At 66.5% G+C, this 57671-nt stretch carries 48 protein-coding genes and 2 pseudogenes (2 of these 50 cut by a window edge); 31 read left to right on the top strand and 19 right to left on the bottom strand.

The features are described 5' to 3' along the window. A protein-coding gene (pepN, locus tag OR37_RS02345) for an aminopeptidase N (protein ID WP_004615557.1) crosses the window boundary here: on the top strand, positions 1-47 show its 3' portion. Its footprint begins 2542 nt before the window's first position; only the last 47 of its 2589 coding nucleotides appear in the window; its start codon lies off the left edge, out of view; the stop codon is at positions 45-47. Continuing rightward, complete coding sequence (locus OR37_RS02340) at positions 40-1161, top strand: serine hydrolase domain-containing protein (RefSeq protein WP_004615555.1); 1122 nt, start codon at positions 40-42, stop codon at positions 1159-1161. Before pepN ends, OR37_RS02340 begins: the two co-directional genes overlap by 8 nt. A 36-nt stretch (positions 1162-1197) precedes the next feature. On the opposite strand, the gene OR37_RS02335 is transcribed toward OR37_RS02340, so the two are convergent. Genes OR37_RS02335 through OR37_RS02325 form a run of 3 tightly spaced genes read right to left on the bottom strand, consistent with a single transcriptional unit; the run spans position 1198 to position 4478 of the window. Beyond that, positions 1198-1989 (bottom strand): SDR family oxidoreductase, encoded by a 792-nt coding sequence (locus tag OR37_RS02335; RefSeq protein WP_004615553.1) that lies wholly within the window; start codon positions 1987-1989, stop codon positions 1198-1200. Positions 1990-2016: 27 nt separating this feature from the next. After that, positions 2017-3147: a DmpA family aminopeptidase gene (locus OR37_RS02330; protein ID WP_004615552.1), complete on the bottom strand. Its 1131-nt coding sequence runs from the start codon at positions 3145-3147 to the stop codon at positions 2017-2019. Beyond that, the gene (locus tag OR37_RS02325; RefSeq protein ID WP_004615551.1) at positions 3144-4478 is read right to left on the bottom strand and encodes an aspartate aminotransferase family protein; all 1335 of its coding nucleotides are present in this window, start codon (positions 4476-4478) and stop codon (positions 3144-3146) included. Before OR37_RS02325 ends, OR37_RS02330 begins: the two co-directional genes overlap by 4 nt. A gap of 180 nt (positions 4479-4658) precedes the next feature. Here OR37_RS02325 and OR37_RS02320 point away from each other — a divergent pair, with 180 nt between their 5' ends. After that, complete coding sequence (locus OR37_RS02320; RefSeq protein WP_004615550.1) at positions 4659-6041, top strand: MFS transporter; 1383 nt, start codon at positions 4659-4661, stop codon at positions 6039-6041. 12 nt (positions 6042-6053) lie between these two features. On the opposite strand, the gene OR37_RS20560 is transcribed toward OR37_RS02320, so the two are convergent. Both OR37_RS20560 and OR37_RS02310 read right to left on the bottom strand, forming a co-directional pair. Further along, positions 6054-6698 carry a TetR/AcrR family transcriptional regulator gene (locus OR37_RS20560; protein WP_004615548.1) on the bottom strand — a complete coding sequence of 215 codons (645 nt, stop codon included), beginning with the start codon at positions 6696-6698 and terminating at the stop codon, positions 6054-6056. 123 nt (positions 6699-6821) lie between these two features. Continuing rightward, the gene (locus OR37_RS02310) at positions 6822-8168 is read right to left on the bottom strand and encodes an amidase (protein ID WP_054508486.1); all 1347 of its coding nucleotides are present in this window, start codon (positions 8166-8168) and stop codon (positions 6822-6824) included. A gap of 263 nt (positions 8169-8431) precedes the next feature. On the opposite strand from OR37_RS02310, the gene OR37_RS02305 reads away from it, so the two are divergent. The 3 genes from OR37_RS02305 to OR37_RS02295 all read left to right on the top strand — a co-directional run bounded on the left by OR37_RS02305 (position 8432) and on the right by OR37_RS02295 (position 12381). Beyond that, a complete protein-coding gene (locus OR37_RS02305; RefSeq protein ID WP_165570560.1) occupies positions 8432-10654 on the top strand; it encodes a TonB-dependent receptor in 2223 nt (740 codons plus the stop codon). 117 nt (positions 10655-10771) lie between these two features. Continuing rightward, the gene (locus OR37_RS02300) at positions 10772-11500 is read left to right on the top strand and encodes an SDR family oxidoreductase (RefSeq protein ID WP_004615545.1); all 729 of its coding nucleotides are present in this window, start codon (positions 10772-10774) and stop codon (positions 11498-11500) included. 38 nt (positions 11501-11538) lie between these two features. Next, a complete protein-coding gene (locus tag OR37_RS02295) occupies positions 11539-12381 on the top strand; it encodes a fumarylacetoacetate hydrolase family protein (protein WP_004615544.1) in 843 nt (280 codons plus the stop codon). A gap of 16 nt (positions 12382-12397) precedes the next feature. Here OR37_RS02295 and lldD read toward each other — a convergent pair whose 3' ends face one another. Continuing rightward, on the bottom strand, positions 12398-13555 hold the full coding sequence (gene lldD, locus OR37_RS02290) for an FMN-dependent L-lactate dehydrogenase LldD (protein ID WP_004615543.1): 1158 nt from the start codon (positions 13553-13555) through the stop codon (positions 12398-12400). A 91-nt stretch (positions 13556-13646) separates the two neighbouring features. After that, positions 13647-14543, bottom strand: a complete 897-nt coding sequence (locus OR37_RS02285) for a LysR family transcriptional regulator (RefSeq protein ID WP_004615542.1) — start codon at positions 14541-14543, stop codon at positions 13647-13649. A 77-nt stretch (positions 14544-14620) separates the two neighbouring features. Between OR37_RS02285 and OR37_RS02280 the strand changes: the two genes are divergently transcribed. After that, on the top strand, positions 14621-15739 hold the full coding sequence (locus OR37_RS02280) for an FUSC family protein (RefSeq protein WP_004615541.1): 1119 nt from the start codon (positions 14621-14623) through the stop codon (positions 15737-15739). An 82-nt stretch (positions 15740-15821) separates the two neighbouring features. On the opposite strand, the gene OR37_RS02275 is transcribed toward OR37_RS02280, so the two are convergent. Then, the gene (locus OR37_RS02275; protein WP_004615540.1) at positions 15822-17090 is read right to left on the bottom strand and encodes an arsenic transporter; all 1269 of its coding nucleotides are present in this window, start codon (positions 17088-17090) and stop codon (positions 15822-15824) included. Between the two features lie 133 nt (positions 17091-17223). After that, positions 17224-17832 carry an NAD(P)H-dependent oxidoreductase gene (locus OR37_RS02270; RefSeq protein WP_004615539.1) on the bottom strand — a complete coding sequence of 203 codons (609 nt, stop codon included), beginning with the start codon at positions 17830-17832 and terminating at the stop codon, positions 17224-17226. 309 nt (positions 17833-18141) lie between these two features. Between OR37_RS02270 and adhP the strand changes: the two genes are divergently transcribed. Beyond that, complete coding sequence (adhP, locus tag OR37_RS02265; protein ID WP_004615538.1) at positions 18142-19179, top strand: alcohol dehydrogenase AdhP; 1038 nt, start codon at positions 18142-18144, stop codon at positions 19177-19179. A 79-nt stretch (positions 19180-19258) separates the two neighbouring features. Then, positions 19259-20059: a universal stress protein gene (locus tag OR37_RS02260; RefSeq protein WP_004615537.1), complete on the top strand. Its 801-nt coding sequence runs from the start codon at positions 19259-19261 to the stop codon at positions 20057-20059. Positions 20060-20121: 62 nt separating this feature from the next. On the opposite strand, the pseudogene OR37_RS21745 reads toward OR37_RS02260, so the two are convergent. After that, positions 20122-20271, bottom strand: a pseudogene (locus OR37_RS21745) (hypothetical protein); the annotation flags it as partial. 57 nt (positions 20272-20328) lie between these two features. On the opposite strand from OR37_RS21745, the gene OR37_RS02255 reads away from it, so the two are divergent. From OR37_RS02255 to OR37_RS02245, 3 genes and pseudogenes are all read left to right on the top strand, one after another. Next, the gene (locus OR37_RS02255) at positions 20329-20688 is read left to right on the top strand and encodes an ArsR/SmtB family transcription factor (RefSeq protein WP_004615534.1); all 360 of its coding nucleotides are present in this window, start codon (positions 20329-20331) and stop codon (positions 20686-20688) included. Further along, positions 20657-21190 carry a rhodanese family protein gene (locus tag OR37_RS02250; protein WP_004615533.1) on the top strand — a complete coding sequence of 178 codons (534 nt, stop codon included), beginning with the start codon at positions 20657-20659 and terminating at the stop codon, positions 21188-21190. The genes OR37_RS02255 and OR37_RS02250 overlap by 32 nt, the downstream gene beginning before the upstream one ends. Before the next feature lie 4 nt (positions 21191-21194). Further along, positions 21195-21503 (top strand): annotated as a pseudogene (locus tag OR37_RS02245) (TSUP family transporter); the annotation flags it as partial. 148 nt (positions 21504-21651) lie between these two features. Here the strand turns inward: OR37_RS02245 and OR37_RS02240 are convergent. From OR37_RS02240 to OR37_RS02225, 4 genes are all read right to left on the bottom strand, one after another. Continuing rightward, entirely contained in the window at positions 21652-22284 is a 633-nt protein-coding gene (locus OR37_RS02240) for a 4'-phosphopantetheinyl transferase family protein (RefSeq protein WP_004615531.1), read from the bottom strand. Continuing rightward, positions 22281-26300, bottom strand: coding sequence for a Pls/PosA family non-ribosomal peptide synthetase (locus tag OR37_RS02235; RefSeq protein ID WP_004615530.1), 4020 nt, complete (start codon positions 26298-26300; stop codon positions 22281-22283). The genes OR37_RS02240 and OR37_RS02235 overlap by 4 nt, the downstream gene beginning before the upstream one ends. A 144-nt stretch (positions 26301-26444) precedes the next feature. Next, complete coding sequence (locus OR37_RS21740) at positions 26445-27428, bottom strand: hypothetical protein (protein ID WP_004615529.1); 984 nt, start codon at positions 27426-27428, stop codon at positions 26445-26447. Further along, the gene (locus OR37_RS02225) at positions 27425-28795 is read right to left on the bottom strand and encodes a glycosyltransferase (protein ID WP_235046530.1); all 1371 of its coding nucleotides are present in this window, start codon (positions 28793-28795) and stop codon (positions 27425-27427) included. The genes OR37_RS21740 and OR37_RS02225 overlap by 4 nt, the downstream gene beginning before the upstream one ends. A 20-nt stretch (positions 28796-28815) precedes the next feature. On the opposite strand from OR37_RS02225, the gene OR37_RS02220 reads away from it, so the two are divergent. The 7 genes from OR37_RS02220 to OR37_RS02190 all read left to right on the top strand — a co-directional run bounded on the left by OR37_RS02220 (position 28816) and on the right by OR37_RS02190 (position 38574). Further along, complete coding sequence (locus OR37_RS02220; RefSeq protein WP_419144044.1) at positions 28816-30075, top strand: glycosyltransferase family 4 protein; 1260 nt, start codon at positions 28816-28818, stop codon at positions 30073-30075. 54 nt (positions 30076-30129) lie between these two features. Further along, a complete protein-coding gene (locus tag OR37_RS02215) occupies positions 30130-31350 on the top strand; it encodes an LptF/LptG family permease (RefSeq protein WP_004615526.1) in 1221 nt (406 codons plus the stop codon). Between the two features lie 215 nt (positions 31351-31565). Next, entirely contained in the window at positions 31566-34397 is a 2832-nt protein-coding gene (locus OR37_RS02210) for a TonB-dependent receptor (RefSeq protein ID WP_004615524.1), read from the top strand. Positions 34398-34466: 69 nt separating this feature from the next. Continuing rightward, positions 34467-35099 (top strand): sulfotransferase family 2 domain-containing protein, encoded by a 633-nt coding sequence (locus tag OR37_RS02205; protein WP_004615523.1) that lies wholly within the window; start codon positions 34467-34469, stop codon positions 35097-35099. Further along, complete coding sequence (locus OR37_RS02200) at positions 35099-35716, top strand: aspartyl/asparaginyl beta-hydroxylase domain-containing protein (RefSeq protein ID WP_004615522.1); 618 nt, start codon at positions 35099-35101, stop codon at positions 35714-35716. Before OR37_RS02205 ends, OR37_RS02200 begins: the two co-directional genes overlap by 1 nt. Then, positions 35713-37617, top strand: a complete 1905-nt coding sequence (locus OR37_RS02195) for a tetratricopeptide repeat-containing sulfotransferase family protein (RefSeq protein ID WP_004615521.1) — start codon at positions 35713-35715, stop codon at positions 37615-37617. Before OR37_RS02200 ends, OR37_RS02195 begins: the two co-directional genes overlap by 4 nt. 3 nt (positions 37618-37620) lie before the next feature. Further along, positions 37621-38574: an aspartyl/asparaginyl beta-hydroxylase domain-containing protein gene (locus tag OR37_RS02190; RefSeq protein ID WP_004615520.1), complete on the top strand. Its 954-nt coding sequence runs from the start codon at positions 37621-37623 to the stop codon at positions 38572-38574. Here the strand turns inward: OR37_RS02190 and OR37_RS02185 are convergent, their stop codons facing one another. Both OR37_RS02185 and OR37_RS02180 read right to left on the bottom strand, forming a co-directional pair. Then, positions 38575-39150, bottom strand: coding sequence for an HD domain-containing protein (locus tag OR37_RS02185; RefSeq protein WP_004615519.1), 576 nt, complete (start codon positions 39148-39150; stop codon positions 38575-38577). It lies immediately after the preceding gene. Positions 39151-39169: 19 nt separating this feature from the next. Beyond that, on the bottom strand, positions 39170-41284 hold the full coding sequence (locus tag OR37_RS02180; protein ID WP_004615518.1) for a phosphocholine-specific phospholipase C: 2115 nt from the start codon (positions 41282-41284) through the stop codon (positions 39170-39172). Positions 41285-41403: 119 nt separating this feature from the next. On the opposite strand from OR37_RS02180, the gene OR37_RS02175 reads away from it, so the two are divergent. From OR37_RS02175 to OR37_RS02135, 9 genes are all read left to right on the top strand, one after another. Then, entirely contained in the window at positions 41404-42189 is a 786-nt protein-coding gene (locus tag OR37_RS02175) for a UTRA domain-containing protein (RefSeq protein ID WP_235046529.1), read from the top strand. 69 nt (positions 42190-42258) lie between these two features. Next, on the top strand, positions 42259-43581 hold the full coding sequence (locus OR37_RS02170) for a DUF5690 family protein (RefSeq protein ID WP_004615516.1): 1323 nt from the start codon (positions 42259-42261) through the stop codon (positions 43579-43581). A 284-nt stretch (positions 43582-43865) separates the two neighbouring features. Next, positions 43866-46262, top strand: coding sequence for a TonB-dependent siderophore receptor (locus tag OR37_RS02165; protein ID WP_004615515.1), 2397 nt, complete (start codon positions 43866-43868; stop codon positions 46260-46262). Between the two features lie 60 nt (positions 46263-46322). Continuing rightward, positions 46323-47627 (top strand): MFS transporter, encoded by a 1305-nt coding sequence (locus tag OR37_RS02160; protein ID WP_004615514.1) that lies wholly within the window; start codon positions 46323-46325, stop codon positions 47625-47627. A 24-nt stretch (positions 47628-47651) separates the two neighbouring features. After that, positions 47652-48716 (top strand): LLM class flavin-dependent oxidoreductase, encoded by a 1065-nt coding sequence (locus OR37_RS02155; protein ID WP_004615513.1) that lies wholly within the window; start codon positions 47652-47654, stop codon positions 48714-48716. Further along, positions 48713-49366 carry a cysteine hydrolase family protein gene (locus OR37_RS02150; protein WP_004615512.1) on the top strand — a complete coding sequence of 218 codons (654 nt, stop codon included), beginning with the start codon at positions 48713-48715 and terminating at the stop codon, positions 49364-49366. Before OR37_RS02155 ends, OR37_RS02150 begins: the two co-directional genes overlap by 4 nt. A 3-nt stretch (positions 49367-49369) precedes the next feature. Beyond that, a complete protein-coding gene (locus OR37_RS02145) occupies positions 49370-50758 on the top strand; it encodes a hypothetical protein (protein ID WP_004615510.1) in 1389 nt (462 codons plus the stop codon). Next, positions 50755-51249 (top strand): flavin reductase family protein, encoded by a 495-nt coding sequence (locus tag OR37_RS02140; protein WP_004615508.1) that lies wholly within the window; start codon positions 50755-50757, stop codon positions 51247-51249. Before OR37_RS02145 ends, OR37_RS02140 begins: the two co-directional genes overlap by 4 nt. Before the next feature lie 14 nt (positions 51250-51263). Further along, complete coding sequence (locus tag OR37_RS02135) at positions 51264-52076, top strand: TauD/TfdA dioxygenase family protein (protein ID WP_004615507.1); 813 nt, start codon at positions 51264-51266, stop codon at positions 52074-52076. Between the two features lie 48 nt (positions 52077-52124). Here the strand turns inward: OR37_RS02135 and OR37_RS02130 are convergent, their stop codons facing one another. From OR37_RS02130 to OR37_RS02120, 3 genes are read right to left on the bottom strand one after another with little or no spacing between them, the layout of a single operon-like run. After that, positions 52125-52616 carry a VOC family protein gene (locus tag OR37_RS02130; protein WP_004615506.1) on the bottom strand — a complete coding sequence of 164 codons (492 nt, stop codon included), beginning with the start codon at positions 52614-52616 and terminating at the stop codon, positions 52125-52127. Between the two features lie 21 nt (positions 52617-52637). Next, on the bottom strand, positions 52638-53462 hold the full coding sequence (locus tag OR37_RS02125; RefSeq protein ID WP_004615505.1) for an oxidoreductase: 825 nt from the start codon (positions 53460-53462) through the stop codon (positions 52638-52640). Further along, complete coding sequence (locus tag OR37_RS02120) at positions 53462-54346, bottom strand: TauD/TfdA dioxygenase family protein (protein WP_235046528.1); 885 nt, start codon at positions 54344-54346, stop codon at positions 53462-53464. Before OR37_RS02120 ends, OR37_RS02125 begins: the two co-directional genes overlap by 1 nt. A gap of 241 nt (positions 54347-54587) precedes the next feature. Here OR37_RS02120 and OR37_RS02115 point away from each other — a divergent pair, with 241 nt between their 5' ends. The 3 genes in view from OR37_RS02115 to OR37_RS02105 are tightly spaced (at most 12 nt apart) and all read left to right on the top strand, a layout consistent with a single transcriptional unit that may run on beyond the window. Continuing rightward, a complete protein-coding gene (locus tag OR37_RS02115; protein WP_004615503.1) occupies positions 54588-55811 on the top strand; it encodes an aromatic ring-hydroxylating oxygenase subunit alpha in 1224 nt (407 codons plus the stop codon). Continuing rightward, positions 55808-56602, top strand: a complete 795-nt coding sequence (ygiD, locus tag OR37_RS02110) for a 4,5-DOPA dioxygenase extradiol (RefSeq protein WP_004615502.1) — start codon at positions 55808-55810, stop codon at positions 56600-56602. Before OR37_RS02115 ends, ygiD begins: the two co-directional genes overlap by 4 nt. A gap of 12 nt (positions 56603-56614) precedes the next feature. Continuing rightward, positions 56615-57671, top strand: partial view of an acetamidase/formamidase family protein gene (locus OR37_RS02105; protein ID WP_004615501.1) — the 5' portion only. Its footprint extends 20 nt past the window's final position; 1057 of the gene's 1077 nt are visible here — the first part of the coding sequence; the start codon lies at positions 56615-56617; its stop codon lies beyond the right edge, outside the window.

Here is a 57671-nt window from a genome sequence, read left to right as displayed (position 1 = left end):
GGATTACCGCGCGTCTGCGCGAAGTGGTGGAGCGCGCCCTTGTCTGATCTCGTGTCCGCCTTTCTGCCGACCGCCGAGGATTTGGTCCTCCAGGGCATGGAGAGGCAAAAGGTCCCGGGTTGCGCCCTCGCCCTGATCGAGGGCGGCGAGACGGTCGCTGTCCGCGTCTTCGGTCTCGCGGACGCCGAGAAGAATGAGCCTGTGACTGAGGAGACGCGGTTTAGCCTGCAGTCGATCTCCAAGTCCTATGCCGCGCTCGCGGTCATGGTTCTGGTCGAGGAGGGGCGTCTCGACCTGGACCAGCCGATCAATCGCTATCTCAAGCGGTTCCGCGTGACCGCCGCCGGGGCGTTCGACCTTGATCTCGTCACGCCGCGTCGCCTGCTGTCTCACCATGCGGGCGTCACCGAGGCGGGGTTTCGCGGCGTCGGGCTCGACCAGCCGGGCTTCACCCTGATCGACGCCATGCAGGGCCGCCTTCCGCCGCCCACCGAGGCGCAAGAGCGTCACTATGCCTATTGGGGGCTGCGGCGGGACGATGATCTCGTCGCCGTCACGCATCCGCCGGGCGAGGGCTGGCGCTACTCGAACGCCGGCTTTGGCCTGCTGGAGCTGGCCATCGAGGACATTACGGGCCTGTCCTACGCCGCCTTCGTCGAAGAGCGACTCCTGCGTCCGCTCGGCTTGTCCCGCACCGGCTTCGAACGGATCGAGGGCCTACCCTTCGCCTCGCCGCACGACCGGGAGGGAAGGGTGACAGCCGACTATCGCTGGCTTTGCCGCGCCGCCGGCGGGGCCTACGCCACCGTCGGAGATCTGGCGACTTTCGCGGGGGCGGAGATCGCCGGAGGCGAGGGGACGCCGCCGGGGCGCGGAGTCGTCAGTCCCGCCTCGCTCGCGATCCTGCACACGCCTCACGGCGACGCCGATTCCTTGCCCGATCTGCCGATGAAGGCCGGGTTGGGTCACATCTTGGTCGATGCTGGCGGGGTGCCGAACGTCCACCACTCCGGCGGATCGATCGGCTGGCGCAGCATCTATTCGATCTTCCCGACGCTGGGCTCGGGCATCTGCATGGTGATGAATGGCGAGGCCGCCAACGAGCTTTGGCAGCCGGTCGTTCGGGCCTGGACCGAAGCGGTTCTCAAGCGCCGGGCTTGAGGTCCGCGCCTGTCTCGGGCCCGAACGACGCCGGGCTTAGCCGACGACGCCTTGCGGATTTCCGGCCAGCTGACCGCCGTCACAGGTCAGGATGGCGCCGGTGACATAGGTCGCGGCCTCGGAGCAGAGGAAGGCCGCCATATCGGCCACTTCGCGCTTTTCCCCATAGCGTTGCAGGGGGATGGAGCGCGTGATCCGTTCGGCCATTTCCGGCGTGCTCGACAGTCGCCTCATGCCTTCGGTCTCGGCGATCGGCCCGGGCAGGATCGCATTGACGCGCACGCCCATCGGCCCCCACTCGACCGCCAGGGCGCGGGTCAGCATGTCTATCCCCGCCTTGGCGGAGCACACGTGCGCCTGGAAGGGCATGGCCTGCTGCGATTGCACGGCCGAGATGTTGATCAGCGACGCCCCCGGACGCCGCAGGTGCTCGAAGGCCGCGCGCAGCACGTTGTAGGTCCCGTTCAGGTCGATATCGACGACGGTCCGGAAGGCGTTGGCGCTCATGCCGGCGGCGGGCGCGACGAAGTTGCCGGCTGCGCCCGAGACGACGAAGTCAATGCCGCCGCCCTTGGCCGCGAAGGCCGAGACGGCCTCCGCCACCTGGTCATACTGGCGCACGTCCCCCGTATAGCCGCTGGCGTCGATACCGTCGGCGCGAAGGCTCTGGACGGCGGCGTCGATCTTGTCCTGGGAGCGGCTGAACACCGCCACCTCCGCGCCGAGGGAGCCTAGCCTGCGCGCGATTTCCAGGTTGATGCCCGAAGAGCCGCCGGAAACGAAGGCGCGCTTGTTTTCGAACAGGCCCGGGGAAAAGACGTCGCGCATGAAAGCTCCTCTCTATGGGGCGAGGCGTCAGTCCGTCTCGACCAGCCGGTTGTAGCGACGCAGGATATCACGAACGGTCTCGACGGGCAGGGCGCGGACGGTGAAGTCGTTGATCCCGCTCATGGTCTCGTTGGCGAACATGCTGTTGAGGATGGCCTCCTCGACGGCCTGGATGGTGGCCTCGTAGAAGCGGCTCATCGCCGCCTCGCCGACGAAGCTGGCGCTCACCAGACCCTCGTGTTGGCTCACGGCTTCGGCGTTCGCGGTCGAGAAGGCGAGGAACAGGTCCCCGGACTCGTTCGAGGCGATGCCGCCCGTCGCGGAGATGCCGTAGGCGGCGCGGCGGGCGATCCGGCGCAAGTGGTGCGGGGCCATGGGCGCGTCGGTCGCCACGACGCCGATGATCGAGCCGAATTCGGGCGGGGAGAAGTCGACGATCGGCAGTTCGAGGCCCACCGGAACCCCGGCGATCCGGAGCAGATGGCGCTTGCCGAAATTGGACTGGACGAAGGCGCCGACCGTATAGGTTTCGCCGGCGAACTCGACCTGGCGCGAGGCCGTGCCCGAGCCGCCCTTGAACTCGAAGCAGCGCATCCCGGTGCCGCCGCCGACGCTGCCTTCCTCGATCCAGCCGCCCCGCGCGTCCTCGAAGGCGTCGATGACGTCCTGTTCCTTGACGTGGTGGCCGTTGATGTCGTTGAGCGAGCCGTCATGCGTCTCAGCCGCGACGGGCAGATAGAAGGGCTGGTCGGTCTTCTCTCCAGGCTGGTGCTGGCTGTACAGCCACTTCGCCGTGACATCCCGTGTCAGGCCGCAGGAGTGGGTGTTGGTGATGGTGATCGGGCCGTCGAAACGCCCACGCTCCTCGACGAAGGCCGCGCCGCTCATCTCGCCGTTGCCGCTCATGTTGAAATAGCCCGCCCAGACGGCGCCTTCGGGCTTTTGCCGGCCGCGCGGGAAGATGGCGGTGACGCCGGTGCGGACGGGACCCTGGCCCACGACCAGCGGCCCCGAGCCCTCGATCAGGGTCTTGTAGCCGACCTCGACGCCCGCGACGTCGGTGATGGCGTTGGCAGGGCCGGGTTGGCCCACGAAAGGGACCCCCGCGCCGCGCGCCCGAATCTTGCCGGCCGGCGTGGTGCGATATTCCTGCCTCATGCGGCGGCCTTCCTCAGGGTCGAAAAGGCGACGTGAGCCTCGTTGATGACGTGGTCGATGTCCGCCTCGGTCAGGGCGGTCGACAGGACGAAGAAGCCCGGCGCGCCCATCAGCACGCCGTTGTCGAGCATATGGCGGAAGAAGTGCTCGGCCTTGCGGCCCGCCTCCGGATTCTCCATCCGCGCCTTGGCCATGTCGCGGAAGGTTTCGCCTGAGCCCGACATGTGGAAGAGGCCGACGATCGACGCCGCGCCCGTGACCCTGGCGGTCGCGCCGGCGGCCGAAGCGGCTTCGGCAAGGCCTTTCCGGAGGCGGTCGCCAAGCCCAGACAGCCTGTCGAACGCGGCGCGATCGAACAGGCGCATCGAGACGGCGCCCGCCGCCATGGTCAGTGGGTTGGCGTTATAGGTCCCGCCGTGGGAGACCTTGGCCTTGCCGCCGCGCGGGTCGAACACGGCCGTCATGATCTCGGCCGAACCGCCCACCGCGCCGACCGGAAGGCCGCCGCCGATGATCTTGCCCAGCGCCGTCAGGTCCGCCCGGACGCCCAGGACCTCTTGAGCGCCGCCATAGCCGAGGCGAAGGCTGTAGACCTCGTCGAAGATCAGGAGGGCGCCGGCCGCGCGGGTCTCTTCCCGCAGCATCTCCAGGAAGGCGGGGGAGGCGGGCCGATAGCCCAGGTTTTTGACGAGGGGATCGACCAGAACGGCGGCGAGTTCGGCGCCGTGGCGCTTTATCAGGCGTCGACCGCCCTCGACGTCGTTCATCTGCAAGATGATCACGTCCGCCGCCGCGCCGGGGCCCGAGCCCGGCTCGGAGACGCCTCGGCCCTCGTCGGGATCGCTCCATTTCGACGGATGCGGATAGGTGCTGACGGCGGCGGTGTCGTCGCTGCCGTGATAGGCGCCCTCGACCTTGGCGATGAGGCGGCGGCCGGTGAAGCCGCGCGCGGCCTTGATCGCCATCATCACGCCCTCGGTGCCCGAATTGGCGAAGCGGATCTGCTCGACCGAAGGCAGGCGCGCGCAGAGAAGCTCGGCCAGCTCGATCTCGGCCTCGGTCGGCAGGGAGACGGCCTGCAAGGTCGCCGCCTGGCGCGTGATCGCCGCGGTCACTTCCGGATGGCAGTGGCCATGAATCAGCGAGGAATAGTTGTTGATGAAGTCGAGCCGCGAGACGCCGTCGACATCGGTCACCCGCGCGCCTTCGCCCTTGGCCGCATAGACGGGATAGGGCGGAAAATAGACCGTGTGGCGCGAGTTTCCGCCGGGCATCACCTTGAGCGCTCGCTCGAACAGCGCCCTCGATCCGGGGTGGTCGTCAGGGAACATCCGTCTCCTCCTGTCGTCGGCGCTGCCGCGCTCCGGGCGTGTTAATGTGAGCAATGTATATATTCTGATCAACCGGCGTCAATCGCGCGACTGAAAATTCGCGACCCGCTTATCCCTTCTGGACAATGGCTTTTTAGTGTGCCGATGTAAGCGGCGATAATTTTTCGACGGGGAGGTCGAATGTTTCGTTCCAGGCTTGGCTCGGGTCAATCCCTCTCCGCCTTGCAGCGTGTGGTCTATGGAATGCCCTCCATGCCCCACGCCTTTATCGCCCTGCCGCTCTACATGCTGCTGCCGGCCTATTATGCGGGCCACACCCATATCACCCTGGCGCAGATCGGAGCCGTCGCCGCGCTGGGGCGGGTGTTCGACGCGGTTTCCGATCCGATCATCGGTTTCCTCTCCGACCGCACCCGCGCGGTGTTCGGCACGCGCAAGCCGTGGGCCGTCGGGTCGATGATCTTTTGCGCCCTGTCGGCGACGCGCCTGTTCCAGCCCCCGGCGAACGCCGATGTCGGCTATTTCGCGCTATGGTCGGCGCTTCTCTATGTCGGCTTCACCATGTTCGAGGTGCCGAATTCCGCCTGGGGCGCGGAGCTGAGCCGTGACTATGTCGAGCGTTCGCGCATCGGCGCGGCGAAGGCCATCTTCAACATCGCCGGCAGTCTGGCGTCCTATCTTTTGCCCATCGGCCTCTATTTCTACACCAAGAGCACGGCGATCAGCGGAACCTCGTTCGCGGTTCTCTCCATCGCCTATGTGATCGCTTTTCCGCTCTTCATGCTTCTGTCCTTGATCATCGTCCCGAACGGTCCGGTGGTGGAGAACAGGCGGGTCGCGCTGGGGGCGGTTCTGTCGAGCCTGCGGCGCTCGGCCGTGCTGCAACGCTTCTACGGAATAACCGCGCTCTGGGGCCTGGGCGAGGGCTTCTTCATGTCGACCACCTTCATCTTCATGACCGACTTCATGGGGCTGAAGGAGCAGTTCCCCTTCATCATGGTGGCGCTGTTCGTCGCCGAGATGGTGTTCCTGCAAGTCTGGACGCCGATCCTCAAGAAGATCGACCGGCACAGGGCGTGGGCCTTCTGCGTCGCGGCGATCGTCTGCCTCTCGCCGATCGTTCTACTGCTGCCCAAGGGATCGGCGGGTTTTCCCTTCTTCATCGGGCTCGTGTGCGTGCGGTCGTTCTTCGGCGCCCCGACCAACTTCCTGCCGGGCGCGGTGCTGGGTGACGTCATCGACCACGACGCCCTGAGGACCGGCTCGTCCAAGGCGGGGAACTTCTTCGCCATTCAGATGCTGGTCATCAAGGTGATGATGGCGCTGGGCGGCGCCTGCGCCTTCCTCATTATGGACAAGGCCGGCTACAAGGTCGGCCATCCGAACGGCGAGGTCGCTAATCTGGGCCTTCTCGCGGCCTATATCGGCGCTCCGCTGATCTTTCATCTATCCATGGCCTGCCTGGCCTGGAACTTCCCGATCACGAGCCGCAAGCATGGAATCATCCAGCGTCGCCTGGAGGCGCGAGCGCGACGTCTGGAGGCCAAGGCCGCGACCGAATGAGGGAGGCGCCTCTCAGCCCATATCCTTGATGAAGGTGCGGGTTAGCGCCTCGACATAGCGGATCAGGTCCTTCCGCGTGCCGGACGGGTTCGAGATCATGTCCGTCGAGATGGCCACCGCCACCCCGTATATGAACGAGAAGAAGGCGTAGGTCCGCTTGCAGTGCTCATGCGACCAGGCGATATCGTCGGCGCGGAAGAAGTCCTCGCCATAGACGATTTGCGTCAGGGTCGCGAGCGAGCGGTCCGCCAGTTCCACATATTTCGGGTTCTGCTTCGGATTTTTCGAATAGCCGAACATGATCCGGAAAAGCTGAGGCTTTTCGAGGCCGAGCTCGACGGTCTTGACCGCGCACTGGACCATTGCCTCCTCGCGGGGAAGGCCGCGCTTGAGGAGGCGGCGCATCATGCGGATGCGCTCCTCGAAGCCTTTCGCGGCGATCTCCAGAAGCAGGAATTCGAGGCTCGGATAGTGATTGTAGAAGTTGGCGGAGGTGACGCCTACTTCGCGGCAGAGGCGCCGGGCGGTGATGTCCTCGACGGTTTCGGTCGCTAGGATGCGCTCGGCCGCCTCCATCATGCGCAGCGGAACGTTCCCCTTGTGATAGGGGGCGTTGGCGCTGGCCGGCTCGGCGCCGGTGGGTAGAGAGGCGGTCATCGCGGCTTCATGGCTCCTTCGTCCGTGGCCGGTTCAGGCCGGCGCAACTACAACGCCCGCCTTGGTACACTTCGCGCCCGACTTGATAAATGCTGGGGTGGGCGGTGTCTTTCGATCGCCGTTTCAAAGGGATGGAAACGTCCATGGCGCGTCCAGTTCCGCCAGGCGAGCCAGCCTGAGCAGGATATCGTCGCGGTGACGGCGCGCGGTGATCTGAAGTCCGACGGGCAGGCCATCCGAGGTCAGGCCCGCCGGAATCGAGATCGAGGGATTCCAGCAGGCGTTGGCCAACATGCCGAACGGTTCCGCGCCGGTGTAGGTCGCGTCGCGCCCGTCGATCACCGAGGGGATGGGATCGTCGGCGCCATAGGGGGCGCACGACGTGGCGGGCGACAGGAGAAGGTCGACCTCGGAGAAGAGATCGGCCACCTGCCGTTCAAGAAGATGGACGTTCTCCCAAGACTTCTTGACGTCGACCTCGCCGCGGTGCTCTCGGAACTTGGAGAGCAGCCGTTGGACCGGGGCGGAGAGCATATCGAACCCGTCCGGCAAGATGCCGTCGCGGGTGAAGTCCTCCTCCAGAGTCGAGCCAAAGATGGCTCCGAAGTCGCGGTAGATGTTCACCGGACGGAAATCGACCTGGGCCTCCGCCAGGCGCGCGGCGCGCATCAGTCGTTGCGCGGCCTCGCGCGCGATCGCGGCGACTTCCGGCTCGACCGGGGCGTAGCCATGGTCGGGCGTCCAGAAGGCGCGCAGGCCCGACACGTCCAGCGTCTCGATCGCGTCCTCGAAACGGCCGGGGTAGGCGGGCAGTGACTGGCGGTCGCCGTCATGCGGGCCGCTGGCCACATCCAGGTGACGGGCCGCGTCGGCGGCGGTTCGGGCGAGGGCGCCATGCACCGACCAGTTGGAGAAGCCGTTCATCTTGGGAATTCGGCCGTGGCTGGGCTTCAGGCCGACGAGACCGGTGAAGGCCGCCGGTTCGCGGATCGAGCCGCCGGCGTCGGTTCCGGTGGCCAAGGGCGTCATGCCGGCGGCGACGGCCGCCGACGAGCCGCCGCTGGACCCCCCGGGCGTCTTGTCGAGGTTCCACGGATTTCGCGTCACGCCATAAAGCCGCGAGGTGGTCGCCGAATCCATGCCGAATTCCGAGGCGGCGGTGATGCCCACGATCACGGCTCCCGCGGCGCGCAACCGCGCGACGTGGCGCGAGTCGGCCTTTTCCGGCGGATTGTCCTTCAGGAACCAGCTGCCTTGGGTGATGGGGAAGCCTTTGCACGCTTCCATGTCCTTCACGCCCAGCGGCACGCCCGCCAGCGGGCCAGGATCCTCGCCAGCCGCCACCGCTTGGTCGATTTCGTGGGCGCGGGCGAGGGCGCCTTCCGCGTCGACGCGGATGAAGGCGTTGATCGCCCCGTTGTGCTTTTCGATCGCGTCGAGCGCCTCCTTGATCCGATCCGTCGCCTTCAAGGCGCCTTTTCGAACCTGTTCCGCCGTTTCCACCGCCGTTCGCATAACGCTCATCCACAGAAGGTTGTCGGGTCTGACCTGTCGGTAGCCGCGGCGCCGATCTTATAGGCGCCAGGGTGTCGCCGGAACAAGCCAGTATGAGCAGTGTTGACATTGTCTTCAGCTCGTCACAACACTCAAAAAGTAAGCGGTGATCATATTGACGGCGTCGCTCACAGGTCGGAGCGACCATTCCGGGAGGGAACATGAGGGGGTCTTGCCAGATGAAGGTTCTACTTCTCGCGGGCGTTGCGTGCTCGGTCATGGCTGCAAGCGCGGCGCGGGCCGAAGCGCCGGCCGACAAGAGCGACAAGGTCGACACCGTGCAAACGGTGGTCGTCACCGCGCGTCGCCGGGCCGAGGCGTTGCAGGAGGTTCCCGCGACCGTGACGGCCATCAGCGGGGCCGATCTGCGCGAGCGGGGCGTCACCAACATCCGGGACATCGTCGGCCTTGTCCCCAACGCGGTGATCCAGGACTCGCCCAACAACCTGAACACCTTCATCAACATCCGCGGGATGCAGCAGGTGAACACCCAGGCCGAACCGAATGTCGGCCTCTATCGCAACGGCCTCTACGCCGGCGGCGAGCGGGAGAACCTCGGCGCTCAGGTCGATATCGAACGGGTCGAGGTGCTACGCGGGCCGCAGGGCGGCTACTACGGGCGCAGCTCGGTCGGCGGCACCGTCGTCGTGATCGACGCCATGCCCAAGCACGACTTCGGCGGCTATGTGAAGGCGTCTTACGGCAGCTATCATCAGGCCGACATCGAGGGCGCGGTCAATGTGCCGGTCAATGATGTGGTCGCCCTTCGCTTCGCCGGGTGGAGCTTCAAGCAGACCCAAGCGGAAATGAAGAACGCGACGCTGAATCAGTATATCGGCGCCTTCAGCGACCGGGGCCTGCGCGCCAGCGCCTCCATTCAGCCCAACGATCGGCTGGATGTGCAGCTCCTCGCGGAATACGAGGCCTATCGCGGGCCTGCCCTGAGTTCCTACGCGCCGGGCGGCATTCACGGCAACGGCCTGACCTTCCAGCCGACGCCGAAGGAAACCTACGAGACGGTCTATCGCGATACGTCGTCCGTCTCGTCGAAGACCAACGCCTATATGTTCGAGAAGATGACGTACCACACCGACATTGGCGACCTGTCGGTGAACGCGAGCTATCGCCAATACGGCTTCCACTCGCTCTACGACCTCGACCAGACGCCGTTGGGGCCGCCCTACAACATCGCCGCGACGTCCGGCGAGCACGATGTGGTGCATGACACCTTCGTGGAGGGCCTGTTCTCGTCCAAGCAGGACCAGCCCTTCACCTGGATGGTCGGCGCTTCGTATTTCAAGGAAGACTACGCCTACTCGGTCGCGGGCCGTTACACGCTGAACGTCGACGCCGTGACTGGAATGCCCTTGGGTCTCGGCGTTCAGACCGTTCCCGTCGGAAGCCCCAGCCCCGGCACCAGCATCAACACCCGATCCTCATCGGTGTTCGCCACCGCCGCCTACGCCTTTGATGACCACTGGTCGCTCAGCGGCGGCCTGAGGTTCAATCATGACAGGAAGGCCCTGGTCTTCCGCTCGGGCATTCAGCCGATCGCCAATCCGACGCTCGCCTATGTGGCGGGCGCGGCCTTCGGTGCAACGTTCCCGACCTACAACCTCGACATCAGCAAGTCGTTCGACTTCACCGCGCCGTCGGTGACGCTGAAGTACGCGGTCAACACCGACCTGAACTTCTACGTGACCTATTCGACGGGCTTCCGTCCGGGCGCCTTCAATCTCACCCCGACCTCGGCGTCCACCGTGCCTTATGACGAGGAGCGGGCCCAGAACTACGAGGCTGGCGTCAAGGCCGTCCTGTTCGGCGGTAAGGCCTCGATCGACGCAGCCGTCTTCTACATGCCGCAGGACAACGTGCTGATCACCCAGTCCACGGCTCTGGCTCAATCCTACTACGCCAATGTGGGGACGAGCCGCACCAAGGGCGTCGAGGTCGAGTTCCTGTTCAAGCCGGTCTCGTGGTTCAGCGGCGGGATCAGCGTTGGCGTTCTTGATCCGCGCTTCGACAAGGCGGTGGTCAACGCGGGCAAGCCGAACGCCTTTACGCTGGACGGCAAGCTGCTGCCTTATACCCGGAAGGGGACGTTCAACGCGGTGTTCAACATCGATCGCCCCGTTACCGACGCCGTCCATTTCGTGGCCTCGGGCTCGGCGCGTATCGAATGGGGCGGCAAGCTGGGCGACTATGTCGGCGTGCTTCAGAGCTACAAGCAGTTCAACAAGATCGACCTGCAAGCCGGCGCGCTGGTCCACGATAATCTGCGGGTCACGGTCGGGGTGAAGAACCTGTTCGATCAGCACGTGCCGCAGTTCCTGTTCTACAACGGCGCCCAGACGGTGACCGAGGGGCGCACCTTCAGCTTCGACATCTCGCGCAAGTTCTGAGCTTAGACCGTCGCGGCGGCCGGCGCGCGCTGGCCCGGCGGAAGGCGGACGCCTGGCAGCCCCCAGCGCGTCCGCCGGCATGTCCGGCCGGCCGCGGGTTCCAGAGGACCTTTCCCCATGAAAAGACTGACCGCCAAGCGCGCCCTGGTCACGGCCTCGGGCCAGGGCATCGGTCGGGCCATCGCCGAACGCTTCGCGGCCGAGGGCGCGGAGGTCATCGCCACCGACATCAATCCGGCGCTGCTCGACGCGCTGAGCGGCGTGACGACCCGGGTGCTGGACGCGACCGACGCGGCCGCCGTCCGCGCCGCCGCCGCGGAAGTCGGCGCCGTCGACATCCTCGTCAACGCGGTCGGCTATGTGCACTCCGGGTCTATCCTGGAGTGTGACGAGAAGGGCTGGTCCGACTCTTTCAGGATCAATGTCGACACCATGTATCAAACGTGCCGGGCGTTCCTGCCAGGAATGCTTGAGCGCGGACACGGCATCATTCTCAACATCTCCTCCGTCGCCAGCTCCCTGAAGGGAGTTCCCAACCGCTTCGCCTACAGCGCCAGCAAGGGGGCGGTCCTTGGCCTGACGAACGCCATCGCGGCCGATTTCGTGGGGCAGGGAATCCGGTGCAACGCCATCTGCCCGGGCACCGTGGAGTCCCCCTCGTTGCTGGAGCGCTTGAAGGCGACGGGCGACTTCGAGGGCGCGCTCGCGGCCTTCCGGGCTCGTCAGCCGATGGGGCGCCTTGGCCAGCCCGAGGAAATCGCCGCCCTGGCCGCCTACCTCGTCAGCGATGAGGCCGCCTTCACCACGGGCCAGGCCCTGGTCATCGACGGCGGTTGGTCGATGTAGACCGGGCTCGTCCCCGTCTCTTGAAAGGAATCCCGGACGTGAAATTCATCCGCTTTGGAGAGCCCGGCGCCGAGAAGCCCGGCGTGATCGACGCCGACGGCGCCATCAGGGATCTGTGGGGGCTTGTCGCCGATATCGACGGCGCGACCCTTTCCAGAGGCGCGGATCTGGGTCTTGGATCGCTGGACCTCTCCGCCCTGCCGGTGGTTGATCCGGCGACGCGGATCGGTCCGTGCGTGGGCGGGGTGAGCAAGTTCGTCTGCATCGGCCTCAACTATTCGGATCACGCCGCCGAAACTGGCGCCGCCGTCCCGCCGGAACCTGTCGTCTTTCTCAAGGCGACCAGCGCCATCTGCGGGCCCAACGACGCCATCGAGCGTCCCCGCGACTCGACCCGGCTCGACTGGGAGGTCGAGCTTGGCCTCGTCATCGGCAAGAAGGCGAAATACGTTTCCGAGGCCGAGGCGATGGATCACCTGTTCGGCTATTGCGTGATCAATGACGTGTCGGAACGCGCGTTCCAGATGGATCGGCACGGCACGTGGGACAAGGGCAAGGGATGTGACACCTTCGGCCCCATCGGTCCCTGGCTTGTCACGCGCGACGAGATCGCCGATCCGTGCGCGCTGTCGATGTGGCTGGAGGTGAACGGCCGCCGTTTCCAGAACGGATCCACCGCCACGATGATCTACAAGCCCGCCTTCCTGATCGCCTATGTTTCGCGCTTCATGACCCTGATGCCCGGCGACATCATCTCGACCGGCACGCCGCCGGGCGTCGGCATGGGGCAAAAGCCGCCCGTCTGGCTTCAGCCCGGCGACGTGGTCGAGCTGGGCATAGAAGGCCTGGGGCGGCAGAAGCAGACGGTTGTACAGGGCTAGCCTTGGACGCCGAACCCTAGCGGGCCGCCATCTCCTTCTCCGCCGCCACGAGCGACTCGCGGGAGATGTCGGCGACCGTTCGCGCGCCGGTCAGGATCATCGTGACGCGCAGGTCGGCCGCCAGGAGGTCGAGCAGGTGCTCCACCCCGCGCTGACCATCCGCCGCCAGCGCATAGGCATAGGCGCGGCCCAGCAGGACGCCCTGGGCCCCGAGGGCCAGCATCCGCGCGACATCCAGGCCCGATCGAACGCCCGAGTCCGCGAGGATCGTAAGGTCGCCGCCCACGGCGTCGGCCACCCTTGGAAGCGCCCGCGCGGTGGGGATCGCGCCGTCGAGCTGGCGTCCGCCATGGTTGGAGACAACGATCCCGTCGGCGCCCATTCGCACGGCGTCGCGCGCATCCTCCGGATCGAGAATGCCCTTGAGGATCAGTTTGCCCTTCCAGCTGTCGCGGATCCACTCGAGGTCGGCCCAAGTGATCGACGGATCGAAGTTCCGGGCCAGAAACCCCGTATAGTCCTTCATCCCCATCCTGCGCCCGACATAGGCCTCGATGTTGCCGAACGACAGGGGACGACCCAGCAGGCCGACATCGACCGCCCATTCCGGATGGGTGAAGGCCTGCAGATATTGGCGTAGCGTGGCGGCGGGCCCCGCCATGCCCGAGCGCCGGTCGCGATAGCGAGAGCCCGGGGCGGGCATATCGACCGTGAAGACCAGAGTCTTCATGCCCGCGGCCCAGGCGCGTTCCAAGGCGTTGGTCATGAAGCCGCGATCCTTCAGCACATAGAGCTGGAACCAGAGCTGATCTCCGCCGGCGCGCGCGACCTCCTCGATCGAGCAGACGGAAACGGTCGACAGCACATAGGGAACGCCCCTGATCGCCGCCGCCCGCGCGACCTGGGTCTCGCCCCGGCGAGCGTACATGCCCGTGGCCCCGACGGGGCCGAACGCGATGGGCAGCGTCCAGCGCTCGCCGAGGATCTCCGCGCCGAGGCTGGGCTCGCCGACGCCGCCGAGCACGCGCTGACGCAAGGCGACCTCCCGCAACGCTGTCACATTCGCGTTCATCGTGCTTTCGGTCACCGCGCCGCCGTCGATGTAATCGAACAGGAACCGGGGGAGGCGACGCCGAGCGGCTTCCCGATAGTCGGTGGGCGCGGAGATGATCATTGGCGGTCTCCCTGGCTCAGGCGCCGATATCGAGATCTCGTCTCGATAGGCGGGGCGTATCAATTCTAGAAATGAGAATTTTGAATACACATTAGTCGAAACTGGAATTTGACCTCGCGGAGGCGTCGACGAGGTCCAGCCACGCCCTCGCGGCATGGGACAGATAGGCGCCGCGACGCCAGATCATGGTCAGGCGCCATTCGGTCTCGGCTTCGGCCAGGATGGGCGTGCCCAGGCCGGCGCGCCGAGCGGGCTCCGCCAGCATGCGCGGCACGAAGGCGACGCCCAGGCCCTCGTTCGCCAGTTCAAGCAGGAAGTCGACCTGACTGCTGCGAGCCGCGACTTCCGGCTCGAACCCATGTCGGCCGCAGGCGGCCAGGATCAGCCGATTGATGCCGAAGCCTTCACTGAACAGTAGAAATGGAATGTCGCGCAAGGCGTTGACATCCACCGCGCCGGCGCGCGCCAGCGGGTGGTCGGCGCGCAGAACCGCGACCAGCGGCTCACGCCGGACATCCTGCCATTCGAGGTCGTCAAATCCGGGCATCAGGCTGGCGGCCAATTCCAGCTCGCCGGAACGGACCAGGTTGGTCAGCTCGTCGCCGCCATGCTCGGTCAGCTTGATTTCCAGGCCAGGATATAGCGCGCGAAAACGCGCGACGAGCGGACCAAAGATGCTGCTGCTGGCGACGGGCGGCAGGCCGAGGCGCAGGGTCCCGCGCTTCAGCCCGCGCACCTCGTCGATTTCGGCCAGCAGGTCGGCGCGATCCGCCAGAAGCTTCACCGCCCGGGGGTAGACGACCTCGCCAAGCGGCGTCAGTCGCGTTCTGTGACCGATGCGGTCCAGGAGCGGCGCGCCGATCTCGTCCTCCAGCTGCTTCACCGCCTTGCTGACCGTGGACTGCGTCGCGAAGACCACCTTGGCCGCCTGGGAAAAGCCTTGCTGGCGAACGACCTCGACAAAGGCGCGGAGCGTGCGGAACTCCATGTTCTATTCCTATTTCGAATGAATGATAGGAATATAAATCGTTTTCTTCTCGACGCGCACGCGAATAGAGCCATCGGATGCTCGACCTCCGCCCAACAAGCCGAACGGACAGGCCCAGCGCGAACGCCGCGCGACGTCGCCGCGCCCTCTCGCGCTACGTGGCGCGACGGGCAGGCAAAAAGGGCTACAGCTTCGAGCCCGGCGCGCTGGCGGGGCCAGAGGGGCTGATAGGCGGGGCCGCGGTGGCGCTGCTGGTCGCCGTCGCGCTTGTCTTGCGTCGCCCGGATTTCGCGTGGGCGCCCTACGCGGCCTTCTGGACTTGCCTGGCGGACCCGGGCGGGGGGATGACGCGGCGACTGCGGGCGATGACGGCCTTCATCGTCTGCGGCGGGCTCGTCGCGGGTCTGGTGTCGGCTTTCGCCGCCCCGGCTGGCTTGGCGAACGGAGCGCTTCTTTCCGCGCTGGTCGGCTTACTGATCTATGTCGGGCTCTCGTCGTCGGGCATGGGCGGCGTCGGGGTCCTGGTGGGCGTCGTCGCCGTGGTCGCGGCGGAGCAGCCGGTCGGGGCGGCGGACGCGGTGATGGTCGCGCTGGTCTTTTTCCTGGGCGGCGCGCTGACCATGATCTTGTGCTTGGCGACCGTGGCTTGCGTCCCGCCGACGCGGCGTTCGCCGCGCGAGGATCGAGCGCCGCCGGCGGATCCGCGAACTCTAAGCCATGCCTTGCTGGCCGCCATCGCCGTGATGGCGACCTATACGGCGGTCCACGCGCTGTCGCTGGCCTATCCGCAGTGGGCGACCGTCGCGGCCGTCGTGGTCGTTCGGCCCGACGTGCACGCCTCGCGCCGTCGGACGATCGAGCGCGTGGCCGGCAGTCTCATCGGCGCCGCCGCGGCCGCGCCCCTGATCCTGGCCGTCAAGGAGCCTTGGGCGCTGGTTCCGCCGATCTTCCTGCTGGCGGCGGCGGCGATCACCCTGCGTAAGGTCAACTACACCCTGTTCGTCAGCTTCCTGACACCCCTGTTCATCGTCATTGGGGCGACCATGGTTCCGAGCCTGGCCCACCAGGCGGCCGCCTCGCGGGCCGAGGACAACATGATCGGGAGCGTCCTCGCCACGCTGGGGTGCGCGCTGGTCTGGGGCGGGTGGCGGCTCGTCGGCGCAAGATTGCCGCGACGCCTCAAGATGACCGGATGATGCTGGGCGGAGAGGGCGCTTCATTGGAGCGCGTTCTGTCCGGCTGGGCGGGCGTTTGGGCACAAGGCCGCGCCGGCTGCTTTTAGCCCGCCACTCCCAGCAGGAGGCGCGCGCCGACGGCCAACGCCAAGGCCGGCGGCATGACCAGCGCGCCGACCTTGAGGAAGCGCCAGAACGTCACGTCCTCGCCTTCACGGCGTATGGCTGTCAGCCACAGAATGGTCGCGAGCGAGCCGGTGATCGACAGGTTCGGGCCCAGATCCACCCCGATCAGCAATGCGTCGATCACCATGCGAGGCGGTTGAGCCTGGCTGATCGCGGTGCTGGCGATAAGGCCCGCCGGCAGGTTGTTCATCAGGTTGGACGCGAAGGCGAGCAGGCCGCCCCAGACGGCCGCGGTGATAGGCGCGGAGCTTTCGGACGCGCTCTTGAGCGCTTGGGCCAGGGCACCGATCAGTCCGGTGTGCTCCAGGGCTTCGACCAAGACGAAAAGCCCGGCCACCAGCGGTAGGACGCTCCAGGAAACGCTCTTCAGGACCGGCCAGGGCGCGGCCTTGCGGGCGACCAGGATGGCGACGGTCGTCGCCGCGCCGAGCAGGGCCGTGGGCGCGCCCAAGGGCTTGTCGAGCGCCGAAACGATCACCAGGGCAAGCGCCGTGACGGCGATTCCGGCGAGAGCCAGCTTACCGCCGCCCGACAGCGGCGGCTGGTCTATATCGCGCTCGCAAACCGCGTCCAGGCGGCGGGCCTCGACCCACCTCAAGACCAGATAGGTCGCCAGGATGGCCAGCAGGGACGGCAGAGTGAAGCTCGCGAGCCACCGTCCCAGGGGCGGCGTATGGTCGCCATAGAGCACGATGTTGGCGGGGTTGGAGATCGGCAGGACGAAACTGGCGGCGTTGGCCACGAAGGCGCAGACGAACAGGTAGGGCAGCGGGTCCACCTTGGCCTTGCGCGCGGCCGCGAACACCGCGGGCGTCAGAACGACCGCCGTCGCGTCGTTGGACAAGAAGACCGTCACCACCACGCCCACGGCGTAGATCAGCAGGAACAGGCGTCGTGGGGAGCCCTTGGCGTGATTGACCGCATAGGCCGCCACCCAGTCGAACAGGCCTTCGCGGCGCGCGACCTCCGACAGAAGCATCATGCCGATCAGAAAGAGGTAGACGTCCAGCCCCTTGCCGACCGCCGCCAGCCCCGCCGTCAGGGGAAGCAGCCCGGTCGCGACCAGCAGGATCGCGCCGCCGGCGGCCCAGATCGCTTCGGGGAGTCTGAAGGGGCGGGCGATGACGGCCGCGGTCGCGATCGCCGATATCGTCCAGATCGCCAGGTTGGCGGTCGATGGCGCCATGATCAACTTCAATAGAGGGGTTAGGCGCGCATCGGCCCTGCACCGGTAAAGCACATCGGAACGCCGAGGGCCACGCCCCAAGGCTTAGGGGGCGTGGTGTCCATCTCTTCGCGTGGCGCCATCGGCCGCGGCCTTAGGTTTCCGAACCCGAGGTCAGTTCGAAGAGGTCGTTCAACTTGTCGCGGACCTGTCCGAGAATGTCCTCGCCCCATTCCTCCGTCATGTTCGAGACCACGTCGCCAAAATGCGCGTGGTCGAGCAGGCGAAGGCCACAGACCCCGCACAGATGCAGGTCGAACACCGCCATCAGGGCTTTCAGGGCGCCGGTGCTGTTGACCCAGCGTCCGGGCGCGCCGGAGGTCGAAAAGCTGGTCAAGGTGACGCCGTCCAGCAGCGCCTCCATGCGGCCATTGATCGAAGCGTAGCCGAAGCCCATGCCGAACACCCGATCGACATAGCCCTTCAATATCGCCGGCGGCGCGTTGAACCAGAAGGGATAGACGAAGATCAGGCTCTTGACGTCCTTCAGCAACGCCCGTTCGGCGAGGACGTCGGCGGCCGGGGTCGCGCCCTGGCCAGTCGGCATCTCCTCGGCCTTCAGGCGCGGATCGAAATCCATCGCGTAGAGATCGCGCAGCACCACTTCGTGGCCATGCGCGCTCAGGTGGTCCACGCACGCGCGGGCCATCGCCGCGCCGAAGCTGGTGGGTTTGGGGTGGGCCAGGATCACCGCGTGTTTCATGCTTACGCCTCCTCCCGGGATGGCAGGTCAGAAGGTTCGCTGGGCGACGAACAAGACGCTGCTCGTGAAAGACGTCCTCTTGGTTAGACCGAAGGGCGGTGAACTGGAATGCGGGACAATACCTAGGTCCGCGCCCTCCACGGTGGAGGCTTGACGGGGAAAGGCAGTCAAACCCTGCCGATGTAGAGAGGCCAAGCTTGGGTGCGCGCTGACCAGTCTACCGCCTTAAGTAGATGTCCCGAAGTAGATATCCCGAATATGCCGACCAGGCGACGCGCGTACCATGAGACGGGTTACTGGGAGGCCGTGATGCCAGTCTCGATGCAAGCCGCCGTTGTTCGCGCCTTTGGCCAACCTCTCGTTCTGGAGAGCCGGCCACGACCGGCGCCCGGTCCTGTTCAGGTCTTGGTGCGGATCGCCGCCTGCGGGGTCTGCCACACCGATCTGCACGCCGCGCACGGCGATTGGCCGATCAAGCCGGCGCCGCCCTTCGTGCCGGGCCACGAAGGCGTCGGCGTCGTCGTCGAGATCGGCGCGGGCGTCGAGCATCTCAAGCAAGGGGATCGCGTCGGCGTGCCTTGGCTGCATACGGCCTGTGGCCGTTGCGAGCACTGCCTGTCCGGCTGGGAAACCTTGTGCCAGGAGCAGAAGAACACCGGCTATTCGGTCGATGGCGGCTTCGCGGAATACGCCCTGGCCGACGCCAATTATGTCGGACATATCCCCGACAATCTGTCGTTTCTGGAGGCCGCGCCGATCCTGTGCGCCGGCGTCACCGTCTACAAGGGCTTGAAGGTCTTGAACGCCCAGCCCGGCGACTGGGTGGCGATCTCGGGCGTGGGCGGTCTTGGACACTTGGCGGTGCAATACGCCCTGGCGATGGGCTTCAAGGTCGCGGCCGTGGACGTGGCCGAAGACAAGCTTGAGTTGGCCAAATCCCTGGGCGCGCGCGTGGTCGTCAACGCCGCCAAGGCCGATCCGGTCGAGACGCTCACCCGGGAAATTGGCGGCGCGCATGGCGTGCTGGTCACGGCGGTTTCGACGCGCGCCTTCGCCCAAGCCCTGGGGATGGTCCGACGCGGCGGGACAGTGTCGCTCAACGGGCTGCCGCCCGGCGATTTCCCGCTGTCGATCTTCGACACCGTTCTACGCGGAATAACCGTCCGGGGCTCGATCGTCGGCACGCGCCTGGATCTTCAGGAGGCGCTGGCCTTCGCGGCGGACGGCAAGGTGCGGGCGCGGATCGAACGCTATGCCGGCCTGCAAGACATCAACGCCATCTTCGCGCGGATGCTGGACGGGCGGATCGAAGGCCGGGCCGTGCTGGACCTGGAGGCGGCGGAGTAGGGGCGTCCCGTCGTTCACGCGAGCCGGGCGCGGACCCGAAAGCCGGACCCGCCGCCCTTCTTTGAGACGGAGCAAGACGATGAAGAACATTCTCCTGCTGGTCCACGAGGACAAGGGCCAGGAAGCGCGACTTCAGACCGCGCTCGATCTGGCCAGGGCGCTGAACGGCCATATTCGCTGCGCCGAGGTCACGCCATTGCCCGTCTATCCGGGCGACTTCGACGGATCGATGGCGGGCATGGTCGTCGCCGAGGACATCAAGACCGAGGCGTCTCTTCGCCGTCGGCTCGATGTCCGACTGGCGCATGAAGACGTCAGCTTCGATTGGACGGATGACCTGGGCGACATGGCCCTGTGTCTCGCCAACCAGTCGCGATTGACGGATCTGATCATCGTCAATTGCAAGAAGGACGCCTTCTTCGAGCAGGATCGTCGCGGCCTAGCCAGCGATCTGGTGATGTCGGCGCGCTGTCCGATCGTCGCTGTTCCGGACGCGGCCGTGGGTCTGAATGTCTCGGGGGCAGCCATGATCGCCTGGGACGGATCCGAACCCGCCGCGGCGGCCCTGCGGGCGGCGATCCCGCTGCTGAAACTGGCGCGCTCGGTTCATCTGGTCTCGGTGGGCCAAATCGTCGACGGTCCCTCGGCGCGGGCCGCGGCCGTCTATCTCTCGCGCCATGATATTCACGCCAAGGTCCACTTGCTGGACTCGGTGGCGCAAACGCCCGACGTTCTGCTGCTGCGCCAGGCCGAGATCGATCGCGCCGCCTACTGCGTGATGGGGGCCTATGGACGGGGTCGTCTGTACGAGACCGTGTTCGGCGGCGTGACGCGGCGCATGATCGAGGCGGCCAGGATTCCGCTGATCTTGAGCCGGTAAGCCCTTGGAAGGCCCAGGTCGCCTCTTTGAGCGGCCCGGGCCTTGCCGTGAAACGCGCGCGCTCAGGCGTCTAAGGGCGTGACGGGCAGTTTCAGGAACACGTGACCCGCCGGTGTCGGCGGCGGCAGCGCTCCGGCCCGGATGTTCACTTGTAGCGAAGGCAGGATCAGCGTCGGCGGCGCCAGGCTCGCGTCGCGGGCCGAGCGCAGAGAGGGCGAGGTCATAATATTAGATATTGCTAAATTAGATTAATCTAATATATTGAGGTCATGTTCGATCTATCGCGTTTCGACGTCAGCCAGTTCGAGATCAGCGCCGCGCGGGCCGCCAAGCTCCTGCGCGCTCTGGCCAACGAGCGTCGGCTGATGATCCTGTGCCAACTCGCCGACGGCGAACGGTCCGTGGGGCAGATCCAGCCCCTCGTCGGCCTCTCGCAGTCGGCTCTGTCGCAGCACTTGGCGGTGCTGCGAGAGGAGGGGATCGTGGCCTCGCGCCGCGAAGCCACCAGCCTCTGGTACCGGATCGCCGATCCCGCCGCCCTGAAGGTGGTCGGCACGCTCGCGGAGATCTTTTGTCCTCCGACGGAGAGCGCCGCTCATGACCACGCCGCTGAATCCCCTGAAGCCTGAAGAGGTCGCTCGGCGTCTGGCCGACGGGCGCGCCGTGCTGATCGACATCCGCGAGGCCGACGAGTTCGCGCGGCGGCGGATTGGCGGGGCGCTGTCTCGGCCCCTGTCGACCCTGGACGGCAAGGGTCTTGGCCTATCCGACGCGCGCGAGGTGATCTTCACCTGCCGCTCGGGAATGCGCACCGGCGCGAACGGTCAGCGTCTGTCGGTCGCCTGCGGGCGGCCCGCCCACGTGCTGGAAGGCGGGCTCGATGCCTGGGATCAAGCCGGGCTGCCGGTCATGGTCAATGTCAAAGCGCCGCTGGAGCTGATGCGTCAGGTGCAGATCGTCGCCGGATCGCTAGTCCTGGTCGGCGTCATCCTAGGTCTGATGGTTTCGCCGTGGTTCCTCGGCGTGGCCGGCTTTGTCGGGGCGGGTTTGACCTTTGCCGGCGCCACGGGATTTTGCGGCATGGCGCGGCTGTTGGCTCTGGCGCCCTGGAATCGTCCGGCGTCGGCGTGAGATCATGGATCCCAGCCTCATCGTGGCCGCCTTCAGCGGAGCCTTGGTCGCCTTGCTGCTGACACTGTTTGGCGGCGGCGGGTCCGTGCTCGCCACGCCTTTATTGCTTTACGCCGTCGGGGTGAAAGACGCGCATGTGGCGATCGGAACCTCGGCGGCGGCCGTGGCGGCGAACGCCGCCGTGGGTCTGGCCGCCCAGGCCCGAGCGGGGCGGGTGAAATGGCCCTGCGCCCTGACCTTTGGCGCGCCGGGTCTGGTCGGTTCGCTCGTCGGCGCGCGCCTCGCGCCCCGCCTGGCGTCGCGGGGCGTGCTGACGCGTCGAATATTCGACGCCATGATCGTCGCGACGGCGGGCTACATCTTTTGGCGCGCGGTCTCCGGCCTGTCGTAAGGGCTCTAAATCAAATGTTTAGAGCGTGAGATAAGCAGAAACCGGCAGCCTCACGCTCTGGGCGGTCGTGCTATCTCTCGTCGGACATCGCCAGAGCCGCCACCGCGTTCGCCGCGCGCACCGTCAGGCAGCGGGCGGCGTGCTCCGCGCAGCGCGTGATCAGCGCGTCGCCTTCCGGGAAGGTGGCGATCTGGCCGGCCTCGTAGAGATTGGCCCGGCCGGTGCGCTTGGCGTGCGCCTCCTTGGCCGTCCAAAGTTCAAGAGCCAGGGATGGCCGGCCAGCGATCCGCCGGCGCTCCTCGGGCGTGAAGGCGTCATCGGGGGGCGGATCCTGATCCAGGCGCTCGACATCGACGCCGACGGGCTGGCGCGCCACGGCGATGGCGAGGAAGGGCCAGCGGCCGCCCAGACTGACGTGCCAGCCCTCGGGCCCGACGATCACCGGCGCGCCGAGCGGCGAGCGGCCGATCTCGACCTCGTCCGGGTGACGTCCGGCCAAGGCGGCGACCAAACCCTTCACGAGCCGCCGCCGCGCCAGCCGCGACGCGCCGTCGGCCCGTCCGGCGAAGTCGGCATAGTCGGCCGAGGTCAGAGTGGTCCGCCCCATCACGGCCTCGGCTTCGGGACTTCCCAGCGACGTCAGCCACGCCAGGGGAAGCTCCGGAGCCCGCGAGAGGTCGAGCGGGCCGACGATCCAGCTCACCGCGCGGCGATACGGGCGGGCGAGCCTTCCCACGACGTGCCGGCGGGCAGGGTCTCGCCTTTCATCACCACCGACAGGTCGCCTAGCACCGCGTCTTCGGCCAGTTCGGCGTCGTAGAGCACGATGGCGTAGGATCCGATCGTGGCCCGGTCACGGATCGTGACGCCGCTGACCTTCATGACCCGGTCCTCGAAGAGGTGGGTCTGCAGGCCGCCGAGATCATTGATCGCCACGTCGTCGCCGATTTCGACCAGGTCGTGTTCGGTGATGTCGGTCGTATCGAGATAGCAGCGCTTGCCGATCTTACAGCCCAGCAGTCTTAGGTAGACGGCTAGCCAGGGCGTGCCGCGCAGAGGCTCGAGCAGATTGGGCACGGCGAGGTTTTCGTAGGTGGCGGTGACCAGTTCCGTCCGCCACACGAAGGTGCTCCAAAGCGGCTGTATGGTCGACTTGTACCGGCCCATGACCAGCCATTTCAGCACGGCCACGAACAGGCCCGCGCCCAAGGCGAAGCCCATGTAGAGGAATGGGAAGCTGAGCGCCATCAGCCAGCCGCCATAAGGCAGATCATCGATCGTGCTGACGGTCGAGAGCAGCATGGCGAACAACGCCAGGAACACCGTCAGCGACAGGATCACGCGGACGAACTCGATCGAGAGCCGCGTGGCGACCAGACGCTTGGAGGGGTTGAAACGCGCGCCCTCGTCGAACAATCCCACCACTTGCCGGCTGGGCAGGGACAGCGGTGGCGAGCCGAACCAGGTGCCGCCGGGCTGGCTGGCCTCGCCGTGTTCGGGCGGCTTTGACAGCACCCCGATCAGCACCTCGTCGCCGATCGTCGCGCCGGTGGGCAGCAGGGCGGAATTGCCGATGAAGCTGCGTCGGCCAATCCGAGTGTGCTCCAGCCGGACGGCGCCGGGCTCGACGCGCGCGGCGCCGAACTGCACGGCGTCGGCGATGAAGCTCTCGGGACCGATCTCGACGAGGTCCGGCACGATCTTGGCGGCGGTCGAGATCTCGGCGCGCCGGCCGACCTTCACGCCAAGCGCCCGGTACCAGGGCAGGACGTACAGCGTGGCGTAGATCGGGTGCAGCAGTCGCAGCGCGAGGTCGTTGATCTGCTGCACGAACCAGAACCGCACATAGAAGAACGAGTTCAGGCTGTAGCGTCCGGGCTTTACCTTGCCCATCAGCACGTGCTTGGCGAACACCGTCAGCAAGCACATCATCACCACATAGGTGATGGCCAACAGCGGCGTGATGAGCAGATAGCCGTAGCCGTCCGTCTGCCATTCCATCTCGATCATCAAGACGAGGCCCGGCGCGATCGGCAGGATGGCCATCAGCGGCAGCAACGCGGCGCCGACCAGCAAGGCCAGACTGGTCAGGACCCCGCGTAGAGGCGTCTCGGGCGGCGCCGCGCGCAGCTCCGCCTTGCGACCGGTGGGTTGGGCGGGTGAGCCGTCCCAGACCTCGCCGGCCGGCGCGTGCTGACCGGCGCCGAGCGCCGAAAGGTCTTCCAGCACCGCGCCTTCGCCCAGCGAGGCGCCGCGACCGACCACGGCCATCGAGCCGACGAAGGCCCGAGGCGCGATGGTCACAGGACCCAGGTGCAGCAGGCCGCGCTCGACCGCGCTGGTCGCCAGCAGAGCGTCGTCGCTAAGGATCGAGCCCTCGCCCAAGGTGACCAGGTCCGCCGCGTCGATGTTGCCTTGGCCGATGAACGCGCCCTTGCCGATCTTGGCGCCGAGAAGGCGGTAATAGACGCGGATCATTGGCGTTCCGGCCATGTACGGCGTGGCGATGACCTCCGAGAACCGCCGCACGAACCACCAGCGGAAATAGTACGCGCCCCATAGAGGATAGCTGCCCGCCCGATAGCGGCCGATGACCAGCCACTTGACGGCGATGGAGGCCGCCACGGCGAGGGGCGGGATGAAGATGAAGCTGAGACCGCTCAGCAACAGGGCGCTGACCTTCGACATGTCGCCCGACAAGTGCGTGTAGGTCAGATAGGGGAAGAACCACTGCAGCCCGGCCACCGCATAGATCGGGATCAGGGCCAGGGTCTGGGCGACGTAGCAGGTCCAGCGCTTCCAATCGGCGATGCGATGGAAGTCCTGGGCCTCGTGACGCTTGCCGACGGGACGGTCGCCCAAGCGAGCGGCCAAGCCTCTGATGGTGGGCGCGGCGTACAGGTCCTGGATCGAAACGCCCTCCAGGCCCGGCAGCTTGCGGATGGCCGAGACCAGGCGCGCGGCCTTCAGCGAGTGACCGCCCAGGTCCTCGAAGAAATCCTCCAGCACCGAGACCTTGCGCGGGGCGAAGGCCTCGGCCCACACCGCGTGCAGGGTTTCTTCCATAGGCGTGGCGGGCGGCTCGATCTCGCCCTCGGCCTGAACCTCGCCTTGCGGTCGGACCAGCGCCTTGCGGTCCACCTTGCCCGAGGCGGGCAGGGTGGGCAGGGCGTCCAGCTGTTGATAGACCGCCGGGCGCATGTAGTTGGGCAGGCGTTCGCGAACGCGAGCGCGGATGGGTTCCAAATCGATCGCCGCGCCGCCGCGTCCGACCACGAAGGCGGCCAGCACCTCGCTGCCGTCCTCGTCCTGGAAGAGGTGTGCCACGGCCTGGGCCACGGCCGGATCCTCGGCGATGACCGACTCGATCTCGCCCAGTTCGACGCGGAAGCCGCGGATCTTCACCTGTGTGTCGATACGACCCAGGAACTCGATGTCGCCGACCGCGTCCAGCCGGACCAGGTCGCCGGAGCGATAGATCCGGGCGGGGGCGCCATCGGGCGTGTTGAACGGCGTGGTGACGAACTTGGCTTCGGTCAGGTCGGGGCGGCCGACATAACCCCTCCCAACGCCGGGACCGCCGATGACCAGCTCGCCCTCGGCGCCAGCCGGGACCGGCCAAAGGGATTCATCGACGATCCACGCGGAATAGCCCGGCAGCGGCCGGCCGATCGTGACGCGTTGACCCGGTTGCAGTTCGGTCCAGGTTGCCGTGACGGTGGTTTCGGTCGGGCCATAGGTATTGAGCAGGCGCAGGCCCGGCTTGGCCCATCGGGCGACCAGGTCCGGCGGACAGGCCTCGCCGCCCAGATTGAGCAAGCGCAGGCCGGGCATCTCGTGCTCGACCAGCGACAGCAGCGACGGCACCACGTGCCAGACCGTGACGCCCGCCTCGGCCAGCGGTCCGGCCATGTCCGGCCCCGCCTTGGCCAGGGTTTCGGAGGCCACCAGCAGGGTCGCCCCGACAAAGAAGGCGCTCCACATGGTCTCGACCGACATGTCGAAGGCCAGGCTGAAGCCGCCGAACACCCGGTCCTCCGGCTCCATCGCCAGGATGGCGCATTCCGAACGCACCAGATGGCAGGCGTTGGCGTGGGTGATCATCACGCCCTTGGGGCGCCCGGTCGTGCCGGAGGTATAGATGATATACGCGAGGTCGTCGGGCTGCGCGCCGGTGTGTTCGCGGGTGATCAGGGAGGGGACCTGAGCGGCGAGTTCGCCCAGTTCCTCATCGACCACCAGGGTGGCGATCGGCATGGCGCTGGCGCGCTCGCGCTCGGTCACCACCAGTCGCGCCCCGCTATCTTCGATGATGTAGTCGATCCGGTCCTGCGGATACGACCAGTCAACGGGCACGTAGCAGCCGCCGACCCAGAGGATGCCCAGGATGGCCATGTACTGGTCCAGGCCGCGCGGCAGGCAGATGACCACGCGATCGCCTCGGGCCACGCCTAGCGCCGTCAGATGATGGGCGAACTGCAGCGCGCGGCTGTGCAGCTCGTCATAGCTGATCTCGGTGCGGCGCGCGCGATCGGGTTCGGGGTCCAGGATCCGCAGCGCGGTGCGCGTGGGCGTGCGGCGGTAGGCGGCCTCGAAGATCTCGTGCAGCAGTTCGTCGCGCGCATAGGGCTCGCCTTCACGCACCGGAGCGGTCGGCGCTATCGGCGCGAACACGCCGCCATCGACCCGAGCGTCCGCCGGCGAAAGATCATCGGCCATCCATACCTCGTCGTTCCCACCGTGTCCGGCGACGCCGGATTCGGTTCGTCTGTTTCCTCCCGAGTTTGGCGTCCCCGGGGAGAGGCGTCCACCACGCGAGAAGGTCGTCCTGAACGCTGTGAAGGCGCGCGCCGCGCATCGGTGTCACGGGGCGCTAGTTCCGGTAGAGCCCGGCCGCGCGGCGTCGCGGTCGGCGGGAGTCCGCAGGCCTCGGACAAGGTCGAATATTCCCAGGCCCACGATGACGGTCAGGTGCATGAATAGGGTCACGAGGGCCAGGGCGGCCAGCAATTCGGCCACGGAAGAATGCGCGCCGAGCACCAGCAGCATCAGGTTCCCGAACACCAGGTCCTTGTTCGACAAGAAAGGGATGCGTGAGACCAGATAGCGCACGGCCAGCAGCACAAGCCAGACGCCAGGAGCGACCTGCGGCAACGACATCCGCCAGACCAGGACGGTGAGAGAAAGCGCGGCGATCAGTCGCACCGTGTGGATGGCGGCGGTAAAGGCCAACTGCTTGGGGCGCAGCGAGAAGACTCGGCTTCCGAACGCCAGGAGGCCGACCGAAGCGGCGACGGGAACCAGGCCAGACCAGAGCGCGGGCCCCAGACGCTGGGCCAGATCGAGGGTCTTGAGCTGCGTCGCGCTGATCGCCGCCAGGCCCACGGTGAAGAGGTTGCCGAGCAGCGCCGACAGGATGTTCACGTCCTTGATGGCGCGGAATGGCGTGGCGACCGAGCCAGCCATCCGGCGGGCCCAGACATAAAGGTAGGCCTCGCCGCTATAGCCCACGACCACCTCGTTGATCGCCGTCTTGCGCAGCAGCGCCTCGAAGCCGGCGACCGGGAGGTTCCAGAGTCTGCGATAGATCACCAGGTCGCCCAGGGGCTGGACCAGGTACAGCAGCAGCAGCACCGGCCAGACCGCCAGCGGTAGCCTGAGGATCATCCTGAGCGCGTTCGTGGTCGCCCCGCCCAACTGCAGCAGAATGGCGGCCACCAGCCCCACCGACACAACGGCGCCCAGTACGTTCCACACGCGCGCGTTGCGGTTTGTCGTCTCTTCCGGCGAATCGGCCTCCGCCGCGATGTCGGGGGACAAGGGCGCGTCCTTCGGCGGGGTGTTCATCGCCTTGTCGCCGTTCCGCGCGTGGCTTGGTCCGCGACGGTCTTATAGTGCGCGAAGAGGTCGGCGAAATGGTCGATGTCGCGCCTAACATGGCTGGCGGCCTCGTTCGCGGCGGCCTTCAAAGATCTCTGGTCCCGCGAGAACAGGCGCCGGATCGCGGCGGCGGCCGCTTCGGCGTCGCCCCAATGATAGATTTCGGAAGTTTGGGGCAGGGCCAGGTGGGCGAAACCGCCACGGTCGGGGCCCACGACAGGCAACCCGCTGGCCATGGCTTCCGCGGGGATCAGGCCGAAGGTCTCGGACTCGCAGCCGTGAACCAAGGCGTCGGCGCTCGCGAGATGGGCGGCCAGCAGGCCTCTGTCGAGAATGGGCGCGAGCAAATGCACGTAAGGCTTTCCAGCGGCGGCGTGACGGACCCGGGAGCGGTCGATGCCGTCCCCTATCAGCACGAAGCCGATTGGAATATCCGCGCCGGCGCGGCTCACCGCCTCGATCACCATGGGCCAGCGCTTTTCCGGGTGGAAGCGCCCGACGCCCAAGACCAGCTTGGCGTCGTCGGGGAGGCCGCAAGCCTTCAAAAGCGCCGAACGCAGGCCCTCGTCCCGCTTTCGCGGTGAGAAGGCGTCGCGATTGATGCCCAGGGGAATGCTGGTCACGCCACGGACGCCCTGATCCTCGAGACGATCGGCCAGCCAGGGGCCGCCGGTCACGATCGAGTCGAAGCGGTCGGTCGTCTTGCGCATGTAGCGCCAGAACCATCCGAACAGCCGGTCGATCTGCTCGGGACTGGCCACCGGCGCCAGCCAGCGCTGGGGATAGGACGCGACCGGATCGGCGTGCATGAACATCGCGCGGGGCGTGGGCGCGGGCCAGTTGGCGACGATCCAGGCTCCACGCCAGGGCGAGGAGGCCTCGACAAGATCGGGCGCCAGGGACGCAAGCCGGTCATGCACCGGCGCCGCGTCCCAAAACATGTGATAGTTCGCGTCGAACGGCAGGCGAGGGGCGCGGATCTGGATCACGCCACCGCCGGGCCGCGCATCGAATCGGTCTTCCGGTCCGGGCGCGATCACGAACAGTTCGTGGCCCAGCCCCGCGGCGGCTTCGATCTTACGGTCGATATAGGTCCGCACGCCGCCGCCAGTGGGCGAATAGAACTCGGCGACATCGACTACCCGCATTGCATTGTCCGGTATGCTTTCACCAAAAAACGCCGTCGTTTCCACTAAATCAGTACCGTGACGGTGATGCGGCCGAGCGCCTTCATAAAAAATATGGCCTGACCTGCTGTAAATCGCGGTGGTTTCGAAATACGTGCGGCGGCGGGGCAGGCGCGTCGTCGTTGTCAGCGAGGACTGGACGCGCACGTGGAAGGACGATCATGGACATGAAGGCGCTGATGTATACGGATCGCGAGCGCCCGCTGCGGATCGCCCTGTTCTCGGGGAACTACAACTACACGATCGACGGCGCCAACAAATCGCTGAACCGGCTGGTCGGCCACCTTCTGAGGACGCTGGGCGCCGAGGTGCGGGTCTATTCTCCGACGTCGCCGCGTCCCGCCTTCGCGCCCGAGGGCGATCTCGTCTCGGTCCCGTCCGTGAAGATCCCCTTCCGGGCCGATTATCGCCTGGCGCTGGGTTTGCCGCGCTCGGTGCGGCGCGACGTCGAAGCGTTCGCGCCCGACCTGATCCATCTATCCGCGCCGGACTTCCTGGGCGGAGCGGCGCAGCGCCTGGGACGGGACCTGAAGATTCCGGTGGTCGCCAGCCTCCACACGCTGTTCGACACCTATCTGGACTACTACGGCCTGGGCCGGCTGCGGCCGCTGGTGCGTCGCAATCTCTGGAAGTTCTACGGCGGCTGCGACTACGTCCTGGCGCCGACGACCGCGATCGCCGAGGAGCTGAAGGCCCAGAACCTGCCGGCCCAGGTCCGAATCTGGGCGCGGGGCGTCGACCCGGAACTCTTCAACCCGGCGCGTCGCGATGACGCCTGGCGGCTGGCCCAGGGCTTCGACCCCAACCGCCCGGTGATCGTCTTCCTGGGGCGGCTCGTCATGGAAAAGGGCCTTGGGGCCTTCGCCGAGACGATCCAGCGATTGGAAGACGCCGGGCGGGCGCCTCAGGTTCTGGTGATCGGCGATGGTCCGGCCCGCGCCTGGTTCGAGGAAAGGCTGCCTAGGGCGGTCTTCGCGGGCTTCCTATCCGGCGAGACCCTGGCGAAGGCGCTTGCCAGCGGGGATATCTTCCTCAATCCGAGTACGACCGAGACCTTCGGCAACGTGAACCTGGAGGCGATGGCGTCCGGGTTGGCGATGGTCTGCGCCGAGGCGCCCAACACCCGAGCCCTGCTGCGCCATGGCCGAAACGCCCTTCTGTGCGCCGACCAGCCCGAGGCCTACGCCGAGGCGCTGTCCCAGCTCCTTCTGGATGGCGAAGAGCGTCGGCGCTTGGCGCTGGAGGCCCTGGAGCGCAGCGCCGCCTATCGCTGGACGGAGATCCTGGACGAGGTCGTCGAGGTCTATGCCGAGGCCCTGGGGCGTCCGTCGAAGGTTTCCGAGCCGTTCGCCCCGGAAGCTCGCCCCTTGGTTCGGCGGCAAGGGGGAGCGGCCGAGCCTCAGCCGGCGAGCTTGCCCGTTCTCTAGAGAAAATGCTCTAGACGCCCGACTCTGGAGAGCGCGCTCGCGCGATAGCCATTCATGATCCCGACCACGCTCGACCGTTACCTGCTCAGGCGCGCCCTGACGCCGATGGCGGCCGTTCTCATCAGCACGATGGTGGCGTTCCTGATGGAGCGCCTGATGCGGTCGTTCGACCTGCTGTCCCAGACGTCGGAAGGCTTGCGGTTTCTGTCCGAGCTCCTGGTCAACCTCGTTCCGCATTATGTGGGCCTGACCCTGCCCGGCGGCTTCTTCATCGGCCTCTTTGTCGTCGTCAACGGACTGAACCGCAGCTCCGAAATCGACGCGATCCTCGCCAGCGGCGTGTCGTTGGGGCGGTTCGCCGCGCCATTCGTCGGCCTGGGCGTGCTGCTGATGTTCCTCAGCGTGCTGCTGTTCGGGTTTATTCAGCCCTATAGCCGTTATGCCTATCACGCCGTGCTCCACGCGGTTCAGAACGCGGGATGGAATGGCGACGTGCGACCAAGGGCTCTGCTGTCCGCCGGCCCCGAGATCTTTCTGACCGCCGACCGAGCCGATCCCAGCGGCAGCCACCTTCAGCACGTCTTCATCCGCAAGATCGGTCCCGAGGGGCGCGAGGACCTGCTCTCGGCCGCCGCGGGAGAGCTGCGCAAGAACGCCGACAACAAGAGCGTTCGGCTTGAGCTGATCGACGGTCGCCAGGTCAGCACGACCAAGCGCGCCGAGGTCTATGTGCTGAACTTCACCCGCACGGTCGTCGACCTGCCGCTGGCGCCGCCGTCCAAGCCGCTCAAGGAGCGCGGCGGCGAGGTGAGCGAACTCACCCTCGTGGAGCTGGCGCAGCAGGGTTTCGGGCGGGCGGAGCCGGCTTTGCCCCGCCAGACCTTGCTGGCCGAACTCTATTCTCGATCGGCGCGCGCGCTGCTGCTGCCCTTCCTACCGCTTCTCGCGGTGCCGTTTGGCCTCAGCGCCAAGCGCGCGGGGGCCGGGTCGGCGATGACCACCGGCGGGCTTTTGCTGTTCAGTTTCGAAACCCAGATGGTCCTGGGCCAAGGCCTGTCCTCGGGCGCGCGTCTTCCGGCGCTGTTCACGATCGCCTTGCCGGCCGCGGGCTTCATGGCGGCTTGCGTCGTCACGTTCCTGGTCAGCCGCAAGCGTCCGGGCGAGAACCCGGTGAGCTGGCTGACCGAGCACATCGCCGAGGTGTTCCGCGCGATCGCCAAGGCCCTCAAGCCGCGCCGCGCCAAGCCCTCTCAAGACGCTCAAGCGAAAGTTTGACTGGGCGGGAGACGGGAGCGTCAAGGCGCTCCCGCGGCGCTGTGTGCTTTCAAGACAACATCGCACCGGTAATTTGGTCTAGTCCAAACGGGACGGCCTCTCCGCTGGGATCCCATTCAAAAATTACCAGCCGCGCACATTGAAATGTCACATGGGTGTCGCCGCCGGCTGCTTTAAGCGCTCTGGTCCATACCAGTTGGGGCAGGGGAACCATCATGTCGAAGCGCTATTCCGCTCGAGCCGCGCGCTCGAACCGCAAGAATCTTTTGCTGGCGACCGTCTCGGCGCTGGTGGTGGGCGCCAGCGGGTCGACCGCTTTCGCGCGTCAGGCCGCGAGCTCGGCGGCGGGCGATCAGGTCGATGAAGTCGTCGTCACCGGCTTTCGCAAGTCGCTCAGCGACGCTCGGGCCATCAAGCGCGACTCCATCATCCTGAAGGACGCGATCGTCGCCGAGGACATGGCGAAGTTTCCGGAATTGAACCTGGCCGAGTCGCTGCAGCGCCTGCCTGGCGTGCAGATCACCCGAGAAGCGGGCGAGGGGCGGCGGATCTCGCTGCGCGGCCTGGGTCCGGATTTCGCGCGCGTGCAGCTGAACGGCATGGAAGTGCTGGGCAATGTCGACTCGGCTCAGGACAGCCGCGGCCAGCGCTCGCGCGACCGGGCCTTCGACTTCAACATCTTCGCCTCCGAACTGTTCTCGAAGGTCGAGGTCGAAAAGACCTTCGAGGCCGCGCAGAACGAAGGCGGCATGGCCGGCACGGTGGGTCTCTTCACCGGCAAGCCGTTTGATTACAAGACCGGCTCCAAGGGCGCCGTCTCGCTGAAGTTGGGCACCAACCAATACACCAAGGACGCCCAGCCGCGGATCGCCGCTCTGTTCAGCCAGAACTGGGACAACAAGTTCGGCGTCGCGTTCTCGGTCGCCTACGGCAAGCGCGAGACCACCGAGCAGGGGCACAACACGTACAACTACAGCCACCTGTCCAAGAGCGACGTTCAGGGTCTTCTCAACAAGGGCGTCGACATCTCCCACCTGACCGCCGCGCAGCAGGCCCGGTTCATGGCGGGCGACCTCTATTTCGCCGACGGCAACCGTCTGTCGTCCTGGAACGCGAAGCAGGAGCGCCTGGGTCTCACGGGCGCCGTGCAGTGGAAGCCCGTCGACAATCTGTTGCTGACGCTCGACGTGCTGCACGGTGAATTCACCACGCACCGCGACGAACTGCACTTGGCCACCCGCCCTCTGAACGGCCTAGGCTCGACCACGCTGGACGGCGCCAAGGGCTCGCCCTGGCCCGCTCAATTCCAAAACGGCACGGTGCTGAACGACTTCCGCGTCGACCCGAACGGCTATGTCACGATGACCAACGCCAGCAACGTGACCTTCGGCAGCGAGCATCGTCGTGAGCTGAACAAGAACCGCTTCAACCAGGTGGCCCTGACCGGGAAGTGGGACGCCACGGATCGCCTGGTGATCGACGGCCACGTGGGCTACGAGAAGTCGACCTACAGGACGCCGTATGACGACAAGCTCTACATGCGGGCCAAGGGCAATCTGATCGCCGACTACGGCGTCGATGGGCGCTCGGCGACTTTCCAGTATCCGAACTGGGATCCGACCAACCCGGCCAACTACGCGATGGACAACTTCTACTATCGCTCCTTCCGCAACCAGTCGGAGCTGATGGAAGGCGTGGTCAACGCCCATTACACGCTGAACCCGGTCTGGACCCTGCGGGCGGGCGCCGCCTATCACAAGTTCAAGCAGGACGGCATCGACCTGTTCTATGACGGCGGCGCCAACGGCACGACCGGCAAGACGCGCGGCACGTCGGTCGCCGACATCACGACGGTGTTTAGCAACAGCGCCGGCTCGTGGCTGATCGGCGACTACGCCAAGGCCTTCGCCAAGTACAAGGAGTACCACCGCCTCGAGAAGAACACGGACGGCACGGGCGGCGTCATCCAGGACATCGAGAACGTCTACAATACCCAAGAGGCGACCGTTTCGGAGTACATCCAGGCCGATTGGGACACCCAGCTGCTGGGCAAGCGCTTCCGCGGCAATATCGGCCTGCGCGGCTACCAGACCGACACGCGCAGCTCGGGCTGGATCCAGGGCGACAGCTACGCCTACCTCGGTACGACCGACGTCAAGGGCAGCTATTCGGGCGTCCTGCCAGCGCTGAACACCGTGCTGGAACTGACGCCGGAACTGCTGGTGCGCTTCGCCGCCACCGAGAACCTGAACCGTCCGAGCCTGGGATCGATGGCCGCTCGCGGCAGCGCCTTCCAAGGTAATGAGACCTGCAACCTGAACGCCGACGCGGCCCACCAGAACTGCGACATCACCGCCTCGCGCGGCAATCCGAACCTGAAGCCGTTCAAGGACAAGACCCTGGACCTGTCGGTCGAGTACTACTTCGGCAAGGTGGGGCTGCTGTCGGCGGGCGTGTTCCAGAAGCGCGTCACCAACTTCATCGGCTCGACGACGCTGACGAATATCCCGTTCAGCCAAACCGGCGTGCCGTACACCACGATCCCCGGGGCGACCGCGAACACGATCGTCAAGGAATTCTCCATGCCGACCAACGTGGCCGGCACCAAGAAGATCACCGGGGTCGAGCTGGTCGCGCAGAGCCAGTTCACGTTCCTGCCCGCGCCGTTCAACAACCTCGGCATGACGGCGAACTACACCTATGTCGATGTGCCCGACGAGATCACCGGCATCTCGAAGACGAGCTACAACGCGACGCTCTACTACGAGACCGATCGTTGGGGCCTGCGCGGTTCGCTGAGCCACCGCGCGCGTTGGTACACGGGTCGTAGCGCCAACCCCATGAGCGCCGACACGCGCGGCTTCGAGGGCTCGACCTATGTGGACGCCTCGGCCTTCTATAACTTCACCGAGACGCTTCAGTTCTCGCTGAACGCCATCAACCTGACCAACCAGAAGGATACCCAGTTCTGGGGTCAGAACCGCTACCTCTATAACCAGAACCAGAGCGGCACGACTTACATGATGGGTCTCAGCTACAAGTTCTGACACGCATAGGCGCTAGGTTGAGCGTCCGTCTCCTGGAGGAGACGGACGCTCCGCTCTTTTGATCAGGCCATGATCGTTTCACATAGCCACCGCTTCATCTTCGCCGCGGTGCCCAAGACCGGCACCCATTCGGTGCGTCAGGCCCTGCGCGAGCATCTGAGCGAGGACGACGTCGAGCAGGTAGGGCTGTTCGTCGACAAGCGCTTTCCCTGGGCGGACCTGGCCGCGATCAGGCATGGCCACCTGTCCCTGCGGCAGGTGCGTCCGTATCTCGGCGAACAGGCCTTCGCCGACTATTTCAAGTTCGCCTTCGTGCGGAATCCGTTCGACCGCTTCGTCTCGTACTGCGCGTTCATGTTGCGCGGGGGCGACGACTTCCAGCGACGGCCGCGCGATGTCATGCGCTATTTCCTTTTCGAGGAACCGCCGGAACAACACATCCTGTTCCAGCCGCAGTCGTCGCTGCTGGTGGACGAGGAAGGCGGCCTCCTGACCGATGGGATCGGTCGGGTGGAGGACATGCAGGGCTCCTACGACGCGATCTGCGCGCGGATCGGTATTCCATCCCGCCGGCTCGACCGCGTGAACGGCAGCCAGCATGGCGACTACCGCCAGTACTATGACCCGCTTCTGATCGAGGCGGTCGCCGCGCGCTACGAGCAGGACCTCGATCTCTTCGGCTACACGTTCGAGGGGGCGTGATGAGCGGGCCGTCCGCCAATCCTCGCAAGACGGAGACGGTGAGAGACCTGGGGGCGGTCGACATCGGCGCCCTTCGGGCCAATGTCATGGCGATCCCAGAGGCGGTCTGGGTCGCCGAAAACGCCAGCAAACCCAACAAGTTCGAGGTGCTGGACGGCACGCGGCACATCGTCTTTCGTTTCGTGGATGGTCCGCTCGACTGGCGGGGTTCCCATGATCGTCCGGCCTGGGCGCCGTGGCGGAACTTGCTGGAGCCCGTGCTGGCGGACGCGGTTCGTGATTATGGCTACGCGCGGGGCGTGTTTCCTCGGGTGATGCTGGCCCGCATGGCTCCGGGCGGGTTCATACATCCGCACATCGACGCCAATCCCGCCGCGAAGTGGCCCCACAAGATCCACGTGCCGATCACGACCAATCCCGGCGTGGTGTCGTTCTTCGGCGGGGCCGAGCGCCACCTTCCGGTTGGTCAGGCGGTCGAGGTCAACAACCTCGCGCCGCATTGGGTGCGCAACGACGGCGACAGCGATCGCATCCATCTGATCTTCGAATATTACGATCCCGACCAGCCGGCGCCGGCGTGGCTCGCGCCGCTTCTCCAGGCGAGCGTCGCGCGGTGAGCCGGCAACGCGACGCCTTGCTGGAGGAGGCGCGGGCGCTGCGGACGCGCCAGCGCGCGCCCGAGGCCCTCGCCGTCCTGGCGCGGTTGGAAGCGTTGCTGCCTCGGTTCAGCCGTCTCCATCAGGAGCGCGGGCATTGCTACATTCTGCTTGGCGACGCGCCCCGCGCGATCGAGGCGCTGAGCACGGCGGTCGGCCTCAATCCCACCCTGCCGACCAGCTGGGACATGTTGGAACAGCTCTATCGGATGCTGGGCGACGCGCCTCGCGCCGAGGCGGCGGCGCGTCATCTGAAGGCGCTGAAGCAGTTGCCGGTCCAGGTGGTGGTCGCCAACAGCCTGTTCGCCGACGGCGATCTCGAGGCGGCCGAGGCGATCCTCCGCGAGTATCTGCGCGATAACGACAGCAATGTCGGCGCGCGCCGTCTGCTAGCCAGGATCCGCGCGGAGAGCGGCGCGTTCGACGAGGCCGAGGCCTTGCTCGAAACGGCGCTGGCCCAAGCGCCGGACTACCACGCCGCCCGACTGGACTACGCGATGACGCTGCTCCAAGGGCAAAAGCCCGGGCGCGCCCGGGAGGAGGCGGAGCGGCTGCTGGAGCACGACCCGGACAACCGCGACTATATCAAGCAATACGCCGCCGCCTGCGTCGCCCTGGGCGACCACGAACCGGTGATCGACCTCTACGGCCGATTGCTGGACGGCCAGCCGCCGTCCGGGCCCGAGGTCGCCGATCTGCGGCTCTGGCGGGGCAATGCCTTGAAGGTCACGGGCCGCCAAGCCGAGGCGGTCGCCGATTACCGCGCTTCGCTCCATGCGCGGCCAGATAACGGCGTGGCTTGGTTTAGCCTCGCCAACCTGAAGACCTATCGCTTCAGCGATGACGAATTGGGGCGTTTGCGAGCGGCCGAGGCCCGCCCCGACCTGCAACGGATGGATCGCGTCTATCTGAACTTCGCGCTGGGCAAGGCTCTGGAAGATCGAGGCGACTACGCGGCGTCGTGGCGAAGCTATGGGCGCGGCAACGCATTGAGGCGCTTGGACAGCCGGTATAGGTCGGAGGTCGCCGAGGCCTGCGCACGGAGTTCGAAGCAGAGCTTGTCAGCCGAGGTCTTCGCGGCCCGCGCGGGTTGGGGCGCGGACGATCCCGCGCCGATTTTCGTCGTGGGTCTGCCGCGCTCGGGGTCGACCCTGATCGAGCAGATTCTGGCCTCGCATTCGGCGGTCGAGGGGACGCAGGAGCTGACGGAGATCGGCCGTTACGCCGCCGAGCTCGGGGGGCGCGATCCCGACTGCGGCCTGCCCTTGGACCCCGAAGCCCTGCTGCGTCTGACCGCCGAGGAGGCGAGGGGGCTGGGCGAGCGCTTCCTGGCCGAAACGCGCGCCTACCGGCGGCTGGGGCGGCCGTTCTTCATCGACAAGATGCCCAACAATTTCTGGCACATCGGCCTGATCCACCTGATCCTGCCGCGAGCGACTATCATCGATGTCCGCCGCGAGCCGATGGCCTGCTGCTTCAGCAACCTGAAGCAGCTGTTCGGCACGACCAATCAGGAATTCACTTACGGCGTCGAGGACATCGCCCGCTATTATCGGGTCTATCTCGACATGATGCGGCACTGGGATCAGGTGCTGCCCGGCCGGGTGCTGCGGGTGTCCTATGAAGACCTCGTCGAGGATCTCGAGGGCGGCGTGCGGCGGATGCTGGACCATTGCCGTCTGCCCTTCCAGCCGGCCTGCCTGACCTTTTACGCGACCCAACGCAGCGTGCGCACTCCCAGTTCGGAGCAGGTGCGCCAGCCGATCGGCCGCGAGGGGCTGGATCAATGGCGTCGCTACGCGCCCTGGCTGGCGCCGCTGCGCGAGGCGCTGGGCGATGCGCTGACCGAGTACAGGACCTGAGCGATGCGGCTGCCGCGACCCTTCTACCAGCTTCCGGTGCTGTTCGACGTGGAACGACTTCAGGCCGAGGTCGCGGCCTTGCCGGCCGAGGCCTGGGTGGCGCATCCGGATCGGCTGCGCGGCAATAGCGCCGCGCGCCTGATCAGCGTGGACGGGGCGGAGACCGACGCGGTCCACGGCCAGATGCTGCCGACGCCCTGGCTGATGGCGATGCCCTATCTGCGTCAGGTCCTAGCGGGGTTCGGCGTGGTCTGGAGCCGCTCGCGGCTGATGAGGCTGGCGCCGGGTGTCGGCGTTCCCGAGCACGCGGACATCAACTACCACTGGCATACCCGCGTGCGACTGCACATTCCGGTCTTCACGCAGCCCGCCGTGCGTTTTCACTGTGACGGGCAGTCCGTGCACATGGCGGCCGGCGAGGCCTGGATCTTCGACAACTGGCGTCGCCATCACGTCGAGAACGGGGCGGACCAGGATCGTATCCATCTGGTCGCCGACACCACCGGCACGGCTTCGTTCTGGCGCTTCGCCTATGGTCAATCGCCGCCCCGCGATCGGTGGCCCACTCTGGCTTGGGATCCGAGCGCTGATCCCGAGCTGCTGACCGAGAACGACCAGCGCATGCCGATCATGCCGGCCGCCGAGGCGCAATGGCTGGTCGAGGATCTGCGCGAGGAGCTTTCGCTGGCCGTTGACACGCCTGAAACCCGGATGCGCGCCGCGCGGCTGAACCTGCTGCTGGAAAGCTTCATCCAGGATTGGCGCCAACTCTGCGCCCTGCATGGAACCGGCGGTCGGGGGCGACCCGAGTTTCAGCGCCTGATCCACGCCGTGCGCGAAGCCGCCGGGCCGCTGGGCGAAGGCCTCGTCATGCGCGCCAACAGCGCCAGCGCGCTTCTGGTGCTGGAAAAGCGCGTCTTGCAGCACCTGGTCGCGGACGAGGCGCTTTCGCCCTGATCAGGCCTCGGCCGCGCGCGCGATCAGATCGCGCAGGAGGTCCTGATAAGATTCGAAGCTGGAGACCTCGGCCTCCGGCGCCTTGCCGGCCTCGTCATAGCCGCGCAGCCGTAGGGCGTCCTGGGCGGCCGGCTCGGCCAGAAACGCGGCGATCTCCGCCGAATTCATCGGTCCTCCCTGCAGAGCCAGGCTTTGCAGGGAGGCCTTGCTGAGGTGTTCCAGATAGGCCGGATCCACCGCGACCCGGTAGCGCTTGGCCGCGACGTGCAGGCGGATGGGCTCGGTGACCTCGGGGCCAAAGGCGCGGGCCAGATAGCCGGCGCTGATCTGTTCGTGGCGCGTGTCTACGCCGTGATCCGCGGCGTCCTCGCCGGCCTTTTGCATCATGTGCCCGACATCGTGCAGCAGGGCTGCGGCGATCAAGGCGGGCGGCGCGCCATCCAGCTTGGCGTGGTGGGCGGTCTGTACGGCGTGGTCCAGCTGGCTGACGTCCTCGCCATAGCGCAAATCGCCCAGGCGGTTGAACAGGGTGGTCAGTTCGGCGACGAAGGCGTCGGCCGTCGGGCGAGCGGTCATTGAAGATCCGTGGGAGAGCTTAGAGGCGCATCCGGCCTATGCCGGGATCGGTGCGGCTGGCGCGGCCGGTCTCGAGGTGTCCGGCCAGACGTTGAACAAACGAAGGATCATCGGCCAGGGTCAGGGTCAGATCGTACCAGTGGTCGCTGCCCCGCAGGTCGAGGACCGAACGGACGCCGCTGGGCCGCAGCGCGATGGTCTGGCGGGCCTCGCCTTCGGCCAGCGGATAGTCCTCGGCCATCTGAAGCGTCGCGGACCCCATGCCGGACAGGATGATGACGAGCCGGGCGCGGACGTCGGCGGACGCGGTCACTAGAGGCTGAGCCTTGGACGTGTCTCCCGCGAAGCGACGATAGAAGCCATGCGGGCCGTGAACGGTGAGATCGTAGGGACCTGGCGGGCGTCCGGGCTTGTTCCAGTGGCCAGCGGCGTATTTCTGGCCCGCCGCCAGGGTGAAGCGCCACGGACCGTCGCGGTCGGTGTTGTCGAAGACCTGGAACACCGCGCCGGCCCGGCCAGCGTTGACGAGATCGATCCACACCGCGCCGTCGCGCACCCGCGCGTCGGCGGAGATTACGTAGGGCAGGGCGCGCGCGGCCCGCTGGGGACCTTCTTGAACCGAGAGGGTCTGTTTGGCCGGAATACGCAGGCTCGGCGCGGCCTTGGAGCGCGCCACGCGCTGCATGTAGTCGGCCGTCGCCGGCAGCGACAGGGTCGACCAGTCCTGGTTTGGATTGGCGAAGTCGAAGGCCGAGGTCAGGTCGCCGCAAACCGTCCGGCGCCAGTCGCTGATATTCTCCTCGCGCACGCCGAAGCGCTTTTCCAGGAAGCGCAAGGTCGAGGTGTGATCGAACACCTCCGAGCACACGAAGCCGCCGCGGCTCCAGGGCGAGACGATGATCGCCGGCACCCGGATGCCCAGGCCCAGCGGATGGGCGCCGGGGTTGTCGACCTTGGCCTGGCCATAGTCCTTGGCCTCGCCGGCGACCGAGACCGAGCTCCATCCTTGTTCGGGCGTCAGCGGCGGCATCGGCGGCTGCATGTGATCGTAGAAGCCGCCGGCCTCGTCATAGTTGACGATGAAGACCGTCTTGGCGAACACCTCGGGGTGATCGACGAGGGCCTTGATCAGCTCGGCGCAAACATGTTCCCCCTTGGAGGGTTCCGCCTGCGGGTGTTCGGACAGGTCGGCGGCGGTGACGATCCATGACACCTGAGGCAAACGGTCGGCGGCGATATCGGCGCGGAAGGCCTCGACCAACTGCTGGCCGTCCGAGCGCGTGCGGTCGGGGCCGGTCTTGCCTTCGCTGACCCACGAGCGGCCGCGCGCATAGAGCTCGGAATCCTTGGCGCACGGGCGGAACGGCTTGAACACCGACAGGATGTTGTCGCCGAAATTATCGTACTCTTGGTAGACCTTCCAGCTGACGCCGGCCGCCTGCAGGCGCTCGGCATAGGTGGTCCAGGTGTAGGGCCCCTTGGCCATGACCTTGTCTTCGGCCATGTCGGCGCTGGGCGTTTCGTCCTCGCCGTAGTTGCTCATTTCCGGATCGCCGCCGACCTTGCCGCCGCCGTTGCAACCCGTCCAGAGATGCAGGCGGTTGGGATAGGTCTGGGTCAGGGTGGAGCAGTGGTACGCGTCGCAGATCGTGAAGGCGCTGGCTAAGGCGTGGTAGAACGCCAAGTCCGAGGCCTTGTAGTAGACCATGCGCTTGTGAAGCTCGCCCGAATGGCCCCACTGGTCGTAGCGGCCGCCGTTGACGATGGTGGTCGCCGCCTGGTGACCTTGGTCCGAGCCGTCGACCGTGTAGGCGTTGGTCGCCGAGGCGTCGCCATGAAAGGGCAGGACATAGCCGTCGGGATGCTCCTGGCTGGGCTGGCGCCAGACCGAGGCGCCGCCCGGCAGGCGCTGAGGGCGCGGGTCGCCCAGGCCTCTCACGCCGTTCAGCGTCCCGAAATAGTGATCGAACGCGCGGTTCTCCTGCATGAAGATCACGACGTGCTCGACGTCCATGATCGTGCCGGTGCGGTGACGCGCGGGAATGGCCATGGCCTTGGCGATCGTCGCGGGCAGAAGTCCGGCGGCCGCGCCCGTGACGGCGGCGCGTAAGAGCGAGCGACGGTCGGGAGTCATGACCTGGACCTCCAAAATTCCACATTTGGTATAGACCAGTAGGCGACGCGGCGTCCGCGAAACTTTCGTGAAGTCTTGATCCGGGTTGGACTCCCCTCACGGTGGTCTGATCCACTTCCTTGACCCAGGGGGAGCCGCCTTCCATCTTCGTGCTGGCGGGAATCGACCGCTGGTCAGGTCGTCCGATGCAGCAGCTCGACAGTCACCAGTATCTGGGCGTGCGTGACGACATCGCGGCGCGTATCGCCGCCGGTGAGTTCAAGCCGGGCGAGCGCCTGCCTTCCGAGCGTCAGCTGCAGGCCGGCGGCGGGGTGGCGCGTGGCACGGTGCGCGAGGCCCTGTTCCAGCTTGAGGCGGAAGGGGTCATCTACCGGAAGGACCGCAGCGGCTGGTACGTGTCGCCGCCGCCCGTCGTCTATGATCCGACCCGCTGGGAAGGCTTCATGTCCTATGTCGAGGCGCAGGGGCGACGGCCGGAAACCGAGACGCTGAGCAAGGTCGAGATCGTCTGCGACGGCATGTTGGCCCAGATCTTCTCCCGCCCCGTCGGCGCGCCGATGTACTGGATTCGCCGCCGCCGTCTGATCGATGGTCGGGCGGTTCTGATCGAGAGCATCATCGTCGACGCCGCTCGCGCGCCGGGCCTGATCGAGCACGATCTCAACGGCTCCCTGACGAGCGTGCTGAAGACCGTCTATGGCGTCGGCGTGGCGCGCAACAAGGTCGACATGCGGCCGTGCGCCCTGACCCGCGACGAGGCCGAGGCTCTGCGCGTGAAGTCGGGTCTGCCGGGCCTTAGCCTGGTGCGAACCTGCTACGACGCCCAAGGCCACGTGGTGGAATTCGATCGCGAATACTGGCGTCACGACGCCTTGACGGTCAGCGTCGACATCCGCGTCCGCTAGGACGCCCGGCGGCGTCATCGAGGCGACATGTACTTGGTATAGACCAGGCCGCTCCATAGGGGCGTTGTCATGACATCTGGTACTCGGCGCTGGCTCGAACGCGCCACGCCGCTGGCCTTCACCCTGTTCGCGGGGCTGGCCGGCTTCTGCGCCTATTTCTCGATGTACGCCTTCCGAAAGCCCTTCGCCGCCGCGACCTTCGGCGTGGTCGAGGGCTGGCATTTCGCCATCGACTACAAGATCGCCCTCGTTCTGGCCCAGGTCGCCGGCTACGCCGCCTCCAAGCTGATCGGCGTCCGCGTGATCTCGGAGGTCAAGCCGGCGCATCGCGGCGCGGCGATCCTCGTCTTGATCGGCCTGTCGTGGTTGGCCCTGATCGGGTTCGCGATGATCCCCGCGCCTTGGAACGTCGCGGCCTTGTTCCTGAACGGCCTGCCGCTGGGGATGATCTGGGGGCTGGTGTTCGGCTTCATGGAGGGACGGCGCACGTCCGAGGTGCTGGGCGCGATCCTTTGCGCGAGCTTCATTCTGTCATCCGGCGTGGTGAAGTCGGTGGGCAAGTGGCTGATGGTCGACGTCCACATCTCTCCGTTCTGGATGCCCGCCGCCACCGGCGCGATCTTCATGCCGCTGCTGGCGGTCTCGGTCTGGGCCTTGATGCAGCTTCCGCCGCCGAACGCCGCCGACGAGGCGGCGCGTGTTCGACGCGAACCCATGGACAGCGGGCAGCGAAAGGCCTTCGTGGCCGCCTATGGCCCCGGGATCGCGCTGTTGGTGCTGTCCTATGTTCTACTGACGGCGCTGCGCGATTTCCGGGACAACTTCGCCGCCGAGCTGTGGACCGGCTTGGGCTTTGGCAAGGAGTCGGCGGTCTTCACCGCCAGCGAGCTGCCCGTGGCGGTTCTGTCGCTAGGCGTGATGGCCGCGGTCATGGTGGTGCGCGACAATCTTCGTGCGCTGCTGGTGATGCACGGGGTGATCCTGGCGGGCTTTCTGACACTGGGGCTGTCCACCCTGGCGTTCCAGGCCCACCTCCTGGCGCCGCTGCCGTGGATGATCCTGACCGGCGCGGGGCTCTACATGGCCTATACGCCGTTCAACGCCATGCTTTTCGACCGGATGATCGCGTTCAGCGGCCGGGTCGGCACGGCGGGGTTCCTGATCTATGTCGCCGACGCGTCCGGCTATCTGGGCAGCGTGGCCCTGCTGGTCTGGCGCAACTTCGCCATGGTGGCGATGGACTGGCTGAATTTCTTCGTCCTCAGCGCCTATGCGACCAGCATTCTGGGCGCCGCCTGCACCGTTCTGGCCGGCGCCTATTTCCTCAAGCGTAGTCCGACGCCGACGACTTCGCGCTCGTCCGAACCCGTCGCTAGCGCCTCCGGGTTGTAAGGGCGTCAAGCTCGCTTTCGTAGTGGGAGCTACCGGCGATCTCGCCATGATGTCGCGAGGTCGCCTTTAGACCCTGTCTGGTACGCGCAGGGGCAAGTTTTGTGACCACGCGGCCGCATTTACGGCCATCGGCGGCCCAACATCCGGGCTGGCGCGACATTTTCAGTGAAATGTCAGAGGCCGCGCCTCGTCGCCGGCCGTCATCGGCGGATGATGACTTCGAGGCGTCGACCTGGGGATAACCGCCGCAGGCGGTGGGCGCGACGGCCTCGAACGAGGACCGCATGTCGAATTACCGGCTACTGCTGGCGGGCTGTTCCGCTCTTGTCCTTCTGGCGCACACGCACGCGGCGCTGGCGGACGAAACTCCCACGCCGACCGACACCGTCGATGAGGTGGTGGTCAAGGCGCGCGACAAGGCTGGCCTGCTGGAGAAGCAGCCCAGCAACACCGTTTTTGGTATCGACAAGCCGCTGCTGGAGACGCCGCGCTCGGCCAGTTTCGTCAGCGACGTGACGCTGCAACGCTATGGCATCGAGACCATCGACGGCCTGACCGCCGTGTCGCCCGGGACCTACACCGCCAGCTTCTACGGCGTGCCCGGCGCGCTGAACATTCGCGGCACCCTGGCCGAGAACTACTTCCGCGGCTTCAAGCGCATCGAGAACCGCGGCACCTATTCGACCCCGATCGGCGCGGCCGATCAGATCCAGGTCGTGCGCGGTCCGCCCACGCCGATCTATGGCTCGGGCAAGGTGGGCGGGATGCTCAACTTCATCCCGAAATCGGGCAAGAACGAGGGCGGCTACCTGACCGAACCGACCGGCGAGGTCACCCTGACCTACGGCGCGTACAACAAGAAGAACGCGACGGCCCAAATCGGCCTGCCGGCCAACTTTGGCTCGGTGGTCGGGGGCATCCACGCCTATGGCGAGGTCGAGGACAGCCACAGCTACTACAAGGGCATCTATCCGCGTCGTCAGACCGGAGAGGTCTCGGCCGACTTCGATCTGGGCAAGGGTTGGAGCACCGCCTTCGGCGGGATGATCTACCATTCGAACGGCGACGTTCAGACGCCCGGCTGGAACCGTCTGACCCAGGACCTGATCAACCACCAGACCTATATCACCGGCCGCGACACCTCGCTGAAGGACGCCGACGGCAACGGGCGTCTGACGCCGAACGAGATCGGCTATTATCCCTACGCCAGCGCGATGTATCTGGCCTATTACGGCTATCCGACCACGGACGCGCTTCACACGCTGGACACCGGCGTCGGCACGACCAAGCTCAGCCCGCGCACGGTCTATATCAGCGGCGCGGACTTCTCGAAGACCCGCACCAATACGCTCTACTACGACCTGGCCAAGGAACTGACGCCGGGCAGCACCTTGAAGCTGCAGCTCTTCTATGACGACCAGGAGAACAAGCGCTTCGTGTCCTACGGCTATCCAGCCTGGTTCGACAGCTCGGTCTGGGAAGCGCGCCTGACCTACAACTTCGCCTATGACGTCGGCGCGGTCACGTCGAAGTCGTTCGTCGGCGTGTCCTATCGCGACTTCAGCGGGCGTCGCCGCGAAAGCTACAACAGCGGCCTGATCGCGCTGGACCGCCGCGACATCGCCTATGGGGCCACCCCCACCGACATCATCGGCAGCCCGTTCAACCCCGGCGACGGCGTGAAGTGGGAGAACGACAACCGCTCCAAGTGGCGGCAGGAAGGCGTTTTCTTCACCACCGACATCATGCTGGGCCAGCGCCTGAACCTGATGCTGGGCGGCCGCTACGACGACTATGACGTCAAGTCCAACGACACCGGCTTCCTGACCTATACGATCGCCGGACAGCAGAAGGCCAGCAAGGGAAAGGGGACCTACACGGCGAGCCTGACCTACAAGACGCCGGCCGGGATCATGCCCTACATCAGTTACGCCAAGGCCTCGGCGCTGGAAATGAGCCAGGCGGGCGATATCGCGCCGGGCCTGGTGGCCACCGACGCTTGGCTGTCGAATAGCAACCTGGCCGAGGCCGGGGTGAAGTTCCAGCTTCTGAAGGGCACGTTGGTCGGGTCGCTGGCCGGCTACCGCCAGAACCGCACCCAGTTGGTCAACGGTCCGCCGATCTCGGTGCAGGGCACGCGGGCCAAGGGCGTGGAGCTGGAAGTGCGCTGGCTGGCCAGCGAGCATGTCAGCTTCACCTTCTCGGGCAATACCCAGCACACCACGGTCAAGGGGCCGGACACCTCGTTCCAGTACATCCCGGCCTATACCGCCGGCGTCGCGGGGCCGCAGGCCTACGGGGGAACCTATGTGGTCTGGAATTTCAACAGCCTGCCGGGCCGCGCGGGCGACTACGACTACACCTTGATCCCGAAATCTGTCGTCAGTCTCTATGGGGCCTACACCAGCAGCGACTACGACTGGGGCAAGGTCGGCGGCACGCTGGGCGTCACCCATGTGACCAAGACCTCTGGCACCGTCCAGAACGCGGTTACCTATCCGGCCTATGCGGTCGTCAACGGCAGCCTCTACTACGAGCATGGCCCGTACACGGCCACGTTCAACGTCGATAACCTGTTCAACAAGCTCTATTTCACGCCCGACGCCGACAGCTACGCCAATCTCGGCGCGCTGCCCAGCAAGGGGCGCGAGTGGCGCCTGACCCTGGCCCGGAAGTTCTAGTTCCCGCGCGGCGCGTCCCGCGAGGGGCGCGCCGCGAGCTTACATGGAAGGCTCGATGCGATGCCGAACGCTCAATGGCGATCCTGGATCATCCTGGGGGCGCTTTCGCTTCTTCTGTTCTTGATCACGGCCTCGACCTTCTCGTCCCTGGGCGTGGTGCTGCCGGCCATGATCAAGGAGCTGAAGTGGAATTTCGCCTCGGCCTTCCTCGGGTTCACCTTGCTGGGCGCGTTTTGCGGGGGCTCGTCGTGGCTGCCGGCCATGCTGATCCGGCGGATCGGCGTGCGCGCCACCATCCTGATCGGATCGGCGGTGATGGTCGCCGGTTTCGGCTGTCTGACCCTCGCCCACGGCTTGCCGGTTTATCTGGCGGGCACGGCGTTGCTGGGGGTCGGCTACCAGATGATGGCTCTGATCCCGGCCACACACCTGCTGTCGATGCTGTTCAAGAAGCGGGCCCTGCCGTTCGGGATCTATTTCACCACCGGCTCGCTGGGCGGGGTCGTCGGACCGTGGATGGCCCTGGTCGGGCTCGACCTGGCCCATGGGGGCTGGCGGCCCTATTGGGCTTGGCAAGCCGTCGCCTCGGCGGTGGTCGGCGTCCTCTCGGCCGCCTTGGTCGGCGGCGAGGCTTGGCTGAAGAGGGCCGCCGTCGAGACCGACAAGGCGGTGGCCGAGGAGGCCGCGACCCAACCGGCCAACGCCCGCGTCTATCGCACCACGGTCGACTGGACCGTCGCGGAGGCGCTGCGGACGCCGCAGTTCTATGTGATCCTCTCGGCCTATTTCGCCCATCTGCTGGGCGGGGTCACGGCCGTCAGCCTGGCGCCCAGCCATTTCAGCGAACTGGGCGTCGCCTCGACGGTGGCCGTGGCCGCGCTGAGTCTGGAATCTCTGATGCAGGTGGCGGCCCGGATGAGCGGCGGCCTGCTGGCGGATCGGATCGATCCGCGCTGGCTTCTGGCCGGCGCCCAAGGAATGATGGCCGTCGGATTGGTGGCCTTGGCCGGCGCGACGACCTGGCCGCTAATGATGGTCTTCGCCCTCGGCGTCGGAGTGGGCTTCGGCATGACCGTGCTGGCCGTCAGCATCTTGCTGCTTAACTACTATGGTCGGAAGAATAACCTCGAACTGTTCTCGATGGTTTGCATGGTGGGCGCCGTTTCAGCCCTGGGACCCGTGATCGGCGGCTTCATGCGCGATCGTCTGGGCGGCTTCGCGCCGACCTTCCAGGTCTTCGCGGCCGTCATCGGCGTTATCTTCGTGGCCGCGCTGTTCATGCGTCCGCCGCGCAAGAGCATAGAGGAAGACGTCATCGCCCCGGCGCCCGCGCCGTCGCCCATCCTGTTGCGCGACGCGGCCTGATTCAAAAGGACACAGAGAGAAGCCATGTTCCACCGTCCTTCCCAGCACAAGGATTTCGGGGTCTTCCTGCCGGTCGCCAATGGCGGTTGGATCATCTCGAAGACCACGCCGACGCTCGATGGCCTCTATGCGCAAAATCGCGCGGCGGCCGTGAAGGCCGACGAGGTCGGCATGGATTTCGTGATGTCGATGGGCAAGTTCCGCGGCTTCGGCGGCGAGACCGATCACTGGGGCACGGCGCTCGAGTCCGTCACCATGATGGCCGGCATCGCCGAGGCCACCAAGAACGTGAAGATCTGGGCGACCATCCATCCGTTGCTGCAGAACCCGGCCGTGGCGGCCAAGATGATCGCCACCCTGGATCACATCAGCGGCGGTCGCGCCGGGCTCAACATCGTGGCCGGCGCCTATAAGGGCGAGTTCGATCAGATGGGCGCGTGGGACGACAGCCTGTCCCATGACGACCGCTACGCCCTGACCGAGGAATGGACCACGATCGTCAAGCGCCTGTGGTCCGAGGACAGCGTCGACTTCGCCGGCAAGTACTTCACGATGAAAGACTGCCAGTCCAAGCCCAAGCCGCTGTCCAAGCCCCGCCCGGACCTGGTCTGCGCCGGCATGAGCGACCGGGGCTTCCAGTTCTCGGTGCGCGAGGCCGACGTCTGCTTCATCGGCGGCCGCACGCCCGACGAGCGTCGCGACGCCTCGCTGCGGGCCAAGAAGACCGCCGAGACGATGGGCAAGACGATCAAGACTTTCGCCATGTGCACGGTTGTTCATGGCGACACCGATGCGGACGCCGAGGCCAAGGTCGAGCACTACAAGAGCGGCGCCGACATGGGCGCCATCCTGGCCATGCTCGAAAGCTGGGGCGTGCCGGCCGAGAAGCTGTCGAGCGTGGCGGCGGCTCAAGGCGCGTTCATGACCCAGACCGTGGTGGGCGCGCCGAAGACCTGCGCGGCGCAGATCGAGGAATTTCTGCGCTACTGCGAGCTGGACGGCCTGATGATGATCTTCCCCGACTATGTGGAAGGGCTGACCATGTTCGGGTCCGAGATCCTGCCGGGCCTGCGGGCGGTGTTCTCGTGAACGCCGTGACGACCAGCGCGAACCTTGCCGACGGCTTGGCGACCTGGATCGCCCCGTCGCGAACGGCCGTGCTGGTGATCGACATCCAGGTCGACTTCGCCTCGCCGGACGGCGCGCTGGGCGCCTATGTGGACATGACAGCGGTGCGGCCCGCCGTGGCCGCCGCCGAGCGGCTGGTCGAGACCGCGCGGGGGGCCGGCGTTCCGGTGGTCTTTGTCGGCCTCTTCACAACGCCGGAAGCGGACTCGCCGAGCTGGAAGGAACGCCTGCGTCGCCGAGGCGGCAATGCCGAAGACGAGAGCGCTCTTTGCCGCGAGGGCGAGGTCGGCTCGGACTTTTACGGCCCCAAGCCCTTGCCGGGCGAGGCCGTGGTGAAAAAGACCCGCTACAGCGGCTTCCTGGGCACCGACCTCGACGCGCGGCTCAAGGCCCTGGGCGTGGACACCCTGGTGGTGGCCGGCCTGACCACCGAGTGCTGCGTCGACAGCACCGTGCGCGACGCCTTCAACCTCGACTACCACGTGTTCGTCGCCGCCGACGCCTGCGCCGCTTACGAGGCCGACATCCACGCGGCGTCGCTGAAGGTGATGGACCTGAACAGCGCGATCCTGACCGACACCGCTCGGGTCGCCGCCGCCTGGAGCGTCTGACCCATGGCCGATGGCTTTCCGACCCTGGGCGCCAGCGCGCCTTACAAGGTCACCGACGCCGACCGCGCGGCCATCGCCGCCGCCATCGACGAGACCGAGATCGTCGAGCTGGCCCTGACGCTGGGCAACATTCCCGCGCCCTCTGGCAAGGAGCTGGAAGTGGCGACCTATGTCCACGACTGGATGGCGCGGGAGGGCTTCTCGCCGCGCAAGGTCGGGGCCACGCCCGAGCGGCCCAACATCATCGGGACGTATGGCGGCAAGGGCGTCGGCAAGAACTTGCTGTTCACGGCGCACCTCGACACCGAGGCCCCCACCTGGAACCCTGATCTCGACGCCTACAAGTACGCGCCCGAGACCCTGGCCAATCCGGAGTGGGAAAAGTGCTGGCTGGAGGACGGCAAGCTCTATGGCTACCCGATCGCCAATGATCGCGGCCCGATGAGCTGCTTCCTGATCGCCGCCAAGGCGCTGAAAAAGGCTGGCTATGACCTGGCCGGCAAGATGTACCTGACCGCCTGTCCCGGCGAGATCGGCCCCGAGCCAATCGAGGAGCACCGGGGCGTGGCCTATATGGGCAAGGACATCGGGGCCCACTACCTGTTCCATCACGGCGGCGTCGCGCCCGACTACGCCATCGCCGCCGAGGGCTGCGACTTCGGCCTGACCTGGGTGGGGTGCGGCTACGCCGTGTTCCGGTTCCAGGTGTGGGGCGAGGGGGTCTTCACCCCGCTGCTGGAGCATCCGGCGACCGCCGCTCAGCATCCCAATCCGATCTACAAGCTCGGTAAGCTGACCGAGGCCATCCACGCCTGGAGCGGCGAGTACGAGAAGAAGAGCCGTTACGACAGCCCCGGCGGCGTCGCCCAGCCCAAGTCGCAGATCGCCTCGGTGCGCGGCGGCATTCCGTTCGCCTTTGGAGCCGGGACCGAGCTGGTCAACCTCTATCTGGAGGTGGGCCTGACGCCCAAGCAGCGGGTCGCCGAGGTTCAGCATTCCCTGGAGGCCATGGTGCGCGAGGCCGGCCTTGGTCGGATCGACATCGAGCCGGTCGTTGTACGCCACGGCTTCGAGGCCGACGCGGCCGAGGTGGCCCCGCTGGTCGGCGCCGTCGATGCCGCCACCCAGCTGGGGCTCGGCCATCCGGTCGCTCTGGCCAATCCGGTCTATTCCAGCATGTGGCGAGACCACAACGTCTTCAACATGCATCGGATTCCGGCCATCACCACCGGCTTTCGCCGCTGGCGGCCGACGCCTAACGACCTGGTCGACAGCGCCCTGATCTACGCCCTGACGGCCCTGGCGATCTGCGGTCGCGCCGAAGAGGGTGAAGCCGGCCGCCGTCCGGCCTCGGCGGTCTATCCCGACAATCCGTTCGGAAACGCCGAATGAGCGCCGTGTCTCGAGTCCAAAGCCCCGAGCCGGCGGACTTCCGCAAGGCGATGGGCAGTTTCGCCGCCGGCGTGACGGTGGTGACCGGCTGTCACGAGGGGCGCCTGGTCGGAACCACGGTCAGCGCCTTCAGCTCGGTGTCGATGGACCCGCCGCTGGTCATGGTCTGCCTCAAGCGCGACAGCCGCACCCTGGCGGCGCTTAGCCAAACCAAGGCGTTCTGCGTCAACATCCTGGCCCAGGAGCAGGGCGACTTGGCCTACCGCTTCGCCAAGAGCGGCGCCGACGACCGTTTCGCTCTGACCGCCGTCGAGGCGAGCGCCAGCGGCGCGCCGTTGCTGGCTGGCTGCGTGGCGGCGATCGAGTGCGACCTGCACGCCGCCCACGACGGCGGTGATCACGAAATTCTGGTCGGGCGCGTCCTGCGCGTCGTGACCGATGAAACCAAGACGCCGCTGGTCTATGTGCGCGGCGCCTTCTTGAACGCTTAGGGAGGTGGCCGCGCATGGCCTATGACGTGCTCGACGTGAAGCCCATGACCCGCCGGATCGGCGCGGAGATCTTCGGCGTCGACCTGGGCAAGCCGCTCTCGAACCGCCAGTTCGAGGAAATCCATCAGGCCCTGACCCAGCACCAGGTGATCTTCTTTCGCGACCAGCACATGTCGCATGAGGCGCACAAGGATTTAGGCCGCAAGTTCGGGAACTTGGCCATACATTCTGGCGTGCCCGGACTGCCGGATCATCCGGAGATCGTGGCCATCCACGCCGACGCCAATTCCAAGTTCGTGGCGGGCGAGAACTGGCATTCGGACCTGACCTGCGATCCCGAGCCGCCGCTGGGCAGCATCCTTTACATGAAGGTCCTGCCGGAAGACGGCGGCGACACCTGCTTCGCCAGCATGTACTGGGCCTACGACACCCTGTCGGACCGGATGAAGGCCTATCTGGAGGGGCTGAACGCCGTCCACGACGCCAACCCGGTCTACAAGGCGATCTTCCCGGACATCGACCGGAAGTACAATTGCTCGTCCCACCCGATCGTCCGCACCCACCCGGTCAGCGGTCGCAAGAGCCTGTTCGTCAATCCGTCCTACACGACCCACATCGAAGGCGTGTCCAAGGCCGAGAGCAACGCGATCTTGAACTATCTCTACCAGCACGCCAGCAATCCGGATTTCCAGGTGCGTTTCCGCTGGAAGGAAAATTCGGTGGCCTTCTGGGATAATCGCTGCACCTGGCATCAGGCGATCTGGGACTATTTCCCCGACACGCGCACCGGCTATCGGGTGACCATCGCGGGCGACAAGCCCTTCTAGTCATGGGCTCCCCGCGCGCCGGGGGCGACCCTGGCGCGCGGCGGCCGGCTATTCGCGGGTATAGTCCGTCGGGATCTGGGGATCCGGGCCGGCCTTGCCCCACAGCACGATTTCGTTGCCCCACGGGTCGCGGAAGGCGTGGTTGTAGCCGTTGAATTCCTTCCAGTAGTGGTTCTTCCACAGCAGGGTCGCGCCTAGCGCCTCCGCGGTTCCGAGGATGCGGTCGGCGCTGTCGTCGTCGCTGATCAGAACCCAGATGCGCGGCTTGCGCCCCTCGGTGCTCAGCCCGCGAGGCTCGACGCCTTCCGGTTCGGGGTGCGGGCGGGCGTTGGCGGCCTTGAAGATGCCGAGGTGCAGGTTGCCGATCTCGCTGTCGGTCCCGTCGGGCTTCTTGAAGAAGCCGCCGGGCACCATGCGGTGGTAGACGCCCTCGGGGCGAGCGTCGTTCTCCCAGCCGAACACCTGGGCGTAGAACGCGCCGGCGGCGGAAGGATCATCTGAAGCCAGGTCCACGAAGATCAGGGTATTGGGCTTTGTCACGGGAAAAGCTCGCGTTTCAGGTCAAGTCTTGAAGCTGATCGAGAGACTCAGGGCCTTCCAGGCCTCGATGTCGGCGGCCAGGGTTTCGGCGGCGTGGCGGGCGTACTTCAGAGCGTCCTCGCCCAGCAGCAGGTGCATCGGCGGATCCTCGACATCGGCGATGGCCAGGATGGCCTGGGCGGCCTTGGCGGGATCGCCAGGCTCCTGGCCGGCGTGCTCGGCCATGATCCGCTCAGCGTCTCGCGCCAGGCCGTCATAGTCGGCGAGCTTTTGGGCCACGAGGGTCTTGGAACTCGAGGCGAAGTCGGTGCGCAGGCCGCCCGGCGCGACATTGACGACCTTGACGCCGAGCTCGGCCACTTCCTGGGCGAGCGTTTGGGTCAGGCCCTCCAAGGCCCACTTGCTGGCGCAGTAGACGCCCGTGCCGGCCCAGACCGCCAGGCCCGAGACCGAGGTGATATTGATGATCCGGCCGGCGCGACGCGCGCGCATGGCCGGCAAGGCCGCCTTCAGCACCGCCAGAGGGCCGATGACATTGGTCTCGAACTGGGCCCGGACCTCCTCAAGCGAGGTCTCCTCGACCGCGCCGACAAGGCCATAGCCGGCGTTGTTGACCAGGACGTCGATCCGTCCGGTCACCGTTTCGGCCTTGGCCACGGCGGTCTTCACGGCGGCTTGGTCGGTGATGTCGAGGATCAGGGCGCGCCCGCCGCGGGCCTCGAACGCGGCCGCCGCGTCGGGCTTGCGAACCGTTCCCACGACGATGTCGCCCCGGTCGAGGGCCGCCAGGGCGATTTCTCGCCCAAGGCCGCCCGAAACGCCGGTGATGAACCAGGTCTTGGCCATCAGTACGGCTTGTCGCCCTTGACCCACAGCCGATGCATGGTCCGGAAGTACTTGGTGTCGTCGTAAAGCGTGCCGGTATGCAGGGTGCAGCGGTTGTCCCACATCAAGAGGTCGCCGACCCGCCACTTGTGGCGATAGACGAACTGGTCCTGGGTCATGAACTCGACCAACTCGTCCAGCAGCGCCAGACCCGCCGGGCCGGGCATGCCGATCACCTCGGTGACGGTGCCGGTCGAGGGCCATAGCGCCTTGCGGCCGTCGGCCGGATGCGTGCGGATCAGCGGGTGTTCGACGTCGGGATTGGCCGCCTCCATCTCCGGCGACAGGGTCTGCTGTTCGCCGAACGTCCGTGTGGCCATGAAATGCTTGTAGCTGTGATGCAGCTTCAGCCCCTCCAAGAGGGCCTGCCGGTCGGCGGGCAGAGCGTTCCAGGCGGCGCAACCATCGGCCAGCAGCGTGTCAGAGCCTTCCTCCGGCACTTCGACCGCGTAGAGCATGGTCAGCATCACCGGTTCGGGTTTGTAGCTGTAGTCGGTGTGCCAGCCGACGCCATCGTTGTGCGCGCCGATCGGCTTGCCGTCGACCACACGGTTCGAGAGGATGAAGATCTTCGGGTATCCCTCGAGCGTAAAACGGGTTTGTGTGTGATCTTCGGCCTCCCCGAAACGGCCGATGAAGCGCATCAGGTCGTCAGGCGTCATCTTCTGGTCGCGCAGGGCGATCGCGCCGTGGCGATGAAAGGTGTCGACCACCTGGTCTAGCGCCGCGTCGGAGGCGGTCGCCAAATCAAGCCCCGTGATCTCGGCGCCGAAGCCGGCCTTCAGATCCTTGATGGCGATGTCGGCGGTCGGCGTCATGGCGTCCTCGAAGATGCGATCATTCACGAAACCTAGGCTCGCCAACCGGATCGGTCTTGCCCAAACGCGCACGAAAGCTTTCTCGTCGCCCTGGCGGATGATTGGGCCTTGGGCGCCGAAGGCGGACTTGCGGCGCCCAGCGCTCACGGATGCGGCGATCGGCGCGCGGGGGCGTTTGACGACCAACTCTTCGTGCGCGTTGAGGCAAGACCCGCTCATGGTCCGGTCCTAGCGTCAGGGTCGACTTCGACTTTCAGAGCGCCTCACGATGAACCCGCGCCCGAGCTTTCTCAGCGACGCCTTTTTCGACGGCCTTTCACGGTCGATGCTGGGCGTCGAGGCCGCCGAGACCCTGCCGCCGGCCTGCTACACCGACGCCGACTTCTACGAGTTCGAGAAGGAGGCGCTGTTCAATCATGAATGGCTGTGCGTCGGGCGCGTGGACTGGGTCAAGGAGCCAGGCGACTTCTTCACGACGCGCATCATCGGCGAGCCAATCGTCATCACGCGCAATCGCGACAACGAGATCAAGGCGATGTCGGCCGTATGTCAGCATCGCGCCATGCTGGTGGCCGAGGGACGGGGCAACACGCGGGGCTTCGTCTGTCCCTATCATCACTGGGTCTACTCGCTGAACGGCGATCTGGTGAACGCGCCGGCGATGGAGCGGACCTGCGACTTCGACAAGAAGGCGGTGAAGCTGCCGACCTTCAAGGTCGAGATCTGGCTGGGCTTCGTCTTCATCAATTTCGACGCCGAGGCTCCGCCGCTGGCCCCGCGTCTGGAGGCGGTGGAGGCCGCCATCGCCAATTACGACCTGGCGAACGCCGAGGGCCTTTCGCCGCCGATGACCGGTCAGTTCGCCTGGAACTGGAAGGTGATGTTCGAGAACAACAACGACGGCTATCACGCCAGCAAGCTGCACCGGGGGCCGCTGCACGACTTCATTCCCAGCGAGCTGTGCAGCTTCCCCGAGGCCGGAGCGGGCGACGCGGGTTTCCTGCGCTTCAATGGCACGCTGCACGCCGATGTCAGCTTCAACCCAACCCAGAAGGCCGTGCTGCCGGTCTTTCCAAAGCTGAGCGAGACCGATCGCAACCGCGCGACCTTCGCCAATATCCCGCCGACGCTGTCGCTGGTGATGACCAGCGACATGGTCATCTATCTGATCCTGCGACCGACGGGTCCCGAGACCATGGAACAGGACACCGGCCTTCTGGTGGCGCCAGGCGCGACCGAGACGCCCGGCTTCGAGGAGCGCCTCGAGATGATCATGACCTCGGCGGGCAAGATCATCGCCCAGGACATGCATGTCGACGAACTGGTTCAGCAGGGCCTGCGCTCGCGGTTCGCCATTCGGGGTCGCTATTCCTGGCAGGAGGGGGCGCAGGTGCAGTTCAACCGCTGGCTGACGCCGCGCTACCAACGGGCCTGGACGGCCCTGAAGGCTGCCGGCGCGCCGGCGCCCGCCAATGAGGAGGCCGCCGCGTGAGCCGCCTGCCGGTCATCTTCTTCGGTCACGGCAGCCCGATGATCGCGCTGGAGACCAACGACACCACAAGGACCTGGAAGGCCATCGGCGACGCCGTTGGCCGCCCCAAGGCGATCCTCTGCGTTTCGGCGCACTGGCTGACGCGCGGCATAGCGGTGACGGCCATGACCAAGCCGCGCACCATCCATGATTTCGGAGCATCCTTTCCCAAGGCCCTGTTCGACCAGCAATATCCCGCGCCGGGTTCACCCGAGCTGGCCGCGCGGGTTCGCGAGATCCTCGCGCCGACGCCGGTGGCGCTGGACGAGAGCGGCTGGGGCTTGGACCACGGGACATGGTCGGTGCTGGGCAAGGCCTTTCCCGCCGCCGACGTGCCGGTGGTGCAGCTGGGCATGGACGCGACGAAGCCGCCGGCCTGGCACTTCGAGATCGGCCAGCGCCTGGCGCCGCTCAGAGACGAAGGCGTGCTGATCGTCGGCACCGGCAATATCGTCCATAACCTACCGGCCATGGACTGGGGCGACCGCCACTGCCGGCCCTACGACTGGTCCCAGCGGTTCAACGACTACATCAAGACCGCCATCGTCGAGGACGCGCCCGAGCGGGCGGTGGATTTCGAGAGCCAGGGCCAGGACGCCCAGCGCTCGGTTCCGACGCCAGACCATTACTGGCCGCTGCTTTACGTGCTGGGCGCGCGCCAGCCCGGCGACCGCGTCGCCTTCGCCCCAGATCACATCGAGCACGGCTCCTTGAGCATGACCACGGTCACGCTCACGCCTCAAGCCGCCTGATCGGAGACTTCGATGTCCTTTATCTGCGAACCCGGCCAGACCCGCCCCGACGTCGTTCCTGGCGCGCTGCACCATCTGAAAGCCACGCCTCAGACCGTGCACTGGGGCTATTTCGACCCGGCGACCCCGCCTTCGCTGCGCATCAAGAGCGGCGACCTCGTCCAGGCCGAGGCCATTACCCACCATGCCGGCGACGCGCCGGAACTGATGATGGACGAAGGCGTCACCCGAATCTTCAAGGAGATCCCCGAGGACGATCGCAACCCCGGCGTCCACATCATGACCGGACCGATCTATGTCGAGGACGCCAAGCCGGGCGACGTGCTGGAAGTGCGCTATCTGCGCATGGTCCCGCGCAACAATTACGGCTCCAACCTCGCGGCCAACTGGGGCCACCTCTACAAGGATTTCGACGAGAAGGAGCGGGTGACGATCTACGAGCTGGACCCGAACACCAACACCGCCAGCGCCCTTTATGCCTACGATTTCGAAGGCAAGTACCTGATCCCGGGCACGATCACCCACTGCCCCGCGTGCGATCGCCAGCCGGCCCTGAAGGGCGTTCGCGTGCCCGCTCGTCCGCACCTGGGCACCGCCGGCGTCGCGCCCGCGGTCGACGGTCGCGTCAGCACCATCCCGCCCGGCGAGCATGGCGGCAATATCGACAACTGGCGCATCGGGGCCGGGGCGACGATGTACTACACCGTTCAGGTCGAGGGCGGCCTGTTCTCGATTGGCGACCCCCATGTCAGCCAGGGCGATGGCGAGATCTCGGGCACCGCCATCGAAAGCTCGCTGAACGTCCTGATGCAGATCGTTCTACGCAAGGATATCCAGACGCCGGGCCCGCTGCTGGAGACGCCCAAATGGTGGATCGTCCACGGCTTCAACGAGGATCTTGACCTGGCTATGCGCGACGCCTCGACCAAGATGCTGAGCCTGCTCAGCGACCAGGTCGGGCTGTCGCGGAACGACGCCTATTCGCTGATGAGCGTGGCGGCCGACTTCGGCGTCACCCAGGTGGTCGACGGCACTCAAGGCTGCCACGTGCGGGTGCCGCGCGACATCT

It is taken from the genome of Caulobacter vibrioides OR37, assembly GCF_000372645.1.
GTDB classification, from domain to species: Bacteria; Pseudomonadota; Alphaproteobacteria; order Caulobacterales; family Caulobacteraceae; genus Caulobacter; species Caulobacter vibrioides_E.
Note: the sequence above shows the minus strand (reverse complement) of the source record. Positions and strands in the feature narration are given on the sequence as shown.

What these genes read in the sequence shown, in the direction of transcription:
- OR37_RS02280 (WP_004615541.1), top strand. Translation starts at nt 14,621, where the DNA reads ATGCTCGACCTCCGCCCAACAAGCCGAACGGACAGGCCCAGCGCGAAC.
- lldD (WP_004615543.1), bottom strand. Translation starts at nt 13,555, where the DNA reads ATGATCATCTCCGCGCCCACCGACTATCGGGAAGCCGCTCGGCGTCGC.
- OR37_RS02115 (WP_004615503.1), top strand. Translation starts at nt 54,588, where the DNA reads ATGAACCCGCGCCCGAGCTTTCTCAGCGACGCCTTTTTCGACGGCCTT.
- OR37_RS02335 (WP_004615553.1), bottom strand. Translation starts at nt 1,989, where the DNA reads ATGCGCGACGTCTTTTCCCCGGGCCTGTTCGAAAACAAGCGCGCCTTC.
- adhP (WP_004615538.1), top strand. Translation starts at nt 18,142, where the DNA reads ATGCCAGTCTCGATGCAAGCCGCCGTTGTTCGCGCCTTTGGCCAACCT.
- OR37_RS21740 (WP_004615529.1), bottom strand. Translation starts at nt 27,428, where the DNA reads ATGAACACCCCGCCGAAGGACGCGCCCTTGTCCCCCGACATCGCGGCG.
- OR37_RS02275 (WP_004615540.1), bottom strand. Translation starts at nt 17,090, where the DNA reads ATGGCGCCATCGACCGCCAACCTGGCGATCTGGACGATATCGGCGATC.
- OR37_RS02155 (WP_004615513.1), top strand. Translation starts at nt 47,652, where the DNA reads ATGTTCCACCGTCCTTCCCAGCACAAGGATTTCGGGGTCTTCCTGCCG.
- OR37_RS02135 (WP_004615507.1), top strand. Translation starts at nt 51,264, where the DNA reads ATGGCCTATGACGTGCTCGACGTGAAGCCCATGACCCGCCGGATCGGC.
- OR37_RS02285 (WP_004615542.1), bottom strand. Translation starts at nt 14,543, where the DNA reads ATGGAGTTCCGCACGCTCCGCGCCTTTGTCGAGGTCGTTCGCCAGCAA.
- OR37_RS02260 (WP_004615537.1), top strand. Translation starts at nt 19,259, where the DNA reads ATGAAGAACATTCTCCTGCTGGTCCACGAGGACAAGGGCCAGGAAGCG.
- OR37_RS02145 (WP_004615510.1), top strand. Translation starts at nt 49,370, where the DNA reads ATGGCCGATGGCTTTCCGACCCTGGGCGCCAGCGCGCCTTACAAGGTC.
- OR37_RS02305 (WP_165570560.1), top strand. Translation starts at nt 8,432, where the DNA reads ATGAAGGTTCTACTTCTCGCGGGCGTTGCGTGCTCGGTCATGGCTGCA.
- OR37_RS02200 (WP_004615522.1), top strand. Translation starts at nt 35,099, where the DNA reads ATGAGCGGGCCGTCCGCCAATCCTCGCAAGACGGAGACGGTGAGAGAC.
- OR37_RS02170 (WP_004615516.1), top strand. Translation starts at nt 42,259, where the DNA reads ATGACATCTGGTACTCGGCGCTGGCTCGAACGCGCCACGCCGCTGGCC.
- OR37_RS02125 (WP_004615505.1), bottom strand. Translation starts at nt 53,462, where the DNA reads ATGGCCAAGACCTGGTTCATCACCGGCGTTTCGGGCGGCCTTGGGCGA.
- OR37_RS02325 (WP_004615551.1), bottom strand. Translation starts at nt 4,478, where the DNA reads ATGTTCCCTGACGACCACCCCGGATCGAGGGCGCTGTTCGAGCGAGCG.
- OR37_RS02215 (WP_004615526.1), top strand. Translation starts at nt 30,130, where the DNA reads ATGATCCCGACCACGCTCGACCGTTACCTGCTCAGGCGCGCCCTGACG.
- OR37_RS20560 (WP_004615548.1), bottom strand. Translation starts at nt 6,698, where the DNA reads ATGACCGCCTCTCTACCCACCGGCGCCGAGCCGGCCAGCGCCAACGCC.
- OR37_RS02250 (WP_004615533.1), top strand. Translation starts at nt 20,657, where the DNA reads ATGACCACGCCGCTGAATCCCCTGAAGCCTGAAGAGGTCGCTCGGCGT.
- OR37_RS02205 (WP_004615523.1), top strand. Translation starts at nt 34,467, where the DNA reads ATGATCGTTTCACATAGCCACCGCTTCATCTTCGCCGCGGTGCCCAAG.
- OR37_RS02140 (WP_004615508.1), top strand. Translation starts at nt 50,755, where the DNA reads ATGAGCGCCGTGTCTCGAGTCCAAAGCCCCGAGCCGGCGGACTTCCGC.
- OR37_RS02185 (WP_004615519.1), bottom strand. Translation starts at nt 39,150, where the DNA reads ATGACCGCTCGCCCGACGGCCGACGCCTTCGTCGCCGAACTGACCACC.
- OR37_RS02190 (WP_004615520.1), top strand. Translation starts at nt 37,621, where the DNA reads ATGCGGCTGCCGCGACCCTTCTACCAGCTTCCGGTGCTGTTCGACGTG.
- OR37_RS02235 (WP_004615530.1), bottom strand. Translation starts at nt 26,300, where the DNA reads ATGGCCGATGATCTTTCGCCGGCGGACGCTCGGGTCGATGGCGGCGTG.
- OR37_RS02330 (WP_004615552.1), bottom strand. Translation starts at nt 3,147, where the DNA reads ATGAGGCAGGAATATCGCACCACGCCGGCCGGCAAGATTCGGGCGCGC.
- OR37_RS02300 (WP_004615545.1), top strand. Translation starts at nt 10,772, where the DNA reads ATGAAAAGACTGACCGCCAAGCGCGCCCTGGTCACGGCCTCGGGCCAG.
- OR37_RS02180 (WP_004615518.1), bottom strand. Translation starts at nt 41,284, where the DNA reads ATGACTCCCGACCGTCGCTCGCTCTTACGCGCCGCCGTCACGGGCGCG.
- OR37_RS02210 (WP_004615524.1), top strand. Translation starts at nt 31,566, where the DNA reads ATGTCGAAGCGCTATTCCGCTCGAGCCGCGCGCTCGAACCGCAAGAAT.
- OR37_RS02255 (WP_004615534.1), top strand. Translation starts at nt 20,329, where the DNA reads ATGTTCGATCTATCGCGTTTCGACGTCAGCCAGTTCGAGATCAGCGCC.
- OR37_RS02320 (WP_004615550.1), top strand. Translation starts at nt 4,659, where the DNA reads ATGTTTCGTTCCAGGCTTGGCTCGGGTCAATCCCTCTCCGCCTTGCAG.
- OR37_RS02220 (WP_419144044.1), top strand. Translation starts at nt 28,816, where the DNA reads ATGAAGGCGCTGATGTATACGGATCGCGAGCGCCCGCTGCGGATCGCC.
- OR37_RS02270 (WP_004615539.1), bottom strand. Translation starts at nt 17,832, where the DNA reads ATGAAACACGCGGTGATCCTGGCCCACCCCAAACCCACCAGCTTCGGC.
- OR37_RS02160 (WP_004615514.1), top strand. Translation starts at nt 46,323, where the DNA reads ATGCCGAACGCTCAATGGCGATCCTGGATCATCCTGGGGGCGCTTTCG.
- OR37_RS02165 (WP_004615515.1), top strand. Translation starts at nt 43,866, where the DNA reads ATGTCGAATTACCGGCTACTGCTGGCGGGCTGTTCCGCTCTTGTCCTT.